Origin of the sequence: Bacillus sp. 1NLA3E (assembly GCF_000242895.2) — a bacterium.
Taxonomy (GTDB): Bacteria; Bacillota; Bacilli; order Bacillales; family Cytobacillaceae; genus Bacillus_BU.
This window is the reverse complement of the sequence record NC_021171.1, coordinates 3,171,929-3,229,599: the sequence shown is the minus strand read 5'-3', so window position 1 is coordinate 3,229,599 and position 57,671 is coordinate 3,171,929. Positions and strand designations below refer to the sequence as shown.

Annotated in this window: 54 protein-coding genes, 1 other RNA gene and 1 pseudogene (2 of these 56 running past the window's edge); 48 read left to right on the top strand and 8 right to left on the bottom strand. The window is 37.7% G+C overall.

Annotated features, from left to right (window positions below; genetic code table 11):
* The 13 genes from hisC to B1NLA3E_RS15325 all read left to right on the top strand — a co-directional run.
* On the top strand, window positions 1–1,059 hold the 3' portion of the coding sequence (gene hisC, locus B1NLA3E_RS15385; protein ID WP_041580590.1) for a histidinol-phosphate transaminase. The gene continues 48 nt to the left of window position 1, outside the view; 1,059 of the gene's 1,107 nt are visible here — the last part of the coding sequence; the start codon falls outside the window, past its left edge; its stop codon occupies window positions 1,057–1,059.
* Between the two features lie 19 nt (window positions 1,060–1,078).
* Window positions 1,079–2,185: a prephenate dehydrogenase gene (locus B1NLA3E_RS15380; protein WP_015594753.1), complete on the top strand. Its 1,107-nt coding sequence runs from the start codon at window positions 1,079–1,081 to the stop codon at window positions 2,183–2,185.
* A gap of 17 nt (window positions 2,186–2,202) precedes the next feature.
* Entirely contained in the window at window positions 2,203–3,492 is a 1,290-nt protein-coding gene (gene aroA / locus B1NLA3E_RS15375) for a 3-phosphoshikimate 1-carboxyvinyltransferase (protein WP_015594752.1), read from the top strand.
* A gap of 321 nt (window positions 3,493–3,813) precedes the next feature.
* Window positions 3,814–4,713 carry a hypothetical protein gene (locus tag B1NLA3E_RS15370; protein WP_015594751.1) on the top strand — a complete coding sequence of 300 codons (900 nt, stop codon included), beginning with the start codon at window positions 3,814–3,816 and terminating at the stop codon, window positions 4,711–4,713.
* 22 nt (window positions 4,714–4,735) lie between these two features.
* Window positions 4,736–6,013 (top strand): tetratricopeptide repeat protein, encoded by a 1,278-nt coding sequence (locus B1NLA3E_RS15365; protein ID WP_015594750.1) that lies wholly within the window; start codon window positions 4,736–4,738, stop codon window positions 6,011–6,013.
* A gap of 33 nt (window positions 6,014–6,046) precedes the next feature.
* On the top strand, window positions 6,047–6,589 hold the full coding sequence (locus B1NLA3E_RS15360; protein ID WP_015594749.1) for a ReoY family proteolytic degradation factor: 543 nt from the start codon (window positions 6,047–6,049) through the stop codon (window positions 6,587–6,589).
* An 82-nt stretch (window positions 6,590–6,671) separates the two neighbouring features.
* Window positions 6,672–7,136 (top strand): YpiF family protein, encoded by a 465-nt coding sequence (locus B1NLA3E_RS15355; RefSeq protein WP_015594748.1) that lies wholly within the window; start codon window positions 6,672–6,674, stop codon window positions 7,134–7,136.
* A 140-nt stretch (window positions 7,137–7,276) separates the two neighbouring features.
* Window positions 7,277–7,783 carry a Rieske 2Fe-2S domain-containing protein gene (locus tag B1NLA3E_RS15350; protein ID WP_041580589.1) on the top strand — a complete coding sequence of 169 codons (507 nt, stop codon included), beginning with the start codon at window positions 7,277–7,279 and terminating at the stop codon, window positions 7,781–7,783.
* Between the two features lie 3 nt (window positions 7,784–7,786).
* Complete coding sequence (gene qcrB / locus B1NLA3E_RS15345) at window positions 7,787–8,461, top strand: menaquinol-cytochrome c reductase cytochrome b subunit (protein WP_015594746.1); 675 nt, start codon at window positions 7,787–7,789, stop codon at window positions 8,459–8,461.
* Window positions 8,462–8,514: 53 nt separating this feature from the next.
* Window positions 8,515–9,282: a menaquinol-cytochrome c reductase cytochrome b/c subunit gene (locus tag B1NLA3E_RS15340; RefSeq protein ID WP_015594745.1), complete on the top strand. Its 768-nt coding sequence runs from the start codon at window positions 8,515–8,517 to the stop codon at window positions 9,280–9,282.
* A gap of 103 nt (window positions 9,283–9,385) precedes the next feature.
* Window positions 9,386–9,982 (top strand): DUF1405 domain-containing protein, encoded by a 597-nt coding sequence (locus B1NLA3E_RS15335; RefSeq protein ID WP_015594744.1) that lies wholly within the window; start codon window positions 9,386–9,388, stop codon window positions 9,980–9,982.
* 76 nt (window positions 9,983–10,058) lie between these two features.
* Window positions 10,059–10,853 carry a sporulation protein YpjB gene (gene ypjB / locus B1NLA3E_RS15330; protein WP_015594743.1) on the top strand — a complete coding sequence of 265 codons (795 nt, stop codon included), beginning with the start codon at window positions 10,059–10,061 and terminating at the stop codon, window positions 10,851–10,853.
* Window positions 10,854–10,909: 56 nt separating this feature from the next.
* On the top strand, window positions 10,910–11,584 hold the full coding sequence (locus B1NLA3E_RS15325; RefSeq protein WP_015594742.1) for a zinc metallopeptidase: 675 nt from the start codon (window positions 10,910–10,912) through the stop codon (window positions 11,582–11,584).
* A gap of 69 nt (window positions 11,585–11,653) precedes the next feature.
* On the opposite strand, the gene B1NLA3E_RS15320 is transcribed toward B1NLA3E_RS15325, so the two are convergent.
* Window positions 11,654–12,532: a YitT family protein gene (locus B1NLA3E_RS15320; protein ID WP_442852643.1), complete on the bottom strand. Its 879-nt coding sequence runs from the start codon at window positions 12,530–12,532 to the stop codon at window positions 11,654–11,656.
* 192 nt (window positions 12,533–12,724) lie between these two features.
* Here B1NLA3E_RS15320 and B1NLA3E_RS15315 point away from each other — a divergent pair, with 192 nt between their 5' ends.
* The 18 genes and pseudogenes from B1NLA3E_RS15315 (at window position 12,725) to B1NLA3E_RS15235 (ending at window position 29,674) form a co-directional block, all read left to right on the top strand.
* Window positions 12,725–13,069, top strand: coding sequence for a nucleotide pyrophosphohydrolase (locus tag B1NLA3E_RS15315; protein WP_015594740.1), 345 nt, complete (start codon window positions 12,725–12,727; stop codon window positions 13,067–13,069).
* A gap of 7 nt (window positions 13,070–13,076) precedes the next feature.
* A complete protein-coding gene (dapB, locus tag B1NLA3E_RS15310; RefSeq protein WP_015594739.1) occupies window positions 13,077–13,877 on the top strand; it encodes a 4-hydroxy-tetrahydrodipicolinate reductase in 801 nt (266 codons plus the stop codon).
* Window positions 13,878–13,898: 21 nt separating this feature from the next.
* Entirely contained in the window at window positions 13,899–14,303 is a 405-nt protein-coding gene (gene mgsA / locus B1NLA3E_RS15305; RefSeq protein ID WP_015594738.1) for a methylglyoxal synthase, read from the top strand.
* Window positions 14,273–15,025, top strand: a complete 753-nt coding sequence (gene bshB1, locus B1NLA3E_RS15300; protein WP_015594737.1) for a bacillithiol biosynthesis deacetylase BshB1 — start codon at window positions 14,273–14,275, stop codon at window positions 15,023–15,025. Before mgsA ends, bshB1 begins: the two co-directional genes overlap by 31 nt.
* Window positions 15,022–16,158: an N-acetyl-alpha-D-glucosaminyl L-malate synthase BshA gene (bshA, locus tag B1NLA3E_RS15295; RefSeq protein ID WP_015594736.1), complete on the top strand. Its 1,137-nt coding sequence runs from the start codon at window positions 15,022–15,024 to the stop codon at window positions 16,156–16,158. The genes bshB1 and bshA overlap by 4 nt, the downstream gene beginning before the upstream one ends.
* A gap of 2 nt (window positions 16,159–16,160) precedes the next feature.
* Complete coding sequence (locus B1NLA3E_RS15290; RefSeq protein WP_015594735.1) at window positions 16,161–17,360, top strand: CCA tRNA nucleotidyltransferase; 1,200 nt, start codon at window positions 16,161–16,163, stop codon at window positions 17,358–17,360.
* The gene (locus B1NLA3E_RS15285) at window positions 17,345–18,334 is read left to right on the top strand and encodes a biotin--[acetyl-CoA-carboxylase] ligase (protein WP_015594734.1); all 990 of its coding nucleotides are present in this window, start codon (window positions 17,345–17,347) and stop codon (window positions 18,332–18,334) included. Before B1NLA3E_RS15290 ends, B1NLA3E_RS15285 begins: the two co-directional genes overlap by 16 nt.
* A gap of 230 nt (window positions 18,335–18,564) precedes the next feature.
* A complete protein-coding gene (gene panB / locus B1NLA3E_RS15280; protein WP_015594733.1) occupies window positions 18,565–19,401 on the top strand; it encodes a 3-methyl-2-oxobutanoate hydroxymethyltransferase in 837 nt (278 codons plus the stop codon).
* Window positions 19,398–20,246, top strand: a complete 849-nt coding sequence (gene panC, locus B1NLA3E_RS15275) for a pantoate--beta-alanine ligase (RefSeq protein ID WP_015594732.1) — start codon at window positions 19,398–19,400, stop codon at window positions 20,244–20,246. The genes panB and panC overlap by 4 nt, the downstream gene beginning before the upstream one ends.
* Before the next feature lie 22 nt (window positions 20,247–20,268).
* Window positions 20,269–20,652, top strand: a complete 384-nt coding sequence (panD, locus tag B1NLA3E_RS15270; RefSeq protein ID WP_015594731.1) for an aspartate 1-decarboxylase — start codon at window positions 20,269–20,271, stop codon at window positions 20,650–20,652.
* A 156-nt stretch (window positions 20,653–20,808) separates the two neighbouring features.
* Window positions 20,809–23,613, top strand: a complete 2,805-nt coding sequence (gene dinG, locus B1NLA3E_RS15265) for an ATP-dependent DNA helicase DinG (protein WP_015594730.1) — start codon at window positions 20,809–20,811, stop codon at window positions 23,611–23,613.
* A gap of 426 nt (window positions 23,614–24,039) precedes the next feature.
* Window positions 24,040–24,170 (top strand): annotated as a pseudogene (locus tag B1NLA3E_RS24900) (DUF4264 family protein).
* 53 nt (window positions 24,171–24,223) lie between these two features.
* Window positions 24,224–24,697, top strand: coding sequence for a cell wall elongation regulator TseB-like domain-containing protein (locus B1NLA3E_RS15260; protein WP_041580588.1), 474 nt, complete (start codon window positions 24,224–24,226; stop codon window positions 24,695–24,697).
* 23 nt (window positions 24,698–24,720) lie between these two features.
* On the top strand, window positions 24,721–25,905 hold the full coding sequence (locus B1NLA3E_RS15255; protein ID WP_041581147.1) for a pyridoxal phosphate-dependent aminotransferase: 1,185 nt from the start codon (window positions 24,721–24,723) through the stop codon (window positions 25,903–25,905).
* Between the two features lie 150 nt (window positions 25,906–26,055).
* Window positions 26,056–27,348 (top strand): asparagine--tRNA ligase, encoded by a 1,293-nt coding sequence (gene asnS / locus B1NLA3E_RS15250; protein ID WP_144061598.1) that lies wholly within the window; start codon window positions 26,056–26,058, stop codon window positions 27,346–27,348.
* A gap of 407 nt (window positions 27,349–27,755) precedes the next feature.
* Window positions 27,756–28,448 carry a DnaD domain-containing protein gene (locus B1NLA3E_RS15245; RefSeq protein WP_015594726.1) on the top strand — a complete coding sequence of 231 codons (693 nt, stop codon included), beginning with the start codon at window positions 27,756–27,758 and terminating at the stop codon, window positions 28,446–28,448.
* A 63-nt stretch (window positions 28,449–28,511) separates the two neighbouring features.
* Window positions 28,512–29,168 carry an endonuclease III gene (gene nth / locus B1NLA3E_RS15240; protein WP_041580587.1) on the top strand — a complete coding sequence of 219 codons (657 nt, stop codon included), beginning with the start codon at window positions 28,512–28,514 and terminating at the stop codon, window positions 29,166–29,168.
* A complete protein-coding gene (locus B1NLA3E_RS15235) occupies window positions 29,165–29,674 on the top strand; it encodes a YpoC family protein (RefSeq protein WP_015594724.1) in 510 nt (169 codons plus the stop codon). The genes nth and B1NLA3E_RS15235 overlap by 4 nt, the downstream gene beginning before the upstream one ends.
* A gap of 52 nt (window positions 29,675–29,726) precedes the next feature.
* Here the strand turns inward: B1NLA3E_RS15235 and B1NLA3E_RS15230 are convergent, their stop codons facing one another.
* Window positions 29,727–32,297 carry a penicillin-binding protein 1A gene (locus tag B1NLA3E_RS15230; protein ID WP_041581146.1) on the bottom strand — a complete coding sequence of 857 codons (2,571 nt, stop codon included), beginning with the start codon at window positions 32,295–32,297 and terminating at the stop codon, window positions 29,727–29,729.
* Window positions 32,298–32,334: 37 nt separating this feature from the next.
* On the bottom strand, window positions 32,335–32,949 hold the full coding sequence (gene recU / locus B1NLA3E_RS15225) for a Holliday junction resolvase RecU (RefSeq protein WP_015594722.1): 615 nt from the start codon (window positions 32,947–32,949) through the stop codon (window positions 32,335–32,337).
* 159 nt (window positions 32,950–33,108) lie between these two features.
* Between recU and B1NLA3E_RS15220 the strand changes: the two genes are divergently transcribed.
* The gene (locus B1NLA3E_RS15220; protein WP_041581145.1) at window positions 33,109–34,065 is read left to right on the top strand and encodes a DUF2515 domain-containing protein; all 957 of its coding nucleotides are present in this window, start codon (window positions 33,109–33,111) and stop codon (window positions 34,063–34,065) included.
* Window positions 34,066–34,550: 485 nt separating this feature from the next.
* Window positions 34,551–34,841 (top strand): hypothetical protein, encoded by a 291-nt coding sequence (locus tag B1NLA3E_RS15215; protein ID WP_015594720.1) that lies wholly within the window; start codon window positions 34,551–34,553, stop codon window positions 34,839–34,841.
* A gap of 677 nt (window positions 34,842–35,518) precedes the next feature.
* On the opposite strand, the gene B1NLA3E_RS15210 is transcribed toward B1NLA3E_RS15215, so the two are convergent.
* On the bottom strand, window positions 35,519–35,731 hold the full coding sequence (locus tag B1NLA3E_RS15210; RefSeq protein WP_015594719.1) for a YppF family protein: 213 nt from the start codon (window positions 35,729–35,731) through the stop codon (window positions 35,519–35,521).
* A 210-nt stretch (window positions 35,732–35,941) separates the two neighbouring features.
* On the opposite strand from B1NLA3E_RS15210, the gene B1NLA3E_RS23340 reads away from it, so the two are divergent.
* The 3 genes from B1NLA3E_RS23340 to B1NLA3E_RS15195 all read left to right on the top strand — a co-directional run bounded on the left by B1NLA3E_RS23340 (window position 35,942) and on the right by B1NLA3E_RS15195 (window position 38,483).
* Entirely contained in the window at window positions 35,942–36,502 is a 561-nt protein-coding gene (locus B1NLA3E_RS23340) for a YppG family protein (RefSeq protein ID WP_015594718.1), read from the top strand.
* Window positions 36,503–36,655: 153 nt separating this feature from the next.
* On the top strand, window positions 36,656–37,519 hold the full coding sequence (locus B1NLA3E_RS15200) for an ABC transporter permease subunit (protein ID WP_015594717.1): 864 nt from the start codon (window positions 36,656–36,658) through the stop codon (window positions 37,517–37,519).
* Complete coding sequence (locus B1NLA3E_RS15195) at window positions 37,512–38,483, top strand: ABC transporter permease subunit (RefSeq protein ID WP_015594716.1); 972 nt, start codon at window positions 37,512–37,514, stop codon at window positions 38,481–38,483. Before B1NLA3E_RS15200 ends, B1NLA3E_RS15195 begins: the two co-directional genes overlap by 8 nt.
* 828 nt (window positions 38,484–39,311) lie before the next feature.
* On the opposite strand, the gene B1NLA3E_RS15190 is transcribed toward B1NLA3E_RS15195, so the two are convergent.
* Window positions 39,312–39,788: an Hsp20/alpha crystallin family protein gene (locus B1NLA3E_RS15190; protein ID WP_015594715.1), complete on the bottom strand. Its 477-nt coding sequence runs from the start codon at window positions 39,786–39,788 to the stop codon at window positions 39,312–39,314.
* A gap of 192 nt (window positions 39,789–39,980) precedes the next feature.
* Here B1NLA3E_RS15190 and hcp point away from each other — a divergent pair, with 192 nt between their 5' ends.
* Entirely contained in the window at window positions 39,981–41,270 is a 1,290-nt protein-coding gene (gene hcp, locus B1NLA3E_RS15185; protein ID WP_015594714.1) for a hydroxylamine reductase, read from the top strand.
* Window positions 41,271–41,327: 57 nt separating this feature from the next.
* Here hcp and B1NLA3E_RS15180 read toward each other — a convergent pair whose 3' ends face one another.
* Window positions 41,328–42,020 carry a Crp/Fnr family transcriptional regulator gene (locus B1NLA3E_RS15180; protein WP_015594713.1) on the bottom strand — a complete coding sequence of 231 codons (693 nt, stop codon included), beginning with the start codon at window positions 42,018–42,020 and terminating at the stop codon, window positions 41,328–41,330.
* 416 nt (window positions 42,021–42,436) lie between these two features.
* Between B1NLA3E_RS15180 and B1NLA3E_RS15170 the strand changes: the two genes are divergently transcribed.
* From B1NLA3E_RS15170 to B1NLA3E_RS15140, 9 genes are all read left to right on the top strand, one after another.
* Window positions 42,437–44,713 (top strand): DEAD/DEAH box helicase, encoded by a 2,277-nt coding sequence (locus tag B1NLA3E_RS15170; RefSeq protein WP_015594711.1) that lies wholly within the window; start codon window positions 42,437–42,439, stop codon window positions 44,711–44,713.
* Window positions 44,714–44,726: 13 nt separating this feature from the next.
* Complete coding sequence (locus tag B1NLA3E_RS15165) at window positions 44,727–45,992, top strand: ribonuclease H-like domain-containing protein (RefSeq protein WP_015594710.1); 1,266 nt, start codon at window positions 44,727–44,729, stop codon at window positions 45,990–45,992.
* A 443-nt stretch (window positions 45,993–46,435) separates the two neighbouring features.
* The gene (locus tag B1NLA3E_RS15160; RefSeq protein WP_015594709.1) at window positions 46,436–46,696 is read left to right on the top strand and encodes a CotD family spore coat protein; all 261 of its coding nucleotides are present in this window, start codon (window positions 46,436–46,438) and stop codon (window positions 46,694–46,696) included.
* Window positions 46,697–46,851: 155 nt separating this feature from the next.
* Entirely contained in the window at window positions 46,852–47,406 is a 555-nt protein-coding gene (locus B1NLA3E_RS15155) for a DUF1273 domain-containing protein (protein WP_015594708.1), read from the top strand.
* 86 nt (window positions 47,407–47,492) lie between these two features.
* Window positions 47,493–47,801 carry a cell division regulator GpsB gene (gene gpsB, locus B1NLA3E_RS15150; RefSeq protein ID WP_015594707.1) on the top strand — a complete coding sequence of 103 codons (309 nt, stop codon included), beginning with the start codon at window positions 47,493–47,495 and terminating at the stop codon, window positions 47,799–47,801.
* 81 nt (window positions 47,802–47,882) lie between these two features.
* Window positions 47,883–48,272: RNase P RNA component class B (rnpB, locus tag B1NLA3E_RS24150), an RNA gene on the top strand.
* 132 nt (window positions 48,273–48,404) lie between these two features.
* Window positions 48,405–49,547, top strand: a complete 1,143-nt coding sequence (locus B1NLA3E_RS15145; RefSeq protein WP_015594706.1) for a THUMP domain-containing class I SAM-dependent RNA methyltransferase — start codon at window positions 48,405–48,407, stop codon at window positions 49,545–49,547.
* Between the two features lie 63 nt (window positions 49,548–49,610).
* The gene (locus B1NLA3E_RS25385; protein WP_187292110.1) at window positions 49,611–49,772 is read left to right on the top strand and encodes a hypothetical protein; all 162 of its coding nucleotides are present in this window, start codon (window positions 49,611–49,613) and stop codon (window positions 49,770–49,772) included.
* A gap of 71 nt (window positions 49,773–49,843) precedes the next feature.
* Window positions 49,844–51,772 carry an ATP-dependent DNA helicase gene (locus B1NLA3E_RS15140; RefSeq protein WP_015594705.1) on the top strand — a complete coding sequence of 643 codons (1,929 nt, stop codon included), beginning with the start codon at window positions 49,844–49,846 and terminating at the stop codon, window positions 51,770–51,772.
* A gap of 50 nt (window positions 51,773–51,822) precedes the next feature.
* Here B1NLA3E_RS15140 and B1NLA3E_RS15135 read toward each other — a convergent pair whose 3' ends face one another.
* Window positions 51,823–52,053 carry a DUF2249 domain-containing protein gene (locus B1NLA3E_RS15135; RefSeq protein ID WP_015594704.1) on the bottom strand — a complete coding sequence of 77 codons (231 nt, stop codon included), beginning with the start codon at window positions 52,051–52,053 and terminating at the stop codon, window positions 51,823–51,825.
* A gap of 250 nt (window positions 52,054–52,303) precedes the next feature.
* On the opposite strand from B1NLA3E_RS15135, the gene B1NLA3E_RS15130 reads away from it, so the two are divergent.
* Both B1NLA3E_RS15130 and B1NLA3E_RS15125 read left to right on the top strand, forming a co-directional pair.
* Window positions 52,304–54,658, top strand: coding sequence for a nitric-oxide reductase large subunit (locus B1NLA3E_RS15130; protein ID WP_015594703.1), 2,355 nt, complete (start codon window positions 52,304–52,306; stop codon window positions 54,656–54,658).
* Between the two features lie 125 nt (window positions 54,659–54,783).
* Window positions 54,784–56,289: a carboxypeptidase M32 gene (locus B1NLA3E_RS15125; RefSeq protein WP_015594702.1), complete on the top strand. Its 1,506-nt coding sequence runs from the start codon at window positions 54,784–54,786 to the stop codon at window positions 56,287–56,289.
* Window positions 56,290–56,508: 219 nt separating this feature from the next.
* Here B1NLA3E_RS15125 and B1NLA3E_RS15120 read toward each other — a convergent pair whose 3' ends face one another.
* On the bottom strand, window positions 56,509–57,671 hold the 3' portion of the coding sequence (locus B1NLA3E_RS15120) for a b(o/a)3-type cytochrome-c oxidase subunit 1 (protein ID WP_015594701.1). 493 nt of this gene lie beyond the right edge of the window; 1,163 of the gene's 1,656 nt are visible here — the last part of the coding sequence; the start codon falls outside the window, past its right edge — the gene reads right to left on this strand; the stop codon is at window positions 56,509–56,511.

Genomic DNA, 57,671 nt, shown 5'->3' with positions numbered 1-57,671 from the left:
AGATCAATTGATGAAGTTAAACGGCAATTTGGCTTAAATGAAATTGTAAAGCTAGCTTCTAATGAAAATCCATATGGTTGCTCAAAAAACGTTATTACTGCGCTCCAAAATTCTGTTAAATCTTTAGAAATATATTGTGATGGACATGCAACGAATTTAAGAGATGCTGTTTCAAAACATATACATGTGGGGCCTGAACAACTTATTTTTGGAAATGGTTCAGATAATATCATTCAAATTATCTCGCGTTCATTATTAACGCCAGATTCAAACACAGTAATGGCAGCTCCAACGTTTTCACAATACCGACATAATGCTGTCATTGAAGGGGCAGAAGTTCGCGAAATCCCATTAAAAAATGGTGACCATGATTTAGACGACATGTTAAGGGCTATCGATCAAAAAACAAAAATAGTTTGGATTTGTAGTCCAAATAATCCTACAGGAACTTATATTAATGGTGAAAAACTTGTTAGCTTTCTTAAGCAAGTTCCGCAGGACGTTCTGGTTGTTTTTGATGAAGCCTATTTCGAATACGTTACGGCAGAAGACTATATCGATTCGGTCAAGCTTGTTGACACTTACAAAAATTTAATCGTACTTAGAACTTTTTCTAAAATATATGGATTAGCAAGCCTAAGGGTTGGTTATGGTGTAGCAAATCCGGCTGTTATTAAAGCGTTAGAACCTGTTAGAGAGCCATTTAACGTGAATACATTTGGACAAATTGCAGCAAAAGCCGCTTTAGAAGATCAAACCTTTATCGACGACTGTAAACAAAAAAACCGTGCAGGACTTGAGCAGTTCTATCAATTCTGTCAGGAAAACCATTTAGACTATTTTCCTTCACAAGGAAATTTCATCTTAATTGATTTTAAACTTGATGGAAACGAAGTTTTTCAGTATTTAATGGAAAGAGGCTTTATTGTTCGTTCTGGAAAAGCACTTGGATTTCCAACAGCTGTTAGAATTACTGTTGGCTCAAAAGAGCAAAATGAGGGTGTTCTTGCGGAAATGAATCAACTTCTTCAAGTAAAGGCGACCTCTAGTAAATCGTAATAAATGTGGGGGTGGTCGTTTGCGCGGCAATGTATTTGTGATAGGGCTGGGGCTGATTGGCGGATCCCTGGCTCTTTCTATTAAACATACCCATAAGAATTCTGTTGTTATAGGGTATGATGTAAATGAGAAACAAAGAAAACTTGCAAAAATGTTGGGTGTCGTAGATGAAACGGTAGATGAAATTGGCCCCGGTGCAACGGTTGCGGACTTAATTATCATTGCCACACCAGTAAACGTTGCTGAAAAGATTATTCGGGATCTTTCCAATATGTCATTAAAAAAAGATGTTATCATAACAGATGCTGGTAGTACGAAAACAAAAATAGTTCAAACAGCAACTTGTCTCACCGAAAAAGGAATAACTTTTATTGGAGGACACCCGATGGCGGGTTCCCATAAAAGCGGAGTTACAGCAGCTAAACCCATCCTTTTTGAAAATGCCTTTTATTTATTAACTCCTAGTCAAGGTACTAATTCTTTGCATGTAGATAAATTAAAGGCTTGGCTAGAAGGAACAAAAGCAAAATTCCTGATTGTTTCCCCTGAGGAACATGATTATATGACAGGTGTAATCAGTCATTTTCCACATGTGATTGCTGCCTCTCTTGTTCATCAAGCAGAGCGTTCAAGTCAAGACCAGCATTTAGTTACACGACTAGCAGCAGGTGGATTTCGGGATATCACTAGGATCGCTTCTAGCAGCCCTGAAATGTGGCGTGATATTCTACTCCATAACAAACCTATTTTGCTTGAGATATTCCAAGAATGGATCACGGAGATGGAACGTGTGACAACCATGTTAGAAAAAGAAAATGGGGAAGACATCTATCAGTATTTTCTTACTGCAAAACAGTTTAGGGATGATTTGCCTGTAAAAGACAAAGGCGCAATTCCAGCGTTTTACGATTTGTTTGTAGATGTTCCTGATTACCCCGGTGTTATTTCAGAAATTACCGGGTATTTGGCAAAAGAGGATATCAGCATTACCAACATTCGGATTCTTGAAACACGTGAAGAGGTTTACGGGGTATTGGTGATCAGCTTTCAAACTGAAGAAGACCGTATTCGTGCTGAACAATGTATTAAAAGATACACTGACTTCGAAACTTCTGTTGGACCATAAATGAATAGGGTGATAAAATGGGACAATTACAATTACAGATAAATGCCACAGGATTGCAAGGTGAGATACAAATCCCTGGGGATAAGTCAATTTCACATCGTGCTGTCATGTTTGGATCAATCGCGAACGGAACAACTAAAGTGACCAATTTTCTACTAGGAGAAGATTGTTTAAGTACCATTTCTTGTTTTCAAAAATTGGGAGTAACGATAAATCAAGAAGACAATCAGGTTACCATTTTGGGTAATGGCTTGTCAGGGCTAAAAGAACCTACGGACATATTAGATGTGGGAAATTCAGGTACCACCATTCGCTTATTGATGGGAATCCTAGCTGGAAGACCTTTTCACAATATTTTAGTTGGTGACCATTCAATAGGCAGGAGACCGATGACAAGAGTTGTGAAGCCTTTGTCATTAATGGGTGCGAAAATTGATGGGAAAAATAATGGCGAATTCACCCCTATTTCCATTAGGGGAGGCGAGTTAACCGCGATTGATTACCGTTTACCTGTTGCAAGTGCTCAAGTAAAATCCTCGATATTGTTTGCTGGGCTACAGGCTAAGGGAACAACAACAATCCATGAACCAGCTAAAACAAGAGACCACACTGAGCGAATGATCAGACACTTTGGTGGGGAAGTAGAAAGTGATGGACTCACAGTTAAGATTAGTGGTGGCCAGACTTTAACTGGATGTGATTTCAAAGTACCTGGAGATATTTCATCAGCGGCGTTTTTCCTTGTTGCAGGAGCCATTATCCCGAATAGTGAAATTCTCTTAAAAAATGTAGGATTAAATCCAACCCGAACTGGAATCATTGATGTGATGAAAGATATGGGTGCAAATATTACCATCCTTTCAAAGGGTATAGATGAGGCAGAGCCGACTGGTGATATTATCATTAAAACATCTCAATTAAAGGGAACGACCATTGAAGGAGATATGATTCCAAGACTCATCGATGAGATACCAATTATAGCTTTGCTAGCATCACAAGCAGATGGCCAAACGGTTATAAAAGATGCACATGAGTTAAAAGTGAAAGAAACAAATAGAATTGATACGGTTGCCGGTGAACTTTCAAAGCTGGGCGCATCAATCGAGGCAACAGACGATGGAATGGTGATTACCGGGAAAACAGCCCTTACATCTGGTGAAGTACATAGTCATGGTGACCATCGAATCGGAATGATGTTGGCGGTGGCTGCGTTAGTTTGTCGAGGAGAGGTTAAGCTAGAAGATGCTGAAGCGATCTCTGTTTCATATCCTACCTTCTTTCAAGATTTAAATAAGCTTTACCGTTAAAAAGGCAGGCGCTAGGATTTCCCCTAGCCCTGTTTTTCTTTTATAATAAGGCTATGTTAAAGTACAATGTTGATTTTTTGCACAATGTTGATTGGAGTGGAAGGCGCGAAGACTCCTGTGGGAGCAGCGGGACAGGTGAGACCCCGCAGGAGCGTATGCGACGAGGAGGCTCACCGCCCGCCCCGCGGAAAGCGAAGCGCCTGGAACGGAAATCAACATGCTAGTTTAACAGAGCTTATGATAAAAAGATCAAGGGATTTAAGTCATATTTTCAAAAATTCCTCATAGCTTGTCATAAGACCGTTTAAAGAGGGTGGTTTTATGACTTATATCATTGAAAATGCTAATGTGTTATCTGAACAAAACATAACAACGACTTCTTTTTTAGTTAAACATGACAGAATCACCTCAGTTCTTTCTTCTTTTAAGAAATTGACCCACATGAGAATGGATGCAGAACCTTTTATTATGACACCAACCTATGTTTTTTTTGATCAACAAATTTCTGAAGATAGGCCATTTCAGGAAACAAGACAATATTTTTTAGAGCAATTCATCAAGAAGGGTTGCACCACTATTCTGACCACTGTAGATATTAAATATGAGAATGATTTTTCTCTTAAAATGAAGAGGAAGCAAACAAATCTAAACACATGCCCGATTGATTACATTATTGCTGCAAGAATCCCAGTCCGATTGCTTACGCCATCCTTCATAAGAAAATGTAAAAAGGAAAGGATTCCAGCTATTTTTGTAGAAATTGAAGATGTGACAGAACTCTTTATGGTCCCATGGGGATGGGTCCGTGAGGCGCTTTTTCCGTACAATTGTCCATTAATCCCAATCTTTACAAAAGATGAAGGGAAGGCAAAGCAGCAGTTAATTAATACTTGGCGGAAATTAACACTAACCGAAAAAATTCCATCGCTAGCAGATGAAATCTCTGAACATCAGCCGATTCCAAAACAGATTCTCGCGAAAATTGGAATTTACCCGCTAAAATCCAATCTTCTCCATGGCGGAGAACTAAGCTATAATTTCTATTTAATGGATCATGAAAAAAGACAAATTGCAGAAATGGAAATGTTTCATTATCATAATCATAGATTGGTTGTTACAATGCATAAAGGGCATATCATTCGTGCTGGAGAAAAAGCCATGTTTCGCTCAGGCTTTGGTGAACAAGTTATGATCAATAAACCTTCCTTTTTTTTACTATAATATATTTCGAAAGGGTCATAAAATGAATAAGGTAAATAATATCATCTCTCTTTTAGAAAGCGGTCAACAAACAGAAGCCATCCAGCTTTATCGGAAGCTCCTACAAAATGGAACAGCTGAAGAAAAATTTGATCTTGCCGAAGAATTCACTCGATTTGGTTTTTTAGAGGAAGCGGCGGAATTGTATGAGAACTTATTGGGATTATTCCCAGATGAAGGGGAACTCTTAGTTCTTCTTGCTGAGGTTTATGTAGAAATTGGCCGAGAAGAGGACGCCATGCTGCTCCTTGATAAAATAGACGCGGATGACCACAGTTTTCCACAGTCATTGTTATTACAAGCTGATTTATACCAAATGAATGGATTATTTGAAGTAAGTGAGCAGAAATTATTAACAGCAAAAAATTTATTACCCGATGAAGCCATTATTGATTTTGCTTTAGGTGAATTATACGGAGAACTGGGAAAGTTCGCAGAAGCCATCCAAGCATATGAAAAAGTATTAGAAAGTGGCACGAGCGAGATTTCAGGAGTTAATATTCATCAACGACTTGCAGAAATGCTAAGTGCAAGTGGTTCTTTTGAAGAAGCTTTGCCGTACTATGACCAAGCTTTAAAAGTAAAGACTGAAATTAATACCATTTTTGGTTACGGTTTAACTGCTTATCAAGCAGGTTCTAATCGGACAGCAATTGAGAAATTTGAACAACTTAAGGAGATCGACCCTGAGTATCACTCCTTATATTTGTTTTTAGGGAAGGCTTACGAGCGAGAAGAAGAAATTGAAAAAAGCTTTGACACAATTTCTCAAGGTATCCGCTTTGATGAATTTAACAAAGATTTATATCATTTTGGTGGAAAAATCGCCCTTAAGCTTGGCGAAGAGGAAAAGGCCGAAAAGCTTCTTCGGGAAGCAATAGCCCTTGATCCAGGGTTTATGGATGCTGTTTTAACCCTTAACAAACTATTTCTCCATCAGGAGCGTTATGAGGATGTATTAGATCTTGTTAAACAAGTTGAGTTGGTAAATGAGATTGAACCACAATTGCTTTGGGATGAAGCGATAGCTTACCAATATTTAGAAGATTATTCACAGGCATTAAACAAATATCAACTTGCATATACTTATTTTAAAGATCAACAGGAATTTTTAACGAATTATGGATATTTTTTAATTGAAGAAGGAAAAATGATTCAGGCTGTCGAAATTTTTAGTGAATTACTCAAAAAGGATCCGAGCAATACAGAATATCAAGAACTTATCGACCGATTAACCGACAATAACGACGAAATGCAATAAAAATCTTTTAATTTGCAGAGGAGGGAAGCAAAAATGACGACCCCTGTATCTGTCAACGAGAAGAAGGATTTTATCCGGTGGTTTTTAAATCATTATCAGCTAAAAAGAAGAGAATGTGTGTGGATTTTAAATTACTTAATGAGTCATGACCAACTGATGGAAAGGGTTCATTTTGTAGATCAAGCACAGTATTGTCCTCGAGGACTCATTATGTCTACCCACTGTGTTGAGGATGTCCCGTTTCGATTTTATAAAGAAAATGTGATGACGACAGATGCAGAAAAATCATTTCACGACATCCGTTTAAATCGAGATGAGGAAATTTTTATTCAATTAAATTTTCATTCTTCAAACCAGGCACATCAATATGCTGCTGTACAAGAGGATAATCCATTTATGCCGAAGAATGTTCAATTTAGTGAAAAGGATCGCATTTTGGCTGAGCGCTTTTTAACTGATTGTATTAGACGTTATCAAGAGGAAAAGTTGCTTCAACAAATTGATGATGCGTTGGATCTTCATGACCAAAAGGCTTTTAAAACTTTAACGGAAAAATTAATACAATTAAAAACGTGATTTTCCGTACGGCTTGCTTGCAAAAGCAAGCTTTTTTGTTTACGGTAGAAATGGAATATTTATGAATTGGAGGGATTTGTAGGTGAAGTGGAACCCACAGGATGTTGAAGTTTATCTTCAATCAAAGGAGTATGTTGATACAGCGGTTATACCACTCCTACCGGTTGCTTTTGATAGTGAAATGGGACAAGCAGCAGCTATGTCCGAATTTATTACTCTAGTAACTGGACAATTAGAACGACAGTTTAAGGGGAGAATATTATTACTTCCGGGTTTCTCCTATCTCAAAATAGTGGAGGAAGAAAACACGTTTACCAATCTGTTAGATTGGGAGACACAATTAAAGTCAAATGGTTTTAAACATATTTTTTATTTAACCTCTGATGTTTTTTGGAAACCCTTCGATGACCGTCTATCTGGTTCACTAATTTGGATTCCTTCTATACCATTAGAAACAATGCAAGAATCTATGAAAATTTCGGTTGTTGAAAGCCAGGTAAAACAGATGATAAACTTGTTTACTAGAGAATGGCATGAAAAAGAATAAATATTTAGAAAGTTGCACAGATTCAGCCTAGTAATTATTGACCTTATATTAAGATTGATATATCATGATTATGTCCTAGTTTTATATTGTGTGATAATAGTCTCGTGAACTTAACTTTGTAACAAGGGGGGGGGATAAGCATGAGCAAGCATCGAGTATCAAGACGTCAATTCTTGAATTACACTCTGACAGGTGTAGGGGGTTTCATGGCGGCTGGTATGTTAATGCCAATGGTTCGATTTGCTATCGATCCAGTTTTAGCTGCAAGTTCTGCTGGAGATTTTATTGCAACAAAAGAAAAAGTTGCAGATTTAACTAGCGAACCAAAACGTGTCGATTTTTCTTTTAAACAAAAGGATGCATGGTATGAATCTGAAGTCACTAATACAGCTTGGGTGTATAAAGATGACAAAGGAGAAATCGTGGCACTTTCACCAGTTTGTAAACATTTGGGATGTACGGTTGACTGGAATACGGACAAGGCGAATAAAAACCAATTCTTCTGTCCATGTCACTACGGCCGTTACACGAAGGATGGAACGAATGTCGCCGGAACACCACCATTGGCACCGCTTGATGTATACCCATTTAAAGAAAAAGACGGCTTCCTATACTTAGGAAAAGCTAAACCACGGAAGGAGGCGTAATCATTGTTTACTAAAATTTACGATTGGGTAGATGAACGTTTGGATATTACGCCGTTGTGGCGGGATATTGCGGATCATGAAGTGCCTGAGCATGTAAATCCTGCACATCATTTTTCAGCATTTGTCTATTGCTTCGGAGGTCTTACGTTCTTCATAACTGTCATTCAAATTTTGTCAGGTATGTTTTTAACCATGTACTATGTTCCAGATATTAAAAATGCATGGGAGTCAGTTTATTATCTTCAAAATGAAGTTGCATTTGGTCAAATTGTTCGAGGAATGCACCATTGGGGCGCAAGCTTAGTAATCGTCATGATGTTTTTACATACACTGCGTGTGTTTTTCCAAGGAGCTTATAAAAAACCACGTGAGTTGAACTGGGTAGTCGGCGTACTTATATTCTTCGTTATGCTTGGTTTAGGTTTCACTGGTTATTTATTACCTTGGGATATGAAAGCGCTGTTTGCGACCAAGGTTGGTCTGCAAATTGCTGAAGCAACTCCGGTAATAGGTACACAAGTAAAAATATTACTTGCTGGACATTCTAGTATCGTTGGAGCTCAAACATTAACTAGATTCTTTGCTATCCATGTATTTTTCTTACCTGGTGCATTGCTAGGATTAATGGGAACTCACTTCCTGATGATCCGAAAACAAGGTATTTCTGGACCATTGTAAAAAAACGTTATTTATACGGCTTTAACTAAGAGTTAAAGGAGGGGGATTGCTCAATGCATCATGGTAAAGGTATGAAGTTCGTCGGTGACTCACGTGTATCCGTCGAACGTAAACCTAATGTTCCGAAGGATTACTCGGAATACCCTGGTAAAACGGAAGCGTTCTGGCCTAACTTCCTATTAAAAGAATGGATGGTAGGTGCCGTTTTCTTAGTTGGATATTTGTCTTTAACTATTGCTCATCCTTCACCGCTTGAAAGGATTGCAGATCCAACAGATACAGGCTACATTCCGTTACCAGACTGGTATTTCTTATTCTTGTATCAATTATTAAAATACTCATTCGCTTCTGGTCCATACACCACTATCGGTGCGATGATCATACCAGGATTAGCTTTTGGTTCATTATTACTGGCTCCATTTATCGATCGTGGTCCAGAGCGTCGTCCGTCAAAACGACCACTTGCAACAGGATTTATGTTACTTGCGTTAGCTTCCATTTTTTATCTTACTTGGGAGTCTGTAGCTACACATGACTGGAAAAAAGCTGAAGCACAAGGTAAGATTGTTGCGGAAGCTAATTTCGATAAAGAGTCTGAAGGCTATAAAATTTATCAGGACAAAGGCTGTATTAGTTGTCATGGCGACAATATGCAGGGTGGACCCGCAGCTAAATCTTTAGTCGACACTGGACTAGCACCTGATAAGATTGCTAATATTGCAAAAAATGGACAAAATGCTATGCCAGCTGGAATTTTTAAGGGTACTGATGAAGAGCTTAAAAAGCTGTCAGAATTCATTTCAACTGTAAAAAGTAAATAAGTTATCAAAGCTGACGAATTTTTCGTCAGCTTTTTAATATTCTATTAACTATTATGATAAGATATTATTCACAAGAATATGCATACTGATTGGTGGGAATGAAATGAATTTGATTTATGCGATTTTAGCTGATCGCAAAGTGTTAGGGCTACTTTTAGTGGTGAATGTAATTGGTACGATATATGGATATTATTGGTATGGTTCGCAACTTAGCGAAACTCCTGCTATTTTTTTGCCTTTTGTACCAGATAGTCCAACGGCAAGTTTATTTTTCGTTTTTGTATTAGTCGCTTTTTTACTTAAGAAAAACTGGCCATTTTTCGAAGCATTAGCCATTGTTACTTTAGTTAAATACGGTATTTGGGCAGTGGTGATGAATCTATTTGTTAGCATTGTAAATGGTGGTCTTGATTGGGTAGGATATATGCTGATTTTTTCCCATGCTGCTATGGCTATACAGGGGGTACTTTATGCACCTTTTTACAAAATTAAGCCCTGGCACCTCGTAATAACTGGAATATGGGTGTTACATAATGAAATGATTGATTATGTTTTCAACATGATGCCGCAATATCATGATTTAGAATTATATACCGCTGAAATTGGATATTTTACTTTCTGGTTAAGCATTGCTTCCATAGCTGTTACTTATTATTTATGTCTTCGGAAGGAACATTTTTCCCTATCAATAACAAAATGATTGTAGATTAATGATTGCTGGTCTATCCTTGTCCATCTCCTCATAAATATTAGTAGTAGTTGGAGGGGGGACAAGAATGAAAGTAAAATGGTTCATATTATTTTGGGCATTATTAATTTTACCGACGATGTCAGTAAGTGCAGCACCAACCTCGACAATCATTAAACTTGATCATATATCTGATGAGGCCCTGCAAATGGTGAAATTACGCCGTTATGATGATGCGGAAAAATTATTAGAATATTTTTCTGATCAATTTTTATCAAGAACGGGAAAAGAAAGAATGTTTTCGATGGATGAATTAAGAATTATTACGGTAGCACATAGTGATGCTTTAGATGCGACAAAAAATGCGGGAATTCCACATAATGAAAAAATGAATCGGGTCACAAAGTTTCGCCTCGTCGTTGATGCTATTTCATCCGGACATCAGCCCTTATGGACCGAAATGGAAGAACCAATTATGGCCTCCTTTCAAAATGTAAAGCAGGCCGTAAATAGTGGTAATAATGTGAACTTCCAATCCAACTTCAATTCATTTTTATCATTATATAATATGATTTATCCAAGCCTAAAAATTGATATTCCAGCGGAGCAAATTCAAAGTCTAGATGCTAAAGTTAATTATATTGATCAATCTCGACCAACTTTACTTTCAAAATCGGCCGACCACCAGGAATTAGAGGCATTAGGAAATGATCTGCAAACCATTTTTGACGAAATGACAGCAGATGAAGCCGACCCAAGCCTCTGGTGGGTAATCATTTCTACTGGAAGTATCATCATCTTAACATTATCTTACGTTGGTTGGAGAAAATATAGAGGAGATCAGGAACTGGAGAAAAACCGACCTAAAAAGCTAAAAGATTGACACCCTTTTTCTTACCTCCTAGAATGAAATAACAAGCAGAAAATTGGGGGATTCACATGTATATAATTTATTTTTTAGTGATTATCCTTGTTCCACTTTGGGCACAAGCTCGTGTGAAAAATACGTATCGAAAATATTCGAAAAAACCGACATCATCATATATGAACGGTGCTGAAGTAGCGAGGAGAATTTTACATTCTAATGGTTTGTATGATGTAGGTGTGGAAGAAACGAGAGGTTATTTGAGCGATCATTATGATCCACGCTCAAAAACGGTTAAGCTTTCCTCGGCAAATTTCCATGGGCATTCTGTGGCTGCGGCGGCTATTGCCTCCCATGAGGTAGGCCATGCGATTCAAGACCAACAAAACTATACCTTTTTAAGGATTAGACATGCATTAGTTCCTGTAGCGAATCTTGGATCCAATTTTGCATGGGTATTAATTTTGATAGGAATTTTTGCCCAATTAAGCGGAATGCTTTTGTTAGGCATTATTTTCATGGCAGCAGCCGTCGTATTTCAGATTGTAACGCTCCCGGTTGAGTTTAATGCATCAAATCGAGCGATGGATCAAATTGTTTCACTTGGAATTATCAGAAATAATGAAGAGAGAGAAACGCGTAAAGTATTAAATGCAGCAGCTTTAACGTATGTAGCAGCCGCCGCGGTAGCAGTGTTAGAACTTGTTCGCCTTCTGTTAATTTATACAGGTATGACAAGGGAAAATTGATCTTAAATAGAAAACCTCCTGAATTAGCTGAAATCCACATCTGATTCAGGAGGTTTTTATTAAGTTTATCTAGTGTTGAATCGGCATTTTGTTTTCGTCAAGGGTGAATCCTTCACCTAAGACATCATGAACAATACTTACAGAAACAAATGCGATAGGATCGACCGAAGTAATGAGGTTCTTTAATTTAACAATCTCATTTTTACCAACTACACAATAGAGGACTTCGCGATTACTCTTTGTAAAAGATCCATGACCATGAAGGACTGTAACCCCCCGCCCCATTTCTGACATGATTTGATCAGCAATTTGATTGTTTTTATCAGAAATAACCATAGCACCCCTTGCGGAATATGAGCCTTCCTGCATAAAATCAATTACCCTTGCGCCCACAAATACTGCGACGAGTGTATACATCGCTTCCTTGTAGGAAAGATATGTAATTAGTGACAAGGTAATAACACATGCATCAAAGATGAACATGGTTTTGCCCATGCTCCACCCGTTATACTTATGAACCACTCTAGCAATAATGTCGACACCACCGGTTGTACCACCAAATCTAAAAATAATACCAAGCCCGATTCCAATCGAAACTCCTGCATATAAGGCAGCTAAAAATAAATCATCTGAAAGTGGCATTTTAATTTGATATCGCTGAAATAACCATAAAAAAACCGATACTCCCAAAGTACCAATTATTGTATATAATAGTGTAGAGCGACCAAGGAGTTTCCAACCGATGAAAAATAGCGGAATATTTAATATTAGATTGGTATAAGCTGGATCCCATTTAAATAAAAAATAAAGCAGCAGTGTTATTCCAGTAAAACCACCCTCCGCTAGATTATTTTCGATATTAAAATGGACAACCCCAAACGAAAGAATAGCGGAACCAATTATAATAAAGATGCTATTTTTAATTCTTATGCCAAAAATCACACTCATTCCTCCCTTACTAGTATTTTCTCTAAGAAAACATTTTTCATGATAAAATTTTGCCTCTACAGGTATACTAGCATTTTATTTTCTTGGGTTCACTATCTTAAATAAAACAAAAATATTTGTAAATACGAAAGATTATAGGTAACATAAAATATTGATATGGTAATTTTCTTTTTTATACAGAGGTGATCAAGGTTGCAAGAACAAAAGACGGTAAAGCAGCTTCAAGATGAAGTGAATACGTACATAAGTCAATTTAAAGAAGGTTATTTTAGTCCCCTTGCTATGCTTGCTCGTATGACAGAAGAGTTAGGTGAATTAGCTAGGGAAGTAAACCATTATTATGGTGAAAAACCTAAGAAAGTGACTGAGGAACCCAAAGCTATTGAAGAAGAACTTGGAGATATGCTCTTTGTGTTAATTTGTTTTGCGAACTCATTACATATCGATCTTGAGAGTGCACATAATTTGGTGTTGAACAAGTTTAAGACTCGGGATAAAGATCGTTGGACAAACATTCATACTGAAGGGGAGAAATAAACATATTATGAGTAAAATAAAGATAGTAGTAGCAGGTCCTCGAGGCCGAATGGGAAAGGAAGCCGTTCACCTAGTTTCCTCGACAAATGAATTTGAACTAGTGGCCGTTATTGATCACAAAAATGGTGGAAAAAAACTAGGGGAACTGGATGGTTTTTCTGGTTTAGAGACACCAATTTATGAAAATATTGAAAAATGTTTTGAAGACCAATATCCAGATGTATTAATTGATTTAACGACTCCTGAGGTAGGGATGTACCACACCAAAACAGCTTTGAACTATGGAGTTCGTCCTGTAGTGGGGACTACTGGATTTTCAGAAGATGATTTAATAGAACTAGATTCAATTTGTAAAGAAAAGGAACTGGGCTGTATTATTGCTCCGAACTTTGCAGTTGGGGCAGTATTAATGATGAAATTTTCAAAACTTGCTGCGAAATATTTCCAAGATGTTGAAATTATCGAGCTGCATCATGATCAGAAATTAGATGCTCCTTCAGGGACTGCCGTGAAAACGGCTCAAATGATTAGTGAAGTGCGTAGCCCGAAACAACAAGGACATCCAAAAGAAAAAGAAACGATTCAAGGGGCAAGAGGGGCAAATTTTGAGGGTTTACATATTCATTCTGTTAGATTACCTGGATTAATTGCTCATCAACAAGTAATGTTTGGTTCAGCAGGTCAAACACTGTCGATTCGCCATGATTCTTATAACCGGGCATCGTTTATGTCAGGTGTGAAACTAGCAGTTGACACTGTGATGAACATTGATACTTTAGTTTACGGTCTTGAAAATATTATTGAATAAGGTAGATTGGGGAAAACATAGATGAATATCGCATTGATTGCACACGATAAGAAAAAGGATGATCTTGTAAGATTTGTATTAGCGTATAAAGATATTTTTGCAAAGCATTCTTTGTCTGGAACTGGTACGACGGGATTAAGAGTGATGGAAGCAACTGGTTTACAAGTGAAACGTTTTCAATCAGGTCCTCTTGGTGGTGACCAGCAGATAGGGGCGTTAATTGCAAAAAACAAAATGGATATCGTATTTTTTTTCAGAGATCCCCTTACTGCACAACCACATGAACCAGATGTTACTGCTTTAGTACGCCTATGTGATGTCTATTCTGTTCCGTTGGCAACAAATATGGGAACTGCAGAGGTACTGATAAAAGGACTAGAGCGGGGCGATATTGCGTGGAGAAATATAGTAAACGAGATAAAATAAATAAAAATGAGCCCATTAACCTGGATATTTTGGCTTTTGGTGCACATGCTGATGATGTTGAAATTGGCATGGGTGGAACAATTGCTAAATACACCTCGTTAGGGAAAAAAATAGGGATATGTGATTTAACTAAAGCGGAGCTGTCTTCAAATGGAACGGTGGAACTAAGAAAACAAGAAGCTAAACTGGCTGCGGAAATCCTTGGGGTCCATGTTCGCCAGACGCTTGATTTACCTGATCGAGGATTGTATTTTAATGAAGATAATCTTATCCAGATCGTTGAAATCATTCGACGCTATCAGCCTAAAATTATTTTTGCACCGTTTTTTGAAGATCGGCATCCAGATCATGGGAACTGTGCCCGCCTTGTAGAAGAGGCGGTTTTTTCTGCGGGTATTAAAAACTATCAAACTCCAGGTGGATACGAAGCACACCGACCAAGTAATTTATTTTTTTATATGATCAATGGATTCCACAAGCCTGAGTTTGTAGTTGATATTTCTTTATTTTTCGATAAGAAAAAAGCAGCCCTGCAAGCGTATCGGAGTCAATTTGAAAAAGGAAAAGATACAGTTGAAACACCTCTTGTAAATGGATATGTAGAATCTGTTGAGGCAAGAGAGCGCCTGTTTGGAAAAGAAGTTGGAGTTCATTACGCAGAAGGATTTAAAACAAAAAAACCATTTCTTGTTCAATATGATTTGTTAGGGGACCATGAATGAAAAAGTTAAAAATAGGGATTACTTGTTATCCGACAATAGGCGGATCAGGAGTAGTAGCGACCGAACTTGGAAAAATGCTTGCCGAAAGGGGTCATGAAATCCACTTTATTTCATCAAGTATGCCTTTCCGTTTAAAAAAAATGTATCATAATATTTTTTATCATCAAGTTGATGTGAATCAATACTCTGTGTTTCAGTACCCACCATATGATATTGCCCTAGCAAGCAAAATGGCAGAGGTGGCAAACATGGAGGAATTAGACCTGTTGCATGTCCATTATGCAATTCCCCATGCTGTATGTGCAATCCTCGCCAAACAAATGAGCGGTAGGGATTTGAAAATTGTTACGACTTTACACGGAACGGATATTACCGTGTTAGGGAATGATCCTTCTTTAGCAGAAGCTATTCGGTTTGGAATTGAAAAATCCGATTATGTCACGGCTGTTTCAAACGCGTTGATTGATCAAACAATCGAAGTGATTAATCCAAAAAAACCAATCCATACTGTATATAACTTTATCGATAATCGTGTTTATCAAAAAACGGATGCGGCGCATTTACGGGCGGAATTTGAGATTGCCGATAATGAAAAAGTGGTCATCCATGTTTCGAATTTTAGGGCAGTCAAAAGAGTCCAGGATGTGGTTACCACCTTTGCTCAAATTGCTAGCCATGTGCCGGCAAAGCTTTTGCTAGTCGGAGACGGACCTGAAATGTCTGTGGTAAGTAAGCTTGTCTGTTCTTTAGGAATAAGGGATAAGGTTCGTTTCCTCGGAAAGCAGGAAAACTTAGAGGAACTATACTCGATTAGTGATTTAATGCTCCTTCTGTCTGAAAAGGAAAGTTTTGGACTAGTGGCTTTGGAAGGTATGGCCTGTGGTGTACCGTGTATTGGTACAAATGTAGGGGGAATTCCAGAGGTGATAACAGACGGTGAATCAGGATTTGTTTGTGAACTAGGAGATATAGTGACAATTGCTAATAAAGGAATTGAAATCCTAACAAATGAACCACTTCACCAGAAATTTTCAACCAATTCCATTATTACTGCCAAAACAAGGTTCAGTGCTCAACAAATCGTGTCACAATATGAGGATATTTACCAAAGCCTGATAAAGAATGGTGAGTAAACATGAACCCTTTATTTTTAAATGCAATTCCCATATTAGAAAAAATAGAAAATGCTGGGTATGAAGCTTATTTTGTCGGTGGTGCCGTTCGGGATCAGCTTTTAAATAGAGAAATTGCCGATGTCGATATTGCTTCTTCAGCTACCCCAGAAGAGATCAAACAAATTTTCCCCAATACCGCTGATGTTGGGATAGAGCACGGAACTGTATTGGTTCTTTATAAAGGGAGCGGTTATGAAATTACCACATTTCGTACCGAGTCAGAGTACAAGGATTTTCGCCGACCTGATGAGGTGATGTTCATCCGATCGTTAGAAGAAGATCTTAAACGTCGTGATTTTACGATGAATGCAATGGCAATGAACAAAAAAGGAAATTTAATTGATCCTTTTAATGGCCAACTGGCAATTTCTCAAAAAAGGATTGAAACGGTTGGTAAAGCTGAAGAACGCTTTGCAGAAGATGCTTTAAGAATGATGCGGGCTATTAGATTTGTCAGCCAATTATCCTTTTCACTAGATCCTTCTTGTTTTCATGCCCTTGAAAAAATGACGTCTTTGCTACAGCATATTGCTGTGGAAAGAAAAACAGCAGAATTTGAAAAATTACTGCTTGGAAAAAACCGGATTAATGCTATCGATCTTTTATGCAAAGCAAATATTGATCACTATTTGCCAAGGTTAAGCGAAGTATCAGCGAGAATAACGGTTGTCACACAATTCCAATGCACAGATTTGAATCTTGAAGAAATGTGGGCTCTACTCCTTTATGCTTTGAAAATCAAATCTGATGATATTGAGGTTTTTTTGCGAAGCTGGAAATTACCAATCAAAAGAATTAGACAGATTGCATCAATCCTTTCCTGGATCCAACTGCGCTTTAAGCAATCTTGGGGCAGCAGCACCTTATATGAAGCTGGTAAAGAGACCATGATTCACACCGAGAGAGTTTATAATGTGATTCAAAAACAGGAGGTTAGCCAGTCCATTAATCATTGGGTTAATCAATTTGAATCCCTTCCGATTAAATCACGGTCTGATCTTGCAGTAACAGGCAAAGATTTAATGTTAATGTTAAATCGCCCATCGGGTCCTTGGATAAAAGAATGCTTAACGATGATTGAAAAGGCAATTCTAGAAGGAGGTCTGGAAAATAAACGAGAAAGAATTAGAGAGAGGGTGCTTACATGCAATCTGAAGTGAGGAAAAAACTGTTAGATGCCTTTACGACAGCTAATGGTGAATATTTATCTGGTCAGTATTTAGCTGACTTAATTGGGTGTTCAAGAACTGCCGTCTGGAAGCACATTGAAGAATTGAGAAAGCATGGATTTGAGCTTGAAGCCATTCAAAGAAAAGGCTATCGAATCCTAAAAACTCCTGACCAAATATCTGCCGATGAAATTAGATTAGGATTAAAAACACAATTTCTCGGACAAGTAATCCATTATAAGGAAAGTGTTGACTCTACTCAAAAAATTGCTAAAACCCTTGCAAATGACAATGCACCTGAAGGTACGATTGTACTTGCCGAAGAACAAGTGCTAGGAAGAGGTAGAATGGACCGAATATGGCATTCGCCTAAATATACGGGTGTTTGGATGAGCATGATTTTACGTCCAAATATACCATTGCCAAAGGCTCCTCAATTAACACTAATTACGGCCGTTGCAGTTGTCCAAGCAATTGAAGAAATAACGAGTTTGTCCCCGCAAATCAAATGGCCTAATGATATATTAATCAATGGAAAAAAAGTAACGGGGATTTTAACAGAATTACAAGCTGAGGCAGATCGTATTTTTGCCATTATTATTGGGGTTGGCATTAATGTTAATCAAAAAATAACTGATTATCCCGAAGCGTTACAAGAGATTGCCACGTCGCTCTCTATAGAAGCGGGTGAAACAATCTCAAGGGCAAAATTAATAAGAGCTGTTCTATCAAATTTTGAAAGACTTTATTTATTATATTTAGAAAAAGGGTTTACACCAATCAAAATACTATGGGAAAGTTATGCAATTAGTATTGGCAAAAAAATTATTGCTAGAACTTTAACTGAAAATATCCATGGCAAGGCTATCGGAATCACTGATGACGGAGTTCTAATTATTGAAGATGATCTTGGAAACTCTCATTTGGTATATTCGGCAGATATTGAAATTCCAGATGCGGAATAATAGTAATTTATAGCATAAAGTTACAATTATCTGTTATAATCTTTTTTGGGCAGTATCAAATAAGAACTGTACCGTGTTTATCAAATTTTAATAATAGGTATCTGCCTAGATCCTAAACGGACCGGGACAGAGGGATAAAACAAACATACACTTTAAAAACAAAATCCTTCTGCCAAATGGAGGATTTTTTGTGTTTTGTCTCCTCTTTCTTTAGAAATGGAGGAAAGATGATGAAGCAAACAACCAACTTTTTGAAAATGAAAGAAAACAATGAGAAAATTGTTATGCTCACTGCTTATGACTATCCATCTGCAAAGCTAGCAGAACAAGCAGATGTGGATATGATTCTCGTTGGAGATTCACTAGGAATGGTCGTTTTAGGTTATGATTCTACTGTTCCAGTTACGATGGAGGATATGATTCACCATACAAAAGCAGTCAAACGAGGAGCAATAGATACATTTATTGTCGTTGATATGCCATTTATGAGTTACCATTTATCTAAAAGGGACACTCTATTAAATGGTGCCAGACTCATCCAGGAAACGGGGGCACATGCTGTTAAGCTTGAAGGTGGAGATGACGTTATTGATAGCATCAAGTTTTTAACCCAGGCTGGAATTCCAGTAGTTGCCCATCTTGGCTTAACTCCACAATCAGTTGGTACTCTTGGTGGCTACAAAGTGCAAGGTAAAAGTGCAAAAGCAGCCCAAAAGTTAATCAATGATGCATTACAATGTCAGGAAGCCGGGGCATTTGCTGTCGTGCTAGAATGTGTTCCAAAACAATTGGCCAAAGAAATCCAAGACCGTTTGGTGATTCCAACAATTGGAATCGGGGCTGGAATTAATTGTGATGGACAAGTTTTGGTCTTTCATGATGTAATCAAATATGGTGTGAGTCGTGCACCAAAGTTTGTAAAACAATACGTTGATAGTAATGAGTTGATTTCATCAGGATTAACCTCATATGTTACCGAAGTGAGGGAAGGAATTTTTCCTTCGGAGCAGCACAGTTTTTCAATGAATGAAGAGGAATTGGTCGGCTTATATGGAGGTAAATCATGAAAATATATACTAAAATAGATGAACTGCAGTCAGAAATTTTAAAGCAAAAATCTACAGGTAAATCGATAGGATTTGTTCCAACAATGGGCTATTTGCATGAGGGACATGCATCATTAATGCAAACAGCAAGAACAGAGAATGATTTGGTTGTCGTGAGTATTTTTGTAAACCCACTTCAATTCGGTCCAAAAGAAGATTTAGCCTCCTATCCTCGTGATTTTGAGCGAGATCAACAGGTTGCGGTGAACAACAAAGTGGATTATGTATTTTATCCAGAGGTTAAAGAAATGTATCCTAATGAACCTGCCGTTACCGTTACAGTAAAAGACAGAACTGATGTTTTATGTGGGAAGTCACGTCCAGGTCATTTTGATGGGGTAGCTACAGTTTTAACAAAGTTGTTCCATATTACTTTACCTGATCGTGTGTATTTTGGAATGAAGGATGCCCAGCAGGTAGCTGTAATTGATAGTTTAATTAATGATTTTAATTTTCCAATTGAAATCGTTCCAGTCCAAACAGTAAGGGAAGAGGATGGACTTGCTAAGAGTTCACGGAATATTAATTTGCTTCCGGATGAAAGAGAGCAGGCTCCAAAGATTTATCAAGGTTTGAAACAAGCTGAACTTGCCATTCGTGCCGGGGAAAAGGAGCCAAGTAAAATTATTTCGTTAGTGAAATCTTTTCTTAACGCTAATATTGAGGGAACGATTGATTATCTTGAGTTATATTCTTACCCGAACTTAAAGGCAATTGATCAAATTAAAGGGAAAATAATCATTGCTGTCGCTGTTAAATTTAACAAAGTCCGATTAATAGATAACTTAATTATTGAACTAAATTAATTAGAACACAAGGGGGAAAATCATGTTTCGCACTATGATGAACGCAAAAATCCATCGTGCTCGTGTTACTGAGGCAAATTTAAATTATGTTGGAAGTATCACGATTGATGAGGAAATTATTGAAGCTGTGGGTATGGTAGCAAATGAAAAGGTGCAAATTGTAAACAATAACAATGGTGCAAGATTTGAAACGTATATCATACCTGGCAAAAGAGGAACCGGTGTTGTTTGTCTAAACGGTGCTGCAGCACGTCTTGTCCATGAAGGCGATGTGGTAATCATCATTTCCTATGCTTTAGTTTCAGAGGAGAAGGTCCCAACCCATAAGCCAAAGGTTGCAATAATGGATGAATATAATCAAATAAAAGAGCTAATCAGAGCAGAACCTGAAGCAACCGTTATGTAGCCCCCAACTTCGGGGGTTTTTTTTGGTTGGAAATTATTAATTTAAGCTACTATCGCATAAGGAAACCATCTTTGTGGAAGAAAAGTAATAGAGACACTTTTGCTTTTTCCGTTTTTGTGATACCGTTTGTTTGAATGAAGGTAAGAGGTGTTTTACTTGAACAATAAATATGTTGTGATTGATTTAGAAACCACAGGCAATTCCCCAAAACGAGGGGATAAAATAATTCAATTTGCTGCGGTGGTCATTAATAACGGGAAAATAACTGAACAGTTTTCTTCATTGGTAAACCCACAACAAAAGATTCCTGCCTTTATCGAGGAATTAACTGGTCTAAATGATGAAATGGTAAAAAGCGCCCCATTGTTCTCGGAAATAGCTGAAACAGTAGCAAAAATGCTTGAAGATGCCTATTTTGTTGCCCATAATGTTCTATTTGATTTGTCTTTTCTCCAAGAGGAACTTCTTGGTTCTGGATGCGAAGGTTTTTTTGGTCCCATCCTGGATACCGTAGAGTTGGCACGAATTCTTTTTCCAACCTCAGATAGCTATAAGCTAAATGATTTGGCGGTACAGGAAGGTTTTATCCATGAACGGCCCCATCAGGCAGACAGTGATGCTTATGTAACGGCAGAGCTACTCCTTAACTTTTTGACCCGTTTGGAAAAGCTTCCACTAAAAACACTCCTTCAACTTTCAAAACTCTCAGGTGGATTAAAAAGTGATATTCACCTACTCTTAGATGATCTCATTCTGAATAAGGGGCAGAGGATAGAAGAAATTCATCCCGACCTGGAGATATATCGAGGCCTCGCCTTGAGGAAGGGAAATAAGGAGGTTGAAAAAGAGGGAGACTTTTCTATGCCCTATCCAATCTCTGATATAGAAAAAGAAAAAATGTTAAACTGTGTTTTTCCTGCCTATGAAAGGCGCGAAGGCCAATTTATCATGATGGATACAATTTTTGATTCTTTTCAAAAGCAACAGCATGCATTAATTGAAGCTGGAACAGGGGTTGGGAAATCTTTAGCATATCTCATTCCTGCTACACTATTTTCCAAACAAACTGGAAAACCAATTGTTGTTAGTACTTTTACAACCCAATTACAGCAACAACTAATGGTAAAAGATATTCCATTATTAAAAAAAATGCTTCCTTTTACGATTAAAACAAGCATATTAAAAGGAAGAGGGCATTACATAAGTCTGGCTAAATTTGAACAATCATTAGTTGAAGAAGATGATAATTACGATACCACCTTAACAAAAATGCAAATACTTGTATGGCTAACAGAAACTGAAACTGGTGACAGCGATGAGCTAAATTTATCAAGTGGAGGTTTAATTTATTGGAACAAAATCAATCATGATCATACAGAATTTTTGCACGGTAAACATTGGCAAGCGTATGATTTTTATCATATTGCTCGTCAGGAAGCAAGTCATGCTGACCTAGTTATTACCAACCATTCTCTGCTTCTGTCTGACCTTGTGTCAGACCAAGCCATTCTTCCTGAATATGATTTTGCTGTAATAGATGAAGGGCACCATTTTGAAAAAGCATCTGGAAAGTATTTTGGGATTACAATCGATTATCTAACAATTCGTCTTCTAATAGGGCAAATTGGTTTATATGAGCAAAAGCAGTTATTTTATCGACTAGAAAATTTACTCGGGGGTAAGAAGGCAACAGAGAATGCTATTCATACGTTTGTAGTCAATAAGTCAATTGCTGATTTGATTTATGGAATGGATGAATTTTTTAAAATTGTTTCGATTTTTGGAAGAAGTAAAACAAATAAAAGGTTGCCTTCGTATAATAGAGTATCACACAGATTACAAAAGGATGAGCAAGGAAGAGAATGGAATGCTTTAGTAACGGAAGCAGAACGCTTCTTTTTTCTCCTAAGGGATACGACTGATTTTCTAAACGGGCGATTAATGCTTGTTAAAAAGGGGAATTTACCATTATCGGATGACAAAAAAGCATTTTTAGAGGAAATTTCCTCAGTTCTGGTGGAGCTTTCTGATTTACGTCAAAATATAAAGGACATCTTTCTTTCACCAAAGGAAAACTATGTTAGGTGGATTGAAATCGATTTACGTTCAGTCCAAAATTCAACAACAGTGTTTGCACATCCTGTGAATGTGGCACAATTTTTACAAGACCATTTTTTTCATAAAAAGAAAAGTATAATCGTTACTTCAGCTACCTTGACCGTGAAAAATTCATTTCAATACACCATGAATGAATTGGGTATAGCGCCAAACAGCTGTCAACAAAAGGTGATAGCTTCACCATTTCATTATGAAAAGCAAGTCCAATTGATCATACCAGAAGATTTACCTGAAATTAATACCGTTCCACAAGAGGAATATGTGGCAGCTATTTCAGAACATATTATCTCGATAGCTGAAGCTACTAAGGGTAGAATGCTCATTCTATTTACGTCACATGAGATGTTGAAAGCCACCTATGATTTAATTAGAGATAGCGGTTTTCTGAGCGATTTTGCCATAATGGCGCAAGGAATCACGAGCGGGAGTAGGACGAGGTTAACGAGAAACTTTCAACGTTTTGACAAGGCAATATTGTTAGGAACAAGTAGTTTTTGGGAAGGTGTGGATATTCCAGGGGAAGATCTTTCTTGTCTTATTATTGTCAGGTTACCATTTTCACCTCCTGACGAACCCATCACTGCTGCAAAGTGTGAAATTATCAACCAGCAGGGGGGGAATCCCTTTTCAGAATATAGCTTACCAGAGGCAGTGTTACGTTTTAAACAAGGTTTTGGCAGATTGATACGAACCAAATCTGACAAGGGAATCATTATTGTTTTTGATCGGCGGATTGTAACAACAAAATATGGCAGAGCATTTCTTCAATCTATTCCTAAGATTTCTATAAAAAAACAAAAGATTGAGGAAATTGTTCAATCCATTCATAGCTGGCTTCAATGATAAGGTGATGAGGGCCGGATAAAATACTTTCCAAAAGAAAAGGCTATTTTAAAGCTTAATGTTGATTTTTTGCACAATGTTGATTGGAGTAGAAGGCGCGAAGACTCCTGCGGGAGCAGCGGGACAGGTGAGATCCCACAGGCGCTTTGCGCCGAGGAGGCTCACCGTCTCCGCCCCTAAGGTGCGCGAGTGCCTGGAACGGAAAGCAACATTCTATTTAACAGAGCCAAAGAAAAGAGCTACGCTTGGAACAATAGCGTAGCCAAAAAATATGTGTGGACTAGAAAAATTTTTATCGGAATTAGCATAAATGATAAACTTCTGAAGTCATACACTGCTATAATATGTTAGAATCTTAATATTATTGTACCCAATTTGGGCAACAGTATGATTGACAAATATTGCTGGCTTATAGGAGGGATTACAATGGAGAGTAAAGTTGAGATTATATCTACAGTGAAAGTCCAACATAATCCGGATTTATATAAAAATTGTGGATGCTTAAATTGGACATTAAAAGAGCGGACTTAATGTTTGGGCTTGCTTTGGACTGGTAAGATCAAAATAAAGCGATTTTTACTTTATATCGTACATAAAGAAGTGATAATTTGTGAGAAAATGGATTTTAAGTGGAATAGGAATTTTATTGTTAATAATTGCTTTATTTTCAATTGTTTATTTACGAGCGTTAAACCCGGTAAAGTTGGCAGAAGAAAAAGCCATCGCAGCCGCAAATAAAAAGGTTAAACTCGTTGAGATTCAAGATGTTCAAATATACAATGGCAATGAGACTTATTATGTGCTAAAAGGGATAAATCAACAGAAGCAAAAAGTCATAGTTTGGGTATCAGCAAAAAATGGTGATGTAACTGTTCGAAAAGCAAAGGATGGAATCACACAACAACAGGCCGTTACCAAGTTACTTCAAGAAGAAAACCCCCAAAAAATAATTTCAGTTAAATTAGCTATGATAAAAAAACAACAATGTTGGGAAATTTATTACCTTTCGCATAATAATTTGATAAATTATTATTATGTTGATTTTGAAACAGGAGAATGGCTTCGAAAAGTCGAGAATATGTGAAAAGGAGTGCTAGGAGAATGGAGATTCAATTAGCAAAAAGAGTCAAATCATTAACACCATCTACGACTCTTGCTATTACAGCTAAAGCAAAAGAATTAAAATTACAAGGACATGATGTCATCGGATTGGGTGCTGGGGAGCCAGACTTCAATACCCCTCAACATATTATCGATGCAGCTGTTATATCGATGAATGAAGGGCACACAAAATATACTCCAGCCGCAGGGTTGCAGGGATTAAAAGAAGAAATTGCCAAGAAATTCAAGAGAGATCAAGGCATTGATTACGCTCTTAACGAGATCATCGTTGGATGTGGGGCAAAACATGCTCTTTATACATTGTTCCAGGTTTTACTAGATGATGAGGATGAAGTGATCATTCCAACTCCTTATTGGGTAAGTTATCCCGAGCAAGTAAAATTAGCTGGAGGAGTTCCAGTATATGTTGAAGGTTCAGAAGAGAATGATTATAAAATAACCCCTGAGCAATTAAAACAAGTAATTACTGAAAAAACAAAAGCAGTTATCATTAACTCTCCGAGCAATCCGACTGGGATGTTATATAGTCAAGTGGAGTTAGAAGCACTTGGAGAAGTTTGCTTACAAAAAAATATTCTAATCGTTTCTGATGAAATTTATGAAAAGCTTATTTATGGTGAGAATAAGCATGTCTCTATTGCGCAAATTTCACCAGAGTTAAGAAAGCAAACGATCATTATTAATGGAGTGTCAAAATCGCACTCTATGACTGGTTGGAGAATCGGATATGCTGCAGGAAATCAAGAAATCATTAAGGCTATGACTAACTTAGCCAGTCATAGCACGTCCAATCCAACAACTACTGCTCAGTATGGAGCGATTGCTGCTTACTCTGGTTCGCAAGAGCCGGTTGAAGAGATGCGAAAAGCTTTTGAAAACCGCTTGAATCAAATTTATGGCAAGTTAATCGATATCCCAGGAGTAACCTGCATAAAGCCACAGGGTGCATTCTATTTGTTCCCGAACGTAAAAAAAGCTGCTGAGCTTACTGGCTTCTCCTCTGTGGATGAGTTTTCTGCTGCCTTACTAGAAGACGCAATGGTTGCAGTTGTTCCAGGATCGGGCTTTGGAGCGCCTGACAATCTACGTCTTTCGTATGCCACTTCTTTAGAACTTTTAGAAGCGGCTATCGAGCGAATTCACCAATTTGTAAACAGTAAAATTAAATAAATATATCTTAAAAGGAGCCGGAATTTTCTGGCTCCTTTTAAGTGTTTTCACCACATTAATGTATATTGATTATGATAGGTGGAAAAAGGTATAATGATACTCGATACATATTCCGATTCTCGTAATGTTTTTTGGAGGGAAATAATTGTGATTAAGACGACCATTTCAGACGTAAAAAAATACGTCGATCAAGAGGTAAAAATAGGTGTATGGTTAGCTAACAAACGATCAAGTGGAAAAATTGCCTTTTTACAGCTTCGTGATGGCACTGGTTTTATCCAAGGTGTTGTTGTGAAAAGTGAAGTGCCAGAAGAAGTGTTTCAACAAGCAAAATCGTTAACTCAAGAAACTTCTTTATATGTCATTGGTAAGGTTCAAAAAGACGAGCGTTCTGCTTTTGGTTTTGAATTACAAATAAGTGGGATTGAGATTATTAGCCAAGCTGTTGATTATCCGATTACACCAAAGGAACACGGTACAGAATTCTTAATGGATAATCGCCATTTGTGGCTGCGGTCGCGGCGTCAGCATGCTGTTATGAAAATTCGTAATGAAATCATTAGAGCGACATACGAATTTTTTAATGAACAAGGATTTACTAAGGTAGATCCACCTATCCTTACTGGAAGTGCACCAGAAGGGACTACAGAATTATTTGCTACGAAATATTTTGAAGAAGATGCTTACCTTTCACAAAGTGGGCAACTCTATATGGAAGCAGCCGCGATGGCATTGGGAAAGGTTTTTTCCTTTGGCCCAACTTTCCGCGCAGAAAAATCAAAAACACGTCGCCATCTTATTGAATTTTGGATGATTGAGCCAGAGATGGCATTTTGTGAATTTGAAGAAAATCTAAAGGTTCAAGAACAATATGTCTCACATATTGTTCAAGCTGTTTTGAAAAATTGCCCGATTGAGTTATCAACCCTTGGACGCGATATAAGCAAACTGGAAAAAATCAAGGCTCCATTCCCAAGAATTACTTATGATGATGCCGTCAAATTTTTACAGGAAAAAGGCTTTGATGATATTGTATGGGGAGATGACTTTGGGGCTCCACACGAAACTGCAATTGCTGAAAGCTATGATAAACCAGTGTTTATCACGAACTATCCTACATCGCTTAAACCTTTTTATATGCAACCGCATCCCGATCGAGACGATGTCGTGCTTTGTGCCGATTTAATTGCGCCTGAAGGCTACGGGGAAATTATTGGGGGCTCACAGCGTGTCCATGATTTTGAATTGTTAAAGAAACGGATGGATGAACATCACTTAAGTTCTGATACTTATAAGTGGTATTTAGAACTTCGTCAATATGGTTCTGTTCCACATTCTGGCTTTGGTTTAGGACTAGAAAGAACGGTAGCCTGGATTAGTGGAGTGGAACATGTTCGTGAAACGATTCCGTTCCCACGCCTTTTAAATCGCTTATATCCATAAAAAGTAAGATTTAATACTTTTAAAAGCAGAGGTGACTTAATAATAAGTCAACCTCTGCTTTGTTTTTTGCTTAGGCTGTTTTCTAAAAGATTGTTGTTTTTTTAACGTTTTTGGAAAGAAAACCGTTGATAAATAAGTTGATTGGAGCGGAAGGTGCTCGACTCCTGCGGGAGCAGCGGGACAGGTGAGACCCCGCAGGAGCTTTAGCGACGAGGAGGCTCACCGCCCGCCCCGCGGAAAGCGAGCATCCTGGAGCGGAAATCAACCACACTTCTCTTTTGGAAAATAGCAACAAAGTTTACGAAAAGAGCCTTTGCTGAAAAGATTATGATTAAATTTTGGAAGCAGCCGAGCGAGTCTTACTTGGTGTCATTGTTCATGCTATACTAATAAAGAGGTGTCTCCTAATGAACAATTCTAATATGGTAGCATGGCTTAAGAACGGAAATATTACTATACCGCACGCCTTGCTTACTAACTATAAACAAATGAGTTTAACTGAACAAGAATTTGTATTAATTTTACATGTATTTTCTTTTTTAGAAAAAGGCAATCATTTCCCCACATTATCAGAGCTTTCAGACCGAATGACCATTGATTGCACGAATACTCTTAGAAGATTGGTTCAAAGAGGTTTTATTGATATTATTGAAGGCTTTTCTGAGGAAGGTATTCGGTTTGAACAGTATTCATTGGATCCATTATGGGAAAAGTTAATTGACCAATTTCAAGCACAATCTAATCTTAAAGAAACGAAAAACAACCAAGAACTGGAAACTGATTTATACACTTGTTTTGAACAAGAATTTGGTAGACCATTGTCCCCATTTGAGTGTGAATCACTTGGAATGTGGCTCGATGACGATCACCATGAGCCGATCATCATAAAAGCAGCACTTAGAGAGGCTGTTATTTCTGGAAAGCTAAATTTCCGATATATTGATCGCATTTTATTTGAATGGAAGAAAAATGGAGTTAATACAATTGAACAAGCAAAAAGCTATGGAAGAAAATTTAGGCAACACCAAGTTCCAAAGCAAAAAGAGGAAACAGGAACGAAACCAACATCAGTTCCTTTTTATAATTGGCTTGAGAAATAGGAATTCAATGTGCGAGAGGAGCCTATTCTCTCGCTTTTGTATTATATATTAGGGTGTGAGTCCATGTTAAATAAACAACAAATACGATATTCATTAGATAAAATGGGCGAAATGTTTCCGGATGCGCATTGTGAGTTAATCCATTCGAACCCTTTTGAATTGGTCATTGCGGTTGCTCTTTCAGCCCAATGTACTGATGCCCTCGTTAACAAAGTGACGAAGAATCTTTTTCAAAAGTATAAAAAACCTGAGGATTATTTAAACGTATCACTTGAAGAGCTCCAACAAGACATTCGCTCAATTGGTTTATTTCGTAACAAAGCAAAAAATATACAAAAACTTTGTCAAATGTTATTAGATGAATATGATGGAGTTGTACCAAAGAGCCAAGACGAACTAATGCGTTTGCCAGGTGTAGGAAGGAAAACCGCTAATGTAGTTGCATCAGTGGCTTTTGGAGTTCCGGCAATTGCTGTTGATACACATGTAGAGAGGGTAAGCAAACGATTGGGCTATTGCCGCTGGAAAGACCCCGTGCTGGAAGTAGAAAAGACTTTAATGAAAAAGATTCCAAAGGAAGAATGGTCTGTCACCCATCACCGTTTGATTTTTTTTGGAAGATATCATTGCAAAGCACAAAACCCACAATGTAAAGCTTGTCCGCTTCTCGATGTGTGTAGAGAAGGGAAAAAAAGAATGAAGAAAGAAGAGTCTAAATGAGTAAAGTATCTATTCCTAAAGAGCTGTTTGATCCCTTTTTCTTTTTCGAAGAACAAATCGAAATAAGCATAAAAACAAGTGAGTTGTTTGATGTTAACATTCCTTTTTATCATGAAATTGCCTATTATTCAGGAATTCCTTCTGTTAAACCGTGGGAGGCAGCAGAAGAGGTAATTCCTGAACTAATGAAATCATGGAAGGAACTACAAATAGAAATTAATAATTTGTTTGAACGAAGGGATAATCGCGAAACTCTTGTTCCAATGAAACGTGGCATTGCCTATTTAATAGAATTTGTATTTTGGACGAATGGACTTCCTGCTCAGAAGATTCCTGGTTTTGACTTCACTTCACTTCAGTTAAAACCTGTTAATTTTTTGGAACGGCTTTCATTTTTGCTGAAGAGACCAAATATTTATCCGTCATTTGTTCAGCTAATTGAATTAATGGAAGAACAACAAAAGCAGTTTTCTAAATATATAGCGATAATGAAAGCGAAAAATTAGTGAAAAAAATAGCCTGTATCAGCGACAAATGCTGGTACAGGCTATTACTTTATTATTTCTTGTTACTTATTCCCGTTGCAGGGGGGATCGTTCCTGAAGGGGTAGAGCCTGTCCCTTGGTTATTAGTCCCAGATGTGCTTCCGTCTTGAGTGGTGCCAGGTGTAGTGGTTGATCCATTAGTACTTTGATCCGCACCACCACCTTGGCCATTATCATTTGTTTGACCATCGGTTTGAGTATCACCGTTGTTGTCTTTGATTACTTTTTCTGGGATGACAATTGAAACTCCGCTAGGGTCGCTTCGTTGTTGGTTACGAATAGCTGTAACTTTAAACTTATACATGCCACCGGCAACTGGATTAGCAACATTTAATCCTTTATTAGCAGTAGTCGATAGAATTTGTTCTGCTCCTCCACTTAATGAAACACTCACCTCATATTGTACGCCTTGGATTTCATTCTGTGGATAATCCCATGTTAACAGGATTTGATTTGATGCTTGATCATACTTCGCATCAAGACTGCTCGGATTTGATAGTTTATTATATTTTTTTGAAACTTCTTTAGGCTCACTACCTTTTATGGCATACTCGTAAATTATATTATCTTTAGGGGTATAATCACTTGCAAGCTGTGTAGTACCTTTTTCAATTGCTACCTTTTGAACAGTCTTTGGAACTGTAAAATCAGGTGTTTTAATATCTTTTGATACATATGTCATTAAATTTTTGAATAGCTTTTGGGCTATTTTTTGGTCATCTCCAGCAGGGATGTAATTTTTTTGCTCTTTATATCCAGTCCAAACAGCCGCGGTATAATTTGTGGTATAACCAGCAAACCACGCATCTGGTACTGCCGTTGAAGGGATCCCGTGTGCAGTTCTATAATCCTTATCATAGTTAGTTGTTCCGGTTTTACCAGCTACCTGTACTCCAGGGACTGCAGCAAGTTTCCCAGTACCGTAAGATTCCCTTACTACACTTTTCAGCATATCGGTAATCATGAATGCAGTATAATCCTTCATGACCACTTTTGACTCAGGAGCTGTTTTAATTTTTGTTCCGTCACGAAGCTCGATTTCTTTAACAGCATAAGGCTCAGTATAGATTCCGTTATTACCAAATGCACTGTATGCACCAGCCATTTGCGTTGGGGAAACCCCTGGATCAAGTCCTCCGATTGCATAAGATTCATAAATATTCGGAAGAGGAATTCCTAATCCTTCGGCAAAGGTCCTCGCTTTATTTAAACCCACCTTTTGAAGCGTTTGTATGGCTGGGATATTTCGAGACATCCCAAGTGCTACTCTCATCGACATCGTGCCCAAATAGGTGTTATTCCAGTTATTTACTGGTGTTCCATCAGAGTATTTGTAAGGAACATCCTCTAATGGGTAATATGTGCCCCATTTTAAATACTCTATCGCTGGGCCATAGTCCAGTATCGGTTTGATCGTAGAGCCTGGCTGGCGTCTAGTATCTGTTGCAAAGTTAAACCCACGTTGAACCTTTTGATTTCGACCACCGCCAATGGCTCTGATTTCTCCAGTTTTGGTATCCAATAAGGTAATCCCAGCTTGAAACTCATCATCAGGAAACTTGACGATATCATTTGAATTTAACATATTTTCAACATATGTCTGAGCATTAGGATCAAGGGTAGTATAAATTTTTAATCCATCAGAAAAAATATTTAAGTCTTTTCCGTATTTTTTTTCAACTTCATTGATAACCCGATCGACAAAGGAGTCATATGGGTTTTTATTTTTATTGCGTTTTTCCACCGGAACTAAAGTGGATTCTACTGGAACTGCTTGGGCTTGTTCCATTTCTTCTTTCGAAATAAACCCGTGCTGATGCATTAAAGATAAGACGATATTTCTTCTCTTCTCAGCCAGATCAGGGTGCCTGAAAGGATTGTAATTCTCTGGACTTTGTGGCATTCCAGCTAATAGCGCAACTTCGTAAAGCTTCAGATCCTTTAAAGGCTTATCAAAATAAATCTTTGCTGCTGTTTTTACTCCATGGGAGTTTTCAGACATCCAGATCTTATTCACATACATCTCGAAAATCTCGTGTTTCGTATATTTGCGCTCAAGTTGCACTGCCAGCCAAGCTTCTTGAACCTTCCGGGTAATGGTTTTTTGCGGTGTTAAGAATGAATTTTTAACAACTTGTTGGGTGATCGTACTTGCACCCTCAGAGCCAAAACCTCTCGTGAAATTGGCAATTACAGCCCCGCCTAAGCGGATGACGTCAACACCGTGATGCTTATAAAATCGAACATCTTCCGTGGCTAAAAAGGCATCTTCCACTTCTTTAGGAATATCCTCGTAGTCCACATAATCTCGGTTAACAGATCCTACCTCTGTTACAGGATTGCCATCTTTATCATAAATCTCCGATGGAATCGGATCCTTTAAAGCAGATTCGTCAAGTTTGGGCGCGTCCTTTACCATATATGCAAAGGCTGCAACCCCGGTTAACAAGCCAATAATTCCAAGTGCCACAATAATTAAGAAAATCTTTTTAAGTGTTCCTTTATTGGTCTTTTTTCCTTTTTGTTTACTGTTACCGGAAAGTTGCTTTTTGCGCTCCTCTCTCGTTTGATATTTATCTGACATCATTCAACGCTTCCTTTCTAAACTTTCAAAAAAGATATTAATGAAAACTATAAAGATCATCGATTACTTTAATATAGTCAATCCTCGGTCGAAAACCAAGCGAAAGGGCATGACTGTTATCGTTTATTTCTTCGAATGTGATTGATTTTCTTCCACCATCTGACATACGTTTCCAATATATTAGTAAGTGCTCTGCTGGGAGGAAAAAAACTTTCTCAAAGCTGGAAAAACGGATAATGACAAAACAAATCCCATCATGAGCCAAGACTGCTTTCATATGGTTTATTTGGTGTTCATGGAAATTTTTTAATGGAAAAGAAGATTCGAATTTAGTTTCCTTTGCTTCAAAGTCAATATATCTTCCTCTATAAATTCCATTATAATCTGTTGTTGATGCTTGTTTAAAGTAGGCCTCCTTAATTACTGCCGCACTTCTTTTTGGATAATCAACTTGAACGATTTGTACGGGTGTTGGTTTTTTATGGATGACTGCAATGTTATTTTCTAAGTAAAAACGATTTGTTTCGTTCAAATCTTCCTCTAATGTCATCCCACGATTACTGTAGGTGAAATTTTTTTCTTTTTTACGGAAGGTTTCCTGTTTTTCAGATGTCTGAGTAAAGCGTCTTCCGTTCGGATAATTAAAAATCATTTGATTTGCACCTCACAAACTACCTTTTATCATACCAAATATCATCGATTCATGGCTGAATAAAAAGAACTTTTTGTCCACAGCATAACAAATATATGATTCATGAAAGAGATGATGAAACCTTTGAAATTAAATCATATTAACATTTCAACCAATTCCATGATTTCAGAGACAATTAAATATTTTCATCCCATTTTATCAGAAACTAAAAAGAAAAACCTTGATAATATTTCACGAACAAAAGCATATTTGGATTTCTATCAACAATATCCGGAAATACCTTGGTCTTTTTTAGCTAGTATGGTTTCACGTAATGGTGGGTGGAACATGTGTGATCTTCATGGGAAATGGTTTCCAAAAATTATTCCGCAGAAAGTGAGAAACCTTTTGTTTATGACTTATGAGCGAGCGAATTGGCTAATCTTTCAAGATGCATTTCCACAAATGCTACTCTATCACTATTCGACGAAAATAGGGCGCCCGATGTTTCACCTTTTGCCTTTTTTTCATGTTTCTATCTTTATGGTTGAAGAATGGAATCTATTTTGGAATAAGCGAAATGAAAAGAGATTGATGACAGCACTTATCATTAATGAACAAAATGTAATCCAAAAACCGGTTATTGAGCATCCTGTTTATAAAGATAAGGTATTTCGGTCCGTATTCTTTTTATTTCAGGATTGGTTCCATTTTAGTTCTGTTTTGTTTCCGACTTGTGATGGGGAAATTTTTGGGGCGAGTGTGAATGGATTTAGGAAGGTTGATAATCGAATTGATCTAGGGAAAAGACTAGCTGATATTTTGTTTGCTCCTCATCTGTTTCCTTATTTTCTTGAATTTGCTTTGTATACAGAACATACAGGGTCAAGATATGATTATGAACAGTATTTTTTTGAAAAGAAACAGAGAGACACACCATTTTTGAGGGTAACATTTCCCGTTATCTCGCATCACATACATAAGTTTCAAGATTGGAGTATTCAAAACAAAGTTAAAAAAAAATGGTTTGTTGCTCCTAGCTCTGGGCAGGAGATTTTTTTATCAAATTGGTATAAAGGGAAACAGCGCCAATTACATGAATTAATCACAATCACTGAATTGCTGAAACCAACTTAAAAAATAGACTAGGTTAAAGCCTTGCCACTATGTTGATTGGAGGACCTGGAGCGAAAAATTAACAGGCAAGTTAAATAAAAAAAATAAAAAAGCTAAGCGTATGTGCTTAGCTTCCTTAATCGTTATCAGGTTGATGGCCGATCTGGACCTTCAAGCTTTTTATTGCCGTATCCAGGTTTTTTCTCTTCTAAATTTTTAGGTTGAACTTTATTCTCTTTGTTTTCATTTTTCATTTTTTAAACACCTCCGATTATATTGTTTTCAATTTCCCAATTTTTCATTCCGAAAAAAGAGTCGAAAACCTGCGATAATTTGAATAGGGTCTGATAAAAAACTTCTATCTTTGACGAATTCCTTCTAGTTTTGTCTAGGGTGAAGGAAGCCAGATATAAACAGCGAATAGATTAGATTACATAAAAGAAATTTGCAAGAGCTGTGAAGCATCAGGTCACGTGGACTTTACCAGATAAAAAGGAGGTTTTTTTATGAAAGAACCAATGATTTTTAGAACGGAACTTTTAAAGAGATTAAACAAAATTTATCGTCAATTAGAAGAATTAGAAGACGTTCTCCATTCCTCCTTTATAAAACAACAAGGAAACATCCTAAAACTGGAAAAGGATCGAATGGATCACTGCACTGGTAAAATTTCTGCACTTGAAGATGAAGTTCTTAGCCAAACAATAGAGAAACGAAGTGTAAAACCAGGAACTGAGAATAAAGGTAAGAAACTGACCACGAGCATTCACCTTGAACTTGGTTTTAAAAGCTTGTAATTTAATAAATACTAATAAGTAGCTCTGGTAATCAAAGCTACTTTTTTTATTTTTGCCTGTTTTCGTAATCTTTGCTTCTAGTTATTAAAAGAGAAGAGTGGTTGATTTCCACTCCAGGATGCTCGCTTTCCGCGGGGCGGGCGGTGAGCCTCCTCGGCGCTTAAGCGCCTGTGGGGTCTCACCTGTCCCGCTGCTCCCGCAGGAGTCTCGCACCTTCCGCTCCAATCAACTTTCATTTAAGAGGTTTCCTTTACAAAAAAACTATTTAAAAAAGGCTCTGTTAAACTCCCTCAGTTTAATGCGATTTTCTCCCGAATGCTCGCTAGAATGTTGATTTCCGTTCCAGGCGCTTCGCTTTCCACGGGGCGGGTGGTAAGCCTCCTCGGCGCTAAAGCGCCTGCGGGGTCTCACCTGTCCCGCTGCTCCCGCAGGAGTCTCGCGCCTTCCACTCCAATCAACATTGTTTAAAAATTAACCTTTAGCTTTAACACAGCCTTAAAAAACAACAATCTTTTAGAAAAGAGCCTTAGTTTTTAATCACTTGGTGCTTATATAAACAAAAAGACTGAAAATACAAAATAGCGGCAGACACCAAGATGTCTGCCGCTATAAACCATTTTGCTTTAATTATTAATAAGAATAGATTCTAGGCACCCCAAGAAAAGCCTGAAAATATATTAAAAAGAATTCTCAATAAGGGAATGATCTATATTGTCTTCAGGGATTTCTGCACCTAAAGACTCAAGCTCACGAACAAGATTTCTATAATCACATATGGAAATCTCATTTTGAATGTAAACTCTTTTGGCAAAGTCTAACAGTTCATTGGCGTTTTCTGTTTCATACTCTCGAAATTGAAAAAATTTTACTCTCAGTTCGTGAACGTTCATATACAATATTCCTCCTCCGTCGTTTTTACTATCGTAACATGAAAAATCCAATTTTCCTCATTTTTCAAAAATTGAGACTTCAGACAATTTCCCTCACAGTTTGACAAAAAACTTCATGTTTTTCCTTTTTAAAAAGGAAACCTCATTTCTCACCATTACGAATTATCCCACATAAAATGGAGTAATGAATAATGAGGAGGATGTTCGCCGATGAATGGCAGAAGAGATAGAAATCAATACTTTTATTATCCACCAGGGGGAATCGACCAAGGACAATATCCCGTTCCTATTGCTTATGAAAGCTATATAGGAAGGCAGCAACCGCCCCCCATTTATCCAGTTCCATACCCTCCACCACAAGGGAATCAAAATTGGTATCAACCTCAACAACCTTACAATATGAATGCTAATTATTTCCCAAATGCTTACCCCAATAATAACAACAACATTAATTCATATGCGGGACATCCCAATATGATGAATCATGAATTTTCACAAAGTGTTTTTCAAAATCCCTTGCAAGCAGAGGAAGAACCTTTTCAAGCTTACTATCCACAGCAAGTGATGAACCAAACTGGGGTTAATCAATATCCTAATCAAACGTTAATACCAAAACAACCTAGTGGAATTCATTCGATTATGAACTCTTTTAAATCTCAAGATGGGTCGGTAGATATGACTAAAATGGTTAATACAGCAGGACAAATGATGAATGCCGTTACTCAGGTATCGTCGATGGTAAAAGGTCTAGGAGGGATGTTTAAGGCTTAAATAGGATGAGTAAAATGGCGACCCGGTTTGTCGCCTTCTTTCTATTTATATGATTACAAACTATATAGGTATAGTTATTGTGGGTGATATTGACAATTCTCTTGAACAAAAGGAAAATGGGAAATAATCACCTTAATTAAAGGGGGAGGACTTTTGTTACGTCTAATTCAGAAAATGGTTGTTATTGTAGTACTTATTCTTTTCCTCTCTGCCTTACCTGAGATTATTTCTGTTAATAATGTCGAAAAGTCTTTAGAGTGGAACTGGACAAAGCTTCCTGAAATATATGGAAATTTTTTCGCGGAAATATCTAAAGGTAGTTTAGGAACATATCAATTAGGTTCTCAAACAAGAGCGATTAGTGGGGATATTGGAGATAATTTTGTTACTAGCCTCATTCTTATGGTTTCAGGTGTTGTGGTAGGCGTAATCATTAGTATAGTCTTTGGCATTTTTGTCAGTCGGTTCCGTTTAACAAGATGGTTTAGGCTGATCATGAATTTAATTGCAGCTATTCCAGATTTTATGTTAATTGTCATTTCATTATTTATTGCGATTAAGATTTATCAAATAACAGGATTTAGAATGATTTCACTAAGACCAGATGCAGGGCTATTAAATATGTGGTTTCCCATAATTCTTATTGCTCTGTCTCCTACACTTTATTTATTTAAGCTTGTCTCCTTAAAATATTATCAAACGAGCGGTGAGGATTACATTCGGACTGCAGTTTCAAAAGGGCTTAGCTCAAATTACATAAACTTTCAGCATGTTTTCAAAAATATTGAACCGTTTATTTTTGCAGAGTTAACAAAAATAATCTCGTTAGCTGTTGGTAACCTATTTATTATTGAATATTTATTGAATGTGCCAGGGATAACTAAATTTATCTTTCAAAGTAATCAAATTCAGCCAATTGCTATTGGTTTGTTTTCGATGCTACTGATTTCTCTAATTGTCTATTTTACTGTTAGCTTGTTATTCTATCTATTTAAACGAGGATTTCTCTATGAATAAATTTCTGCGAATAAATTACTCTTTATATGTGGGCGCTTTTTTTGTTGTCGTCCTTATTTTGCTTTCCATTATCGGTCCTTTACTTGCACCTCACACTTTAACCGAAGCTCTTGAAACTCATTACACAAACGGTAAAGTGTTTGCACCTCCGCTTGAGCCATTTAAGTCAAAGAATTTTCCGTTAGGTACGGACAAGTGGGGATATGACATGCTCTCCATGGTATTATTTGGATTACGCTATACCATATTTATCTCGATTATCATCACTGTAATTAAAATGTCTTTAGGAACTCTCGCGGGAATCTATATTGGAACATGGAAAAAAACTCCTGGATGGATGGAAGCGATTGAAAATGCATGGAGTTATGTTCCTCTTTTTTTAGTAGTCTATTTTTTCTTGAAGCCAATAACCTTTAATAGTCTAATAGACCCTAATACTCTGGTTTTCTATTTTATTTTGATTACCTCAATCATTAGCATTCCAAGTATTATTTCTTCTGTGAGGTTAAAGACGCAAGAAGTGTACAAATCTATTTTTATTGAGGCAGCTAGTACATTAGGAGCAGGGAGAAATAGAATTGTGTGGAAGCATATCTTTCCACAACTAAAAGAATCATTACTGGTGATGTTTATTTTGGAAATCGTCTTTTGTATGACGATTATGGGTCAATTGGCCCTAATGAATATTTTTGTGGGAGGAACATATGTTACATTCGATCCAATTATTTATCATTCTATTACAAAAGAACTAGCTGGATTAGTGGGGCAGGCTAGGGCGAATATTTATAGTAATCAACATGTGTTGGTTATTCCGCTTATTTCCCTATTAATAACGACGGTTTCTTTTAATATGCTTGCGAATGGCTTGAAAAACCGAATTCAGGCAAACTACCAAAGAACTCCATGGATAAAAACCGGGAATAATTCATATTCTCCCCCAATACGAAGGAAGAAAAGAGGTTGACGAAAGTCAACCTCAGATTCTCGAAAAAGGTTATTTTCTCAGAATTTTCATAGATTGCCTATGCTAAGAGACCTGTTGATATCCGCTCCAGGTGCTTCGCTCCAATCAACAAGTGGCAAATCAACCTAAAGGATTGCAACACAACTTATCCAACCTAGCTAAATGTGGCTCTGTGGCTCCCGTTTTTCCGCGACTCAAGAATTTTGGTCATCATAGCGACTCTTTGATTCCCATTTTTCCAAGACTCTTGAATTTTAGGGCAACATTGCAGCTCTTTGAGTCCCATTTCTCACGAGTGTCCTTGAATTCACCAAAGCTGTCCGAAATCGCCGCTTAGTGGGAACATATAAGTTCAGAAAACAACTTAATAAGGAAGGACCTTTTCAAGAAGAAACGAAAAATCGATTTATTAGTGAATCAAGCGTAGAAGGTGATCGTCTGGAACTAAATCATCAATAGACCCACATTCATATTCACTTTGGCTAGACACTTTTGGCTTAAACAATGATTTCACCACTTATTTTTATTATTTATTGATTGAGTGAAAGGTCTGTATTTGAACCGCTCTGTTGATTGGAGTGGAAGGCGCGAAGACTCCTGCGGGAGCAGCGGGACAGGTGAGACCCCGCAGGCGCTTTAGCGCCGAGGAGGCTCACCGCCCGCCCCGCGGAAAGCGAAGCGCCTGGAACGGAAATCAACAGACCAATTAAACAGCCTAATTATTATAAAAAATTAACGCGGTGAATTACTAAATTTTTCAGGTAAAATAATAGACTGTCGATAGTTTCTCGACAGCCTGAGGTTGACGAGAGTCAGCCTCTTTTTTTCTTACTCTTGATCAATGATGATTTTTTTTCCTGCTTGTTTGGGAACGCGAATTTCAAGTAGACCGTCTTTATAGCTGGCTTTCACGGCTTTCTCGTTTATTTGGAAAGGAAGCGAAATGGTTCTGCTTGTTTGTGAAAGAGATTGTCTTTTTCGATAAAGTTGATTGTTCTCGTCCGCTTCAGTGATGACCTCTTGATTATTCACGACGATAGACATGGCATTCCCTAGTACATTGATTTGAATTTGTTCTATGGTTACTCCTGGCAGCTTGGCGGTAACAATATGGTCCTTTTCATTTTCTGAAACGTCGATGGGGAAGGAATTTACCGGAAAGGGACTCTTAAAAAAATCATCGATGGTTTGTAATATTCCTCGCATCGGTTTCTCCTGAAAAAATTGGTTCATTTGCTTCATAATATCTCCGAAGTGTGTAGGATGTTCTTCATTATTAGGGTCAAACGGAAGTTTAGAAGTCATGACTCCTTGGCTCCTCTCATACAGAAGTTTGCTAACATTCTATGCATTTACCCAAAATGTGGTTCATTGACCAGATTGAAAACGTTTTATGAATATTTTTTGAAAAAATGAGTTTTGTGGCATTTATCACATTTTATTTTCTGAATCACCTGTATGATGTAACTGTAGATTGATTGAAAGTGAGGAGAAAACATGTTTTGTTATCAATGTGAACAAACTCCAACTGGCGGATGTACTGTTGTAGGAGTCTGCGGTAAAGACGAAACAATAGCTAGCCTACAGGACACCATTATTTTCGGATTAAAAGGGATTGCAGCTTATCGGACCCATGCAAACCAACTAGGATACACAGATGCATTTGTTGATAAAACCACTCAAGAAGCGTTATACATGACATTAACAAACTCTAATTTTAATGTGCAAGAACACATTAATATGGCAATGCAAGTGGGGCAAGCAGCTGTTAGAATGATGGAAGTACTAGATGAGGCTCATACCAGCCGTCTTGGAATTCCAGAACCGATCCGTGTGTCTCAGAATAAAATCGAGGGAAAAGCGATTGTCGTTTCCGGACATAATTTATTCGCTTTAGAAGAATTATTGAAGCAAACTGAAGGAAAAGGCATCAATATTTATACGCATTCAGAAATGCTTCCAGCTCATGGCTATCCAGCTTTGAAAAAATTCTCTCACCTAAAGGGGAATATAGGTAAGGCATGGTATGACCAACGTCGTTTGTTTGAGAAATTCCCTGGAGCAATTTTAGCGACAACTAACTGTGTAATGCCAATTAAAGGTTCATACGCTGATCGTATGTTCTCTTATGAGGTTGCTGGTTTAGAAAATGTACAAAAAATTGAAAACGATGATTTCTCTCCATTAATTAATCGTGCGCTTGAGCTTCCTGAAGCAAATATTGAGTCAGACGAAACCTTATTAACTGGATTCCATCATGAAACAGTACTTGGATTGGCTCCTGAAGTAATCGCAGCTGTTAAAGAGGGAAAAATTAAGCGTTTCTTTGTAATTGCTGGTTGCGATGCACCAGGTACAGGCGGTGAATATTACCGTGAGTTGGCAACATCTTTACCACCAGAAACAGTTATCTTAACGACTTCATGTGGTAAATTCCGTTTTAATGATGTGGACTACGGTGTTGTTCCAGGCACAGAGATTCCACGTTATATCGATTTAGGTCAATGTAACAACTCAGGCTCTACGGTGAAAATTGCCCTTGCTTTAGCAGACGCATTTGGCTGTTCTGTAAACGAGTTGCCAGTAAGTATCGTACTATCTTGGTTTGAGCAAAAAGCTGTGGCTATTTTGCTAGGATTATTCAGCCTAGGCATTCAAGATATTCGCATTGGACCAAAGGCTCCAGAATTCATTTCTGAAGGTGTCTTAAATGTACTTCAAGAGACTTTTAACCTTAAGTTGATTGGAAATGCACAAGAAGATATGCAAGCAATGTTAAATGCTTAATTAACACAAATAAAAAAAAAACAACCGCCTTTACCTCTCTGCGGTTGTTTTTTTTTTCTAAAAAATTTCATCCAATAGAACCTGAGGGTCTAGGATCATGTCCCCGTTTGCATTAACTTCAATCAGCTCTTCTTTTTTCATCTTGGTGAGTGTGCGGCTGACTGTCTCTCTAGTTGTACCTATCATGTTGGCGAGGTCTTTGTTGGTGAATTCTGACTTTAACAATATTCTTCCATCCTCAAACATGGTTCCATTCTTTTCAGCCAGTCTAACAAGTAGTTTAATAATTTGTTCGTAAGTATTATTTAATATTTGTTCTTCTAAGCGGTCCTGTAAATCAATGATTTTTTCTCCAAGCACCTTAAATACTTTAATACATAAATGTGGATTTTCTATTAAAACCTTTTCAAATTGATCAATTGGTACAACCACAAGTTTTGAGTTTTCAATTATTTCTGCAAATGCAGGATATTCACCTTTTCGGAAAAAGCCAACGTGAGGAAACATTTCTCCAGATTTAGCTATGGCCACGATCTGCTCTCTTCCACTTGAATCACTTTTATAAATTTTTACTTTGCCTTCAAAGATGAAATAAACATTTGTTAGAGGGTCACCTTGTAAAAAAGCATGAGTATTTTTTTTCCAGTCTCGTGCAATGGCAATGTCCACAATTTTTGCAAGCTCTTGATCATTTAAATCTCGAAACAAGCTGAATTTGGAAAGAACCATTTTAATTTGATCTTTTTTCATTATTTCACCTCAGTGCAAAATCCTTATGTCTTTTTATATTGTAACAAATAAATAACGGAAATCATCAATTTTCGACAAAATCTATTTTTTTGAAAAGGCTCTTTTAAACTAGAGTGTTGATTTCCGTTCCAGGCGCTTCGCGCACCTTAGGGGCGAGCGGTGAGCCTCCTCGTCGCTAAAGCTCCTGCGGGGTCTCACCTGTCCGCTGCTCCCGCAGGAGTCTTCGCGCCTTCCACTCCAATCAACATTGTGCAAAAAATCAACATTGAGTTTTACCCAGCCTATGAAAAAAGGGAACAAACGATATCCCTATCAATTATTATTTTTTTAGGACAAATATGGTAACGATTAATTTTGGCTGTTCTCTTTTTTTGCGAACGCTCATTCGCTACAATAGAAGCATCGAGGTGAGAACGTTGAAAGGAAGAAAAAATTTACAGGAAGTAATCAAACTTTTAAAAGAGAGTAAAGATTTTAATGAGAATATTAAACTTTGGCATACAATTGAGGCAAAGGAGGCCAAAACTGCCTCCTTACCGGATGGTCTTCACCCTAAACTTGCAAAAGCACTAGAACAGCGAGGGATTAACCAATTATATACGCATCAATTTTCTGCTTACCAGTCGGTTACCAACAATTGTAGTATCGTAGCGGTCACTCCAACTGCATCAGGGAAAACACTCTGTTATAATTTGCCGGTTATCCAAACACTAATGAATGATCGACACGCGAGGGCTCTTTATATGTTCCCTACGAAGGCGTTGGCGCAGGATCAAAAAAGTGAGTTGAACGAATTAATCCAAGAAGGGGACTTGGATCTTAATTGCTATACGTATGACGGTGACACTGCTGCTAATATTCGCCAAAAGGTTCGCAGAGCTGGTCATATTGTAATTACCAACCCAGACATGCTTCACTCAGCTATTCTTCCTCATCACACAAAATGGGTTTCCTTATTTGAGAATCTAAAATACGTGGTTATCGACGAGCTTCATATTTATCGCGGCGTTTTTGGAAGTCATGTGGCCAACGTGATTCGGCGCTTAAGGAGAATTTGTCATTACTATGGCAGCGACCCTGTGTTTATCTGTACTTCTGCGACGATTGCTAACCCGCTCGAATTAGCTGAAAGACTAACTGAAAAACAAATGACATTAATTGACAATAATGGTGCCCCAAGCGGAAGAAAGCATTTTCTTTTTTATAATCCGCCGGTAATCAATAAACCGCTTAACATCCGCAAGAGTGCTACTCTTGAAGCAAAGAGGTTGGCTGGGGAACTGTTAAAAAATAAAATCCAGACGATTGTGTTTGCAAGAAGTAGGGTTAGGGTTGAAATTCTTCTAACCTATTTAAAGGAATTAGTAAAATATCAATTAGGCCCTAAGTCGATAAGAGGGTATCGGGGTGGATATTTACCGACAGAACGAAGAGAAATAGAAAAGGGACTCCGGTCAGGGGAGATTTACGGAGTAGTAAGCACCAATGCTCTCGAGCTTGGAGTGGATATAGGGCAGCTTCAGGTTTGTATTATGACCGGATATCCTGGTTCGATTGCAAGTGCCTGGCAGCAGGCAGGAAGGGCAGGGAGACGCCATGAGGAGTCGCTCGTTATTCTTGTCGCCAGCTCAAGTCCACTAGATCAGTATGTGATTCAAAACCCTGATTATTTCTTTAAACGAAGTCCAGAGACGGCTAGAATTAACCCAGATAACCTAATTATTCTTGTCGATCATATGAAATGTGCGGCCTATGAGCTTCCGTTTAGAAATGGGGAGCTGTTCGGGACGGTTGAAACAGAAGAAATACTTGAATATTTGACCGAAGAAAGAGTTCTTTATCAAAATGGAGATAAATGGTATTGGATGAATGATTCTTTTCCGGCACATAACATCAGTCTGCGGTCGGCATCACAGGAGAACGTTGTCATTATTGATCAAACTGAGGTTGGAAAAGCTAAGGTAATTGGGGAAATGGACAGGTTTTCAGCGATGACACTACTCCACGAAGAAGCAATTTATCTCCATCAAGGCATACAGTTTCAAGTAGAAATGCTTGATTGGGATGAAAAGAAAGCGTTTGTCCGAGAGGTAGAGGTAGATTATTTTACAGATGCTAACTTAGCAGTACAGCTAAAGGTGCTTGAAATAGATAAAGAACGTTCTGAAGCCGCATGTCAGTTAGGTTACGGTGATGTAAGTGTCCAGGCAATGGCGACGATTTTTAAAAAAATTAAATTTGAAACTCACGAAAATATCGGATCAGGACCAATTAACTTACCGGAGGAAGAATTGCATACAAGCGCAGCCTGGATCTCCTTACAGGAGGATTTAAATAGTTATAGTGAAGAACGCATCGAGCAGGGCTTAATCGGGACGGCTCATGCCCTAAAGTCGATTGTCCCTTTATTTGTTATGTGTGACCCCCAGGATATTCACGTAGTTCCACAAGTTAAGGCAGCACATAATGAAAAACCAACGATTTTTTTCTATGATCGCTATCCAGGAGGTATTGGTTTAAGCGATAAGATTTACGGTGGAATCGAGTTTGTTTTAACTGAAACAACGCGGATGATTGAACATTGCCAATGCGAACATGGCTGTCCTTCTTGTATTGGAACCGACACACAGGACCATTCCGCAAAGGATGATGTCCTAAAAATCTTGAAATTATTTATGCCAAGGGCAGTGTAATGGAGGGAGAGCAATGTCTTTAAAGAAAAAATTGAATCGATTAAAGCCTCACCTTGGCGTTATGGAAAAAGAAAAAACCGAAAGAATCCTAGATTCTACAACTGCTATTCCTTATCTTGATGAGTGGGAAAAGGAGCAGGTAAAACCCTTTTATTTTGACAATGATTATTGTTTAGTTAGGGAAGTAACCTATCCACTATCCTATCAATGTGGAAAATACCCGTTTCTAGATTTATTCACTGCGGTCCAGGCATGGAATGAAGGTGAGGTGAACCATCCTTTATCTGCGGCAGGTCACAAGCCAGAAGACTTGTTTTTCTTTGATACAGAGACCACCGGGTTAGGGGGAGGGGCAGGAAACACGATTTTCTTGCTTGGTTATGCTCGGGTAACAGATTCTCAGATTACGGTTAAACAGCACATTTTGCCGCATCCCGGTGCTGAGATTGCCCTTTATCAAAGCTTTTTGGAGTGTGTTGATTACAAAACACTTGTTACTTATAATGGTAAGGCTTTTGATTGGCCACAAGTAAAAACAAGACACACATTAGTGAGGGACCATGTTCCGAAGTTACCTGAATTTGGCCATTTTGACTTATATCATGCTTCAAGAAGAATGTGGAAACATAAATTAGAAAAGATGAAGCTATCAATCGTTGAAAAAGAGGTACTTGGAATTGAAAGAAAGGATGATGTTCCTGGTTTTCTAGCGCCAATGATTTATTTTGACTTTCTCGAACGAAAACAGCCTGAAGGCTTAATTGGAATCCTCAAACACAATGAACAAGATATTTTATCATTGATTTCCTTGTATATTCACCTTTCTTTTCAACTTTTAAGGTTGGACCAGGATCAGACTTCACAGGAAACCTTTGAAGTGGGGAAGTGGTTTGCAGCGTTAGGACAGTCCTCCATAGCAAAGGATGCCTTTAAGGGGCTAGTTAATGATGACCCAACTGATAGCTTTAAGGCAATGCATGCTCTTGCTTTTGAACATAAACGAAGCAAGGAATGGAGCAACGCAAGTCTATTATGGCAGAGGGTAGCGGAATGCGGTCCGCCTACCATGCAAATCGAAGCGTGTATTGAACTTGCAAAAATATATGAACATCGGCAGAAAGATATTGAACTTGCCTTGAGGTTTAGTGAGCAAGCCCACCGTGTCTGCAATAAAGTCACAATTCTGAAGGAAGATCGTTTATTTCAGGAAATTGAAAGACGACTCACCAGATTAAGAAAAAAAAGCTCGAAAAGTATCAAGACAATATCGAGGAGCTAGAATAGTTGTTATGTTTAAATTTTTGTGACAGAAAGTTCACAATTTAACGGCAAAAAAACATAAACTTTATATTGTATGTCAATGGAAATCGAGTTAAAATGTTAACTTGTATGGAATTGTTCCAACGAATTTTAATGTGGAGCTGGTAAAGTGTATAAAGCAATATTGGTTTTGTTTTTTGCTGTCGTTTGTTTAACTGCCATTTTATTTACTAGTCTAAAAGATAGTTTTTATAGCATGCTTTAGGGTAAAATAAAAAATTAAAAATAGGTAGAGAATGGATGGTCTCCTGAGTTGTTTTAAGGTTGATCTTGCCTTACATCGCCTATTTAATGATTTATTTAACATAAATAGGTTTTTTCATTAGTACAAGATTCCCATGTCTGTCATAGGCTATTAATGTAAATAGTCTTAAACAGAAAGGAGGACCTTGTATGCATCCTATGCACTGTCAATGCCCAACATGTTGCTTACCGCCAATTGTTCATCCAGCAAAATGTTTTGTGAACAATACTTGTCAAAACTATATCGTACCCCATATCCATCCTTCTCATACTACTAATGTAAATCATGAGTTCTATGCGCATCAGCATCATTATCCGCATACTGAATCATTTGTAAACGAAGTGAGCCACCAACATTTTAATGTTGGACCTGGACCGGTTCCTAGACCTTTTCCAGGAGCTGGACCTTACTGGGGTTAATCGTAATAAAAGAAACAAGGGCTATTAAGCCCTTGTTTTGTTTCGTTATGTAGCCTAAAATGAAATAAATATAGGAGATCTTGAATAGAAAATAATAGTTCGTAAGAATGATACATAATTAAGAGAAATAGAATGGTAAAGGAGTCTTCATTCGCTTGGTAAAAGTTGTTGCGGTTTCTGGATATAAACCCTTTGAACTTGGAATTTTTCAAGCTAACCACCCAGCTGTCGGCTTTATCAAGAAAGCCATTCGAAAAGAATTGGAGCAGCTTTTGGAAGAAGGTTTAGAGTGGGTCATCATAAGTGGCCAATTAGGTACTGAACTTTGGGCAGCCGAGGTGGTTTTTGATCTGCAAAATGATTTTCCATCGTTACAACTCGGAGTCTTTACTCCCTTTTTGAAACAAGAGGAAAGTTGGAAGGCGCAAAATAAAGAATCATATGAATCCGTGTTGATTCAGGCGGACTATGTTGACTCCATATCAAAAAAGCCTTACGAGGGAGCCTGGCAATTTCGTCAAAAAAATCAATTTTTTGTTAAAAAAAGCGATGCGCTTCTTCTTTTTTACGACCAAGAGAAAGATGGAAGTCCTAAATTTTTATACGAGTATTCCAAACAATATAAAGAGAGCCACCCTTATGACCTCCGCTTAATTGGATTTGATGACTTGCAAATATTGGTGGAGGAAGAACAGGGTGAGCAATATTAATGTGAAATAAGAAAGAAAAATTGACAAACGTCTTTATTTTTGGAACAATATAATGTAATGATTGGGGATATACTGAGGTGAATGTAATGCTATCAGATAAATTTAAATTAACAGCAAAAGATATTTTGGAAAAAGAGTTTAAAACGGCAATGCGTGGTTATAAACAAGAAGATGTAGACAAATACTTAGATTACATTATTAAAGACTATGAAGCTTTCCATCAAGAGATTGAAGAATTACAACAAGAAAATTTACGGTTAAAGAAACAATTGGATGAATCTTCCCGACGTCAAAATACCCAACCTCAAGCAGCAGTTGGTACAACTAATTTTGATATTTTGAAGCGGTTATCAAATTTAGAGAAGCATGTTTTTGGAAGTAAATTATACGATTAATAAAACTTTGGCAGATTTTCTTGTAAATACCATTGCGATTAACTTCTAGATTTCATATAATAAGCAATGTAGTCTTTAATAACGTTCGGGTAATCGCTGCAAGAAGCTTTTGCTACTTGTAGAGGAAAGTCCATGCTCGCACGAGCTGAGATGCTCGTAGTGTTCGTGCCTAGCCAATTCATAAGCTAGGGCAGTCGAGAGGCTGACGGCAGGGAAAATGCCTAAGTCCGTTAAGGATATGGCATGAATACCTTTAAAGTGCCACAGTGACGTAGCCTCTTCAGAAATGGAGAGGGTGGAACGAGGTAAACCCCACGAGCGAGAAACCCAAATAATGGTAGGGGCACTTTCTCTGAGGAATTGAACAAGGAGAAGGACAGGTTGATTTTCAATCTGTAGATAGATGGTTACCACCGGAGTACGAGACTTTGGTCGTTTGCAGTACGAAGGAACAGAACATGGCTTACAGAACGTTATTAAAGGGTTGTTTGAGTTTAGAAGTTAGTTAGCTCTCCTTTTCGGAGAGCTTTTCTTGTATTTATCGATAAATTGGACAATAATGAAAATGTACATAAATGTATTAATCTCAGTAAGGGTGAAAAAATGACAAATTTTGATTTGATTGCAACTTCTGCAATGGGGCTAGAGGCAGTGGTTGCCAAAGAAGTCCGTGATTTAGGATATGAATGTACAGTCGAAAACGGTAGAATTTCTTTTAAAGGTAATGAAACTGCCATAGCCCGAACTAATCTTTGGCTAAGGACTGCTGACCGAGTTAAGATTAAAGTAGGAGAATTTCGGGTCACAAGCTTTGATGAGTTATTTGAGAAAACAAAAGCACTTGCTTGGGAGCAATTTCTCCCTGAAAACGCTGAATTCCCGGTATCTGGAAAATCAGTGAAGTCAAAACTTTTCAGTGTGTCTGATTGTCAAGCGATTGTAAAAAAGGCCATCGTTGAACGTATGAAAAGACATTACAAAAGAAATGGTTGGTTTGATGAAAATGGTCCAAAATATAAAATAGAGGTAGCACTACTAAAAGATATTGCCACCCTTACTATTGATACAAGTGGAGTGGGGTTACATAAACGTGGGTATCGTGTTGATCAGGGCGAGGCTCCATTAAAGGAGACCTTGGCCGCTGCCTTGATTCTAGTAACGAATTGGTCACCAGATCGGCCTTTTATTGATCCTTTTTGTGGATCAGGGACAATTCCAATCGAAGCCGCATTAATTGGTCAAAATATTGCACCAGGATTTAACAGAGAATTCATCTCTGAGACTTGGCCAATCATAACACCAACCATATGGGACGAGGCGAGAACAGAAGCAGAGGATTTAGCAAATTATGATCAGCCATTAGACATTACTGGGGCAGATATTGACCACAGAATGGTGAAAATAGCTGAAGAAAATGCTTTTGAAGCAGGGCTCGGAGACCTTGTTACTTTTAAACAAATGAGGGTACAGGATCTCACAGTGAAAAAGGATTATGGTGTAATCGTTGGAAATCCACCATACGGGGAACGCCTTGGCGAAAAACAAGCAGTTGAAAAAATGTACCGGGAAATGGGTCAAGTATTCGCTGATTTAGATACTTGGTCGATTTATATTTTAACTTCACATCCTGAATTTGAAACTTTATTTGGTAAACCCGCCACCAAGAAGCGAAAACTTTTCAACGGTTTTATTAGAACTGATCTATACCAATATTGGGGAAAAAGACCACCACGTACGAATGAATAAGCATAAAATCGCTTCAAGCTGAATAGAATAAAATTATATTTTTTCAGTGTAGGGGGTATAATTGTGGTTCCCATTCAGATTGATTTTAATAAAATTTCTAAAGCCTTAACGGAGTCTTTGGAAATGGTGAAACAAATGCAGTCTGTTCCACATTCAGCATTAGAACAAATAGAGTCAGCTCAAAAACAGTTACAGCAGGCCTTAACCTATAAATTATCACGGTAGACAAGCTAGTAACAAACAGGGACTGTTTCCCGACAGGGACAGATCCCTATTTTCTTTTTCGGAGGTCGTTTATGGAATTAAGTCGCTTACCCTTTACGTTAACAAAAACAGAATCTTTCTATGATCGGTTAAATGATTGGATTGGTGATGTTTTTTATGATTTATTACCTGAAGCAGGTTTTGAATTAAGAGATGAACAAATCTACATGGCTTTTCAGGTTGAAAAGGCTTTTAAAGAAAAAAAGGTGATGTTTGCTGAGGCTGGAGTGGGTACAGGAAAAACGTTTGTCTATCTTTTGTATGCACTTTGTTATGCTCGGTATACAAATAAGCCAGCCATTATTGCTTGTGCAGATGAAACCTTAATTGAGCAACTTGTAAAAAAAGAAGGAGATATTGCCAAGCTTGAAAAGGCATTAGGCCTAACTGTTGATGTTCGGCTGGCAAAATCGCGCGATCAGTATATATGTTTAAATAAGTTAGATGCCTCAATTTATCAAGATCAATCAAGCACCTTTAGTGATATTTTTGAAGATCTTCCATCATTTGTTCACAGTGGAGCTTCGATGCAGTCGTTTCATCCTTATGGTGATCGTAAAGATTATTCTGACCTGACTGATGAACAGTGGGGCAGCATTTCTTGGGATTCCCTACAGGATTGTTTTTCTTGTGAGAAACGGCAACGTTGCGGGCAAACTTTACATCGTGATTACTATCGTAGCGGTGGAGATCTCATTATTTGCTCGCAGGATTTCTACATGGAGCATATTTGGACAAAGGAATCTCGGAAACGGGAAGGGCAGCTTCCACTCCTTCCAGATGGAAGCTGTGTAGTGTTTGATGAAGGTCATCTACTAGAGTATGCAAGTCAAAAAGCGCTGACTTTTAAATTAACAGATAAGACGCTAGAAACCCTACTTGAAAAAATAGCTGGAAATGATATTCGTGAAAAAACATTGTATATCATCGAATCAGCTATATCGTTAAGTCAGGAGTTTTTTACAGGTTTAACAAACTACTCAAAATACACAGCTGGTTCTGAGAAAAAGACGATAATTAAATCACGGGAATTGTTAAAACTCGGAAGTAATCTTCTTGAAACTCTTCAATCACTTGAAGAGGAATTGGTTTTTGAAAGTGAGTTATTTGTTATAAATGAATACGATCTAAAGATAGTAGAAGAGTATTTAGAACAAATGACGTATTCACTATCTCTATTTTTAGGAAATGTAAATGGAATTACTTGGTTGGAAGAAAATGATGAGGATCGAACTCTTGTAATCATGCCTCGATTAGTTAAGGACATTATGAAAGATGAGGTATTTTCGCAGGAAAAACCGTTCATTTTTTCATCTGCCACTCTTTCAGAAAGTAAATCATTTGAGTATATGGCCAACAGCTTGGGTATTGAAGATTACTTGTCCTTTTCAGTTCAGTCACCATTTGATTACGAAGAAAATATGAAGATTCATTTGACTAAGTTTGAAAAGGATCATTTAGAAGCAAAGGCTTTATATATTCTAAATCAATTAACAGCTTCCGAAGGAGGTTCTCTCGTTTTATTTTCTAATAAAGCGGAGCTATCCTTTTTTAAGGAATACATAGACGGAAAGGTTGATTTTCCAGTCTATTTTGAAGGTGATGCTGAAATGAGTACCCTTGTTTCTCATTTCCAAAATGAAACCCATTCAGCTTTGTGTTCCGTTCATTTATGGGAAGGACTTGATATTCCAGGAGCATCACTCCAGAATGTGATGATCTTTTCTCTACCGTTTCCACCAATGGATCCAGTATTTACTGCAAAACGGGAAGGAACAAAAGATCCATTCCATGAAGTGGATCTTCCTTATATGCTGCTTAGGCTCCGCCAGGGAGTTGGCAGGTTAGTTCGGACAAGCACCGATGAGGGAGAAGTCCATATCTTAATTGACGACGATTTGGATCATGAGATTGTAGCTAAGATTAAGGGGATTTTACCGGTAGCAGTAATAGAAAATTAAAAAAAGCACAGTCTGGTTTGTATTTGCAAATCTAGACTGTGCTTTTTTGGTTATTTTTTCATGAAGGTTATTTTCCAATGGTTGCTGTCAATTTCTACGGCGTCATATTCAAACCCTTTGGCTTTCATGACAGCGAATAAAGGAACAGGCTGGAACGGTGCATGGAGAACGAGACTGTCATGTTCCTTTAGTTCAGCGATTGTTTCCATAATTTTCTGGAAGGGGTCTGAGTTATTCTTAATATCTTCCCGAACATCCATTTCAATTACTCTATTTTCCATCTTAAACACTCCTATTTGTTATTTTCAATATATCTATCGTAATTATTTTTACCGAAAAAATGAGTGATAAGCATCACGAAATCAAATAAATCCTTGAGAAAACCATATTCGTTCCTTTTAAATCGTGTTTTATCCAAAATAAACATCAGTTGTGCTTAATATCACACCTTGATGGTGAGGTAACTCACAAAGCTGTCACATATTTATGTCTAAAATAAGGACAGTAGAAAACAGAAAGGAAGTGTGAGATATGGACAACAATCGCGGAAATCAAGGGAAACCAAAAACAAAAAACGCACTTTTAAAATCCATTCTTATAACAGTATGTATACTAAGTTTCACAGTATTACTCACAGGGGGGTTCTGGATCTTTAAAGATATGGCACCACGCCCTATGGAAGTAACAAGTAAACAAGGGGACGTCATCCTTACAAAGCAATCAATAATGGGTGGTCAAGCCGTTTTTCAAAAATACGGATTGATGGATTATGGAACGGTATTAGGCCATGGATCTTATATGGGTCCGGATTATACGGCAGAAGCACTGAAAGTTTATACGGAAGGTATGCAGGATTTTAAAGCGGAGAAACAATTTGGAAAAAGCTTCTCTAACCTTTCAAAGGATGAACAAGCGGTTATTAAGGCAAAGGTTATTGAAGAGATGCGTCAGAATCGTTATGAGGCAAATAAAGATAAATTGATCCTTACTGATGCGCAGGTTTTTGGTGTAACGAAGGTAAGAGATTATTATAAAGGTGTATTTACAAAAGGTGATGGTTGGGGACTTAAGGCAAAGTTAATTAAAGAAAATGATATGCCGAAAAGTGATCGAGCATGGGTTTCAGAAGGTGACCAGATTAAACAGATTTCTGATTTCTTTTTCTGGACAGCTTGGCTTTCTAGCACTGAGAGAATAGGAGATGATATTACATATACGAATAACTGGCCATATTATGAAGATGCCGGGAATCATATGTCATTCTCATCTGTTTGGTGGAGTGGTGCAAGTGTAACGCTATTAATCTTATTTGTAGGTATCATTCTTTTCATCTTCTATCGTTACCATCTTGGCATGAAAGAAGCTTATACAGAAGGTAATTTTCCACGGATTGATCTTAGGAAATTACCGGTAACAAATTCACAGTTAAAATCGGGTAAATATTTTGTCATTGTTGTTGCCTTATTCTTTGTTCAATCTATGTTTGGGGCATTGTTGGCCCATTATTATACAGAGCCTAACAGCTTCTTTGGAATCAAATGGATTTATGATATCCTACCTTTTAATATTGCCAAGGGCTATCACCTCCAATTAGCTATTTTCTGGATTGCAACTGCTTGGTTAGGTATGGGTATTTTCATTGCCCCTCTTGTAGGTGGTCATGAACCAAAACGCCAAGGTTTGCTTGTAGATATCTTATTTTGGGCATTAGTTGTGCTAGTGGTAGGTAGTATGGTTGGTCAATGGCTTGGTGCTAACGGATATTTAGGGAATAATTGGTTCCTACTTGGGCATCAAGGTTGGGAGTATCTAGAACTTGGCCGAATTTGGCAAGTGATCCTTGCAACAGGTATGATTATTTGGTTATTCATCGTTTATCGAGGAATTAGAAGTGGTTTAAAACGAGAGACAGACAAAGGTGGATTAATCCATTTACTGTTTTATTCAGCGATTGCGGTGCCATTTTTCTACCTATTCGCATTCTTAATCAACCCTGGGACTCACTATACATTTGCAGATTACTGGCGCTGGTGGATCATCCATCTTTGGGTTGAAGGAATATTTGAAGTATTTGCCGTGGTAGTAATCGGTTTCTTGCTTGTTCAAATGAACCTAGTAACAAAGAGTTCAACTGTAAAAACGTTATATTTCCAATTAATCCTTCTGCTAGGAAGCGGTGTAATTGGAATTGGACACCATTATTATTATAATGGCTCATCAGAAGCTTGGATTGGCATGGGGGCTGTTTTCTCAGCTTTAGAGGTTATCCCGTTAACTCTATTAATCTTAGAAGCATATGATCAATATAAGATGATGCGGGATGGAGGAATCGATTTCCCTTACAAAGGAACTTTCTGGTTCTTGATTTCTGTTGCGATTTGGAATTTAGTTGGTGCAGGAGTGCTTGGTTTCCTTATCAACTTGCCGGCTGTTAGCTATTTTGAGCATGGACAATTCTTAACCCCAGCCCATGGACATGGTTCCATGATGGGTGTATATGGAATGTTTGCCTGTGCAGTGCTCTTATACTCATTAAGAAACATTGTAAAACCAGAAAAATGGAATGATAAGTGGATTAAATTCAGCTGTATTATGCTAAATGTTGGCTTAGCTGGAATGATCCTAATTTCGTTACTTCCCGTTGGATTTTTACAAGTAAAAGAAGCGTATAACCAGGGTTATGCAGCTTCACGTGCATCATCATTCTTGCAAAAAGACATTGTTCAAAATCTATTAACGATCCGAGCAATTCCGGATACGATCTTCTTAATAGGTGTCGCAACATTATTGATTTTCTGTATTAAAGCAATGTTCAACTTACGCAAAGTGACGCATAAAGAGAATGAGCCACTGCCAGTAAAAGATTTGTCTATTGATGAAGACTAATTAATAAAAAGCTCACTTTTTAATTAAAGTGGGCTTTTTTGTCAAATTACCTCTGTGGGAATATTTAGGGTTACTACCTAAATTTATGATAAAATGGTTGAAAACCATATTAGGAGGAAAAAATAATGTCCATGTCATATAGACAAGTTGAAAAGGAATTCCTCGATTATGTAAAAAAAATGACTGCATATAATGAAGCGTTAGCTCTCATTTATTGGGATTTACGTACCGGTGCACCAAAACAAGGTGTGGAGCAACGTTCTGAAGTAATTGGCATGCTTTCAGCTGAAGTGTTTCAAATGTCTATTTCCCAGGAGATGTCGGCTTTTATCGTCGAGCTCTCCCAAAAAGAATTGTCCTTAAAATTACAAAAATTATTAGAGGAATGTAAAAAGGAATATAACCGTAACAAAAAAATTCCTCCTGAAGAATATAAGGAATATGTTATTTTGCAATCAAAAGCTGAAAGTATTTGGGAGGAAGCTAGAGCTACCTCAGATTTCGGAAAATTTCAGCCATACCTTCAGAAATTAGTTGAAACTACGAAACGATTCATTGATTACTGGGGTTATAAAGATAATAAATATAATACACTGTTGGATTTATACGAACCTGGTATCACAGTGGAAGTGTTGGATGATGTATTTGGAGAATTGCGAAAAGAAATCATTCCACTAGTGAAGAAAATATCTTCTTCGCAAAACAAGCCAAAAACAGATTTTTTATTCCATTCCTTCCCGAAAAATAGCCAGCGTGAATTTACTTTGGAAATTCTTAAGCAGATGGGTTACAACTTTAATGGAGGACGTCTTGACGAGACTGTACATCCATTTGCGATAGGGATCAACCCAGGGGATGTCCGTGTCACAACTAGGTATGACGAAAATGACTTCAGAATGGCAGTGTTTGGAACCATACATGAAGGTGGTCATGCGCTCTATGAACAAAATATCTCTCCGGAATTGATTGGAACCCCATTATGTACGGGGACATCAATGGGGATTCATGAATCACAATCCTTGTTTTATGAAAATTTCGTCGGGCGAAGCTATTCTTTTTGGGAAAATAACTACGATTTATTAAAACATTTTTCTAATGGTCAATTTAATGATATAAAGCTTGAGGATTTTTACCGGGCTATTAACGAGTCTAAGCCCTCGCTAATCCGAATCGAGGCAGATGAGTTAACCTATCCATTACATATTATGATTAGATATGAGATTGAAAAAGGATTATTTAATGATGAAATTGAAGTAAAGGATCTCCCACAGGTTTGGAATGACAAGTATGAAGAATATTTAGGGGTTCGGCCAAAAAATGACGGAGAGGGTGTCCTTCAAGATGTGCATTGGGCAGGAGGCAGCTTTGGGTACTTTCCATCCTATGCTTTAGGCTATATGTATGCGGCACAATTTAAATCTTCCCTGTTAAAGGATATTCCTAATTACGACGAACTATTGGCAAAAGGGGACTTATTGCCTATTAAGGAGTGGTTTACAAAGCAGGTTCATCAATTTGGAAAAATGAAAAAGCCACTTGAGATTATCCAAGATGTCACAGGTGAAAGTTTGAGTGCAAGATACCTAGTCCAATATCTTAAAGACAAATACAGCAATGTGTATCATTTATAGATTGAATTGAAACTTTTTAATAGAAAAAAACCGCTTTGGATAAAAATCCATAGCGGTTTTTAGTATTTACTCAGGCACTTTGAGCTTTTCTTGTTGTCTAGCTCCAGCGCCTAGGGGCTCGGGGGCATAAGCCAATCCGCCAAGAAGGTTAAAGAACAACCTTCTCGCCAGCTCGTCTTATGCCTGTCGCCCCTGGGCAAGGCGCTTCCGCTTTTCTTTTTACCAAGTTTTAAATCCAGGTGATCCTGGAGGTGAATTTTGGATAATATCAGTAAGCGGGATGGTATAAGCAAATAGAATTAATAACGCTGTAATACCAAGCCAGAGTTTCCAATTCTCGAACACCATTGGAGTTTCACCAGCAGTTTCATCCACTTCTCCGATAGGGAATTCTTCTTCACCTTTAGGTGCAAAGAAAGCTAGATTAATAAATATATAAAGCATAAGGATGATAGACATGAATAGAATGGTTCCCCCAACAGCTTGAGCGATTTGATATGGAACCCACTCAGCAGCCTGTGCAGAACCAGCATACTCAGAAAAAGCAGAACGACGAGGCGCTCCAAGTAATCCAGCAGCATGCATAGCTCCAGACATAAAGGTCATTCCAATTGCCCAGAAGATCCCTTGTAAAATTGCCAATTTATTCATCGCTTTGGTAAGTTTTCTACCAGTTAAATGTGGTACTAACCAATAGGAAACTCCGAAAAATGTTAATGCTACAGCAGTTGCCACAGTTAAATGGAAGTGACCAGTAACCCAGATTGTATTGTGAACAACTTGGTTCATTTGGTGAGAAGCATTAACCATACCACCGGCACCAGCTGGAATGAAAGCAAGCATCCCGATAAATGGAACTGTAAAACGGGCATCTCCCCATGGAAGTTTTTTCACCCATCCAAATAATCCAGTTGAACCTTTTGAACGTCCATAAGTTTCAAATGTCGCGAACAAAGAGAATGCAGTCATCAAAGACGGAATAATAACTAAAAATGTTAATACAACTTGAAGGAACTTCCAAGCTGGATCAATTCCTGGCTCAACTAATTGGTGATGAAAGCCAACCGGAACTGAGAAAAGTAAAAATAAGATAAACGAAAGTCTTGCTAATGAATCTGAGAATATTTTTGCACCAATGACTTTAGGGATGACAACATACCAAGCCATATAGGCGGGTAATAACCAGAAATATACAAGCGGATGGCCAAAGTACCAGAATAAAGTACGGCTGACCAAAACGTTAACTGTTGGAACTAAACCTAATGACCAAGGAAGTAATTGAATTAGAACTGATGAAGCAACTCCAATGGTCGCAACGGTCCATAATATCGTGTTTACTAGTGCCATGAAAGTTATTAACGGACTAGGCTTGCCTGGGTTTG

Bases quoted from the DNA above. Each gene is read 5' to 3' on its own strand.
- aroA (WP_015594752.1), top strand. From the start codon at position 2,203: ATGGGACAATTACAATTACAGATAAATGCCACAGGATTGCAAGGTGAG.
- B1NLA3E_RS15370 (WP_015594751.1), top strand. From the start codon at position 3,814: ATGACTTATATCATTGAAAATGCTAATGTGTTATCTGAACAAAACATA.
- B1NLA3E_RS15365 (WP_015594750.1), top strand. From the start codon at position 4,736: ATGAATAAGGTAAATAATATCATCTCTCTTTTAGAAAGCGGTCAACAA.
- B1NLA3E_RS15360 (WP_015594749.1), top strand. From the start codon at position 6,047: ATGACGACCCCTGTATCTGTCAACGAGAAGAAGGATTTTATCCGGTGG.
- B1NLA3E_RS15350 (WP_041580589.1), top strand. From the start codon at position 7,277: ATGAGCAAGCATCGAGTATCAAGACGTCAATTCTTGAATTACACTCTG.
- B1NLA3E_RS15340 (WP_015594745.1), top strand. From the start codon at position 8,515: ATGCATCATGGTAAAGGTATGAAGTTCGTCGGTGACTCACGTGTATCC.
- B1NLA3E_RS15335 (WP_015594744.1), top strand. From the start codon at position 9,386: ATGAATTTGATTTATGCGATTTTAGCTGATCGCAAAGTGTTAGGGCTA.
- ypjB (WP_015594743.1), top strand. From the start codon at position 10,059: ATGAAAGTAAAATGGTTCATATTATTTTGGGCATTATTAATTTTACCG.
- B1NLA3E_RS15325 (WP_015594742.1), top strand. From the start codon at position 10,910: ATGTATATAATTTATTTTTTAGTGATTATCCTTGTTCCACTTTGGGCA.
- B1NLA3E_RS15320 (WP_442852643.1), bottom strand. From the start codon at position 12,532: ATGAGTGTGATTTTTGGCATAAGAATTAAAAATAGCATCTTTATTATA.
- dapB (WP_015594739.1), top strand. From the start codon at position 13,077: ATGAGTAAAATAAAGATAGTAGTAGCAGGTCCTCGAGGCCGAATGGGA.
- mgsA (WP_015594738.1), top strand. From the start codon at position 13,899: ATGAATATCGCATTGATTGCACACGATAAGAAAAAGGATGATCTTGTA.
- bshA (WP_015594736.1), top strand. From the start codon at position 15,022: ATGAAAAAGTTAAAAATAGGGATTACTTGTTATCCGACAATAGGCGGA.
- B1NLA3E_RS15290 (WP_015594735.1), top strand. From the start codon at position 16,161: ATGAACCCTTTATTTTTAAATGCAATTCCCATATTAGAAAAAATAGAA.
- B1NLA3E_RS15285 (WP_015594734.1), top strand. From the start codon at position 17,345: ATGCAATCTGAAGTGAGGAAAAAACTGTTAGATGCCTTTACGACAGCT.
- panB (WP_015594733.1), top strand. From the start codon at position 18,565: ATGAAGCAAACAACCAACTTTTTGAAAATGAAAGAAAACAATGAGAAA.
- panC (WP_015594732.1), top strand. From the start codon at position 19,398: ATGAAAATATATACTAAAATAGATGAACTGCAGTCAGAAATTTTAAAG.
- panD (WP_015594731.1), top strand. From the start codon at position 20,269: ATGTTTCGCACTATGATGAACGCAAAAATCCATCGTGCTCGTGTTACT.
- B1NLA3E_RS15245 (WP_015594726.1), top strand. From the start codon at position 27,756: ATGAACAATTCTAATATGGTAGCATGGCTTAAGAACGGAAATATTACT.
- nth (WP_041580587.1), top strand. From the start codon at position 28,512: ATGTTAAATAAACAACAAATACGATATTCATTAGATAAAATGGGCGAA.
- B1NLA3E_RS15235 (WP_015594724.1), top strand. From the start codon at position 29,165: ATGAGTAAAGTATCTATTCCTAAAGAGCTGTTTGATCCCTTTTTCTTT.
- B1NLA3E_RS15230 (WP_041581146.1), bottom strand. From the start codon at position 32,297: ATGTCAGATAAATATCAAACGAGAGAGGAGCGCAAAAAGCAACTTTCC.
- recU (WP_015594722.1), bottom strand. From the start codon at position 32,949: ATGATTTTTAATTATCCGAACGGAAGACGCTTTACTCAGACATCTGAA.
- B1NLA3E_RS15220 (WP_041581145.1), top strand. From the start codon at position 33,109: ATGATTTCAGAGACAATTAAATATTTTCATCCCATTTTATCAGAAACT.
- B1NLA3E_RS15215 (WP_015594720.1), top strand. From the start codon at position 34,551: ATGAAAGAACCAATGATTTTTAGAACGGAACTTTTAAAGAGATTAAAC.
- B1NLA3E_RS15210 (WP_015594719.1), bottom strand. From the start codon at position 35,731: ATGAACGTTCACGAACTGAGAGTAAAATTTTTTCAATTTCGAGAGTAT.
- B1NLA3E_RS23340 (WP_015594718.1), top strand. From the start codon at position 35,942: ATGAATGGCAGAAGAGATAGAAATCAATACTTTTATTATCCACCAGGG.
- B1NLA3E_RS15195 (WP_015594716.1), top strand. From the start codon at position 37,512: ATGAATAAATTTCTGCGAATAAATTACTCTTTATATGTGGGCGCTTTT.
- B1NLA3E_RS15190 (WP_015594715.1), bottom strand. From the start codon at position 39,788: ATGACTTCTAAACTTCCGTTTGACCCTAATAATGAAGAACATCCTACA.
- hcp (WP_015594714.1), top strand. From the start codon at position 39,981: ATGTTTTGTTATCAATGTGAACAAACTCCAACTGGCGGATGTACTGTT.
- B1NLA3E_RS15180 (WP_015594713.1), bottom strand. From the start codon at position 42,020: ATGAAAAAAGATCAAATTAAAATGGTTCTTTCCAAATTCAGCTTGTTT.
- B1NLA3E_RS15165 (WP_015594710.1), top strand. From the start codon at position 44,727: ATGTCTTTAAAGAAAAAATTGAATCGATTAAAGCCTCACCTTGGCGTT.
- B1NLA3E_RS15160 (WP_015594709.1), top strand. From the start codon at position 46,436: ATGCACTGTCAATGCCCAACATGTTGCTTACCGCCAATTGTTCATCCA.
- gpsB (WP_015594707.1), top strand. From the start codon at position 47,493: ATGCTATCAGATAAATTTAAATTAACAGCAAAAGATATTTTGGAAAAA.
- B1NLA3E_RS15145 (WP_015594706.1), top strand. From the start codon at position 48,405: ATGACAAATTTTGATTTGATTGCAACTTCTGCAATGGGGCTAGAGGCA.
- B1NLA3E_RS15140 (WP_015594705.1), top strand. From the start codon at position 49,844: ATGGAATTAAGTCGCTTACCCTTTACGTTAACAAAAACAGAATCTTTC.
- B1NLA3E_RS15135 (WP_015594704.1), bottom strand. From the start codon at position 52,053: ATGGAAAATAGAGTAATTGAAATGGATGTTCGGGAAGATATTAAGAAT.
- B1NLA3E_RS15130 (WP_015594703.1), top strand. From the start codon at position 52,304: ATGGACAACAATCGCGGAAATCAAGGGAAACCAAAAACAAAAAACGCA.
- B1NLA3E_RS15125 (WP_015594702.1), top strand. From the start codon at position 54,784: ATGTCCATGTCATATAGACAAGTTGAAAAGGAATTCCTCGATTATGTA.